This window comes from Levilactobacillus wangkuiensis (assembly GCF_016861605.1).
Lineage (GTDB): Bacteria > Bacillota > Bacilli > Lactobacillales > Lactobacillaceae > Levilactobacillus > Levilactobacillus wangkuiensis.
In genome coordinates, this window is record NZ_BOLM01000021.1 from 1 (window position 1) to 44,029 (window position 44,029).

Consider the following 44,029-nt stretch of genomic DNA (forward strand, 5'->3'; position numbering starts at 1 on the left):
CTCATCGATTGTTGTTACTTTATTTGTTATAAAAGCGAATTGACTTCGCAAATATTGTTTGGGTTTGATACCAAGTATCAAACCGCCCTACACATATTTGGTTTGTCGAAACAATGTTCAGTTTTCAAAGGTCTACCAGTTATCATCGAGAAGCAATCGCTCCGTGACAACTTTTAAAGTATATCATGTCGTCTAAATCGTGTCAACATCTTTTTTCAACTCTCTGAATATTTATTCAATACTCGAAAAATCAAATTCAATCTGATTAGCACGCCTTGACAACATTAACTATTTTATCAGTTACGATTTAACTCGTCAAGCACTAATTTCAAATCCTGATTAACTATTCAAGAATCTGTTATTTATGCATGAGCATTGCCAAATCAGCAACAGGTAATATCTTATCAATTATCTGCACTTCGGTCAAGGGAATTTATCAAGAAAAACAAAAAAGAACCCAGAAATTAATCTGAGTTCTCTAAAATTAGTCTGACGGTCGGTTCACCTACTCAGCAAACCGCTTAACCGATGTCCGCTGACGACGCGTTGCCATCTTAGCTAAAAACTGTTCCAAGATGTCGACCATCACGTTTTCATCGGTGGCATCCGTCAAAGCGACCTTGGTCCGTGCAGCGTGCGGAATGCCCTTTAGATAATAGGCCACTTGGTTACGAAAATCTCGTGGCCCCTCTTCTGGTCCCTTGGCCACACATAGCTTATGCAGGTGTTCTTCCGCCGTCGCAACTTTCTCTGCCGCCGTGGGCTCCGGTAAAAGTTCCCCCGTCGCTAAATAATGATTCACGCGGCGTAGCAACCACGGGTTACCTTCAACGGCCCGACCAATCATCACGGCATCCGCCCCAACTTCATCTAACATGCGTTTCGCATCCTGGGGTGTCCGCACATCCCCGTTTCCCATAAATGGAATCGACAGGTGCTGGGCAACCTGGGCCAAGATATCCCAATCCGCTTGGCCCTGATACATCTGCTTCCGGGTACGTCCATGCATAGCGACCGCTGATGCCCCGGCGCTCTCGGCAGCCAATGCATTTTCGACCGCTAAAATATGGTGATCATCCCAGCCCGTGCGCATTTTTACCGTGACGGGCTTTTTAACGGCCGCGACAACTGCAGCCACCATGTCGTGAACCTTCTGCGGGTCCAGTAACCATTTAGCCCCGGCATCCGTACTGACGACCTTATTGACCGGGCACCCCATATTAATGTCGATAATATCGGCTGGCGTCTCTTGATCGACGTACTGGGCAGCCTGCACCAGTGTCTCCTGCGTGCCCCCAAAGATTTGAATGCTCATTGGATGCTCTCTGGGATCGATCGCCATCATATGGAGGGTTCGCTGATTATGGTAATGGATGCCCTGACCCGAAATCATTTCGCATTCCACCAGGCCTGCACCGAACTCTTTACAAATTTGGCGAAAGGCGACATTGGTCACCCCTGCCATGGGCGCCACAACGACCCGATTAGGAATTTCTACATCACCGATTTTCCACGTCATGGCCCAGCCTACTTTGCTTGAGCTTGCGCGAGAATTGTCCGCAGATCATCCTCGGAGTATTCATACTTCGTCCCACAGAAATGACAAACGGCTTCGGCGCCGTGATCTTGATCGATCATTTCTTGGAGCGCATCGGGTTGGATGGATGCCAAAGACTTGGCAAAACGGTCCTTAGAGCAATCACACTTAAAGCTAACTGGCATCTTCTGCAAGATTTTGATTTTTTCATCCTTGAACAACAGTTGTAGAATCTCTTCGGGGGTTTGACCATCCAAGAGTAATTCAGAAACCATTGGCATTTCCTTTAGGCGTTGTTCCAACCGGGAGATGGCTTCATCGGAAGCACCTGGCATGGTTTGAATCATGAACCCACCGGCAACCTTAACCGTGTTGTTCGGTTGAACGAAAACTGAGACCCCAACGGCACTCGGAATCTGTTCCGATTTGGCCAAGTAATAGGTAAAGTCTTCACCCAACTCGCCAGAGATCAAAGGCACTTGACCGGTATAGGGTTGACCGAGTCCTTGGTCCTTAGTCACCGTCAGCATCCCATTGACCCCAACGGCCTTCTTTACATCAATTTTATGTTTTTCATTTAACGGTAAACTGATATGAGGGTACTGCAGGTAGCCCTTAACCGTTCCGTTAGCATTGCCATCAGCCACGATAGCCCCAACTGGGCCATGACCGTTGACCTTGACCGTTAAGCTTTCCTCACCCTTTAATAGAGAAGTTGAGAGTAACATGGTCCCAATCAGGGTCCGCCCTAAGGCTGCCGTTGCGGCGCTCCAGGTGTCATGTCGTTGCTGGGCTTCAGCGACCGTCTCCGTGGCATCCACCACGTAGGCCCGGAACATCCCATCATCAATTAAGCTTTTTACTAAATAATCTGCCATACGTTTAAAACGTCCTTTCGTTCAATTCATCATGCCCTACATTACCAGAAACCACATTTTTTGCAAATAGAAGCCTTTTCGGGGAGCAGTCTCTATTCCCTATCTCCTATCTTTGGAGACAGCAAAAGGAGCGAGATCCGTGATCTCGCTCCCCTAACGTGACTATTCGGAATCGTCGGTATCCTTTGGATCATCGGCTGCCGAACTAGCTGCTGAGTTAGCCTGTGAAGACTCACTACTTGCAGCGGACGAAGCTAACTTGGCTTCCGTAGAAGCTTGCCGTTCTGCTTCGCGCCGTTCTAATTCGCGCTTAGATTCTTCAAACGTTGCCGCCTTTTCGCTTGGAAATTCGTTATTGCCGTCCTTTTCAGGCATCTTCCCAGTGTTAAACAAGCTGAGGATTTGCTTTTCGTCCAGCGTTTCGTATTTCAGCAAGGCATCCGCAATAATCTTGTGTTCTGCTTTATGTTCTTCCAAAATCTTCCGAGCAGTCTCGTGGGCCTCTCCGATGATTCGGCGAACTTCAGTATCAATTAAACTAGCGGTGTGTTCAGAGTAACTTGGTTGGCCAGGGTAACCCGCACCAGCGAATGGTTGGCCGCCAGCACTTTCCAGTGCAACGGTCCCCAAGGCGTCACTCATCCCATACTGGGTAACCATGGAACGGGCAATTTGTGTTGCCTGTTCAAAGTCATTGGAGGCCCCAGATGATTCGGAGTGGAAGATTAACTCTTCAGCCGTCCGACCACCCATTAACCCGGCAATCTGTTCCATGGCATCCTTCTTGGACATCAGCATTTGATCTTCCCGTGGGAGCATAATTGCATACCCGCCGGCACGACCACGAGGGACAATCGTGACCTTGTGAACGACTCGCGCATCGTTTAACACTAACCCGACAATGGTATGTCCGGCTTCATGGTAAGCAACAGTCTTCCGTTCTTCAGGACTGATGACCCGGTCCTTCTTAGCTGGTCCAGCGATGACTCGGTCTTCGGCTTCATCTAAATCAGAAGCGTCAATCTGAGTCTTATTCCGCCGTGCGGCTAATAAGGCAGCTTCGTTCAAGAGGTTTTCCAAGTCGGCCCCGACAAAGCCAGGGGTTTGCTTAGAAATTTCTTTCAAATCAACGTCGTTAGCTAATGGCTTGTTCTTGGCGTGAACCTTCAGAATCGCTTCACGACCCTTAACGTCTGGCCGACCAACTAAGATCTTCCGGTCAAAACGACCTGGCCGCAGTAAAGCGGGATCCAAGACGTCAGAACGGTTGGTCGCAGCCATCACGATGACGCCTTCACTCCCAGTAAACCCGTCCATTTCAACCAGCAATTGGTTCAACGTTTGTTCACGTTCATCGTGGCCACCGCCCATGCCGGCACCCCGTTGACGACCAACCGCATCGATTTCATCAATGAAGATGATGGAAGGAGCAGCCTTCTTGGCCTGTTCAAAGAGATCCCGCACACGACTAGCCCCGACACCGACGAACATTTCCACGAAATCTGAACCAGAAATCGAGAAGAATGGTACCGCTGCTTCACCAGCAACGGCCTTCGCCAGCAACGTCTTACCAGTACCAGGAGGACCCTCCAGCAAGACACCAGATGGTATCCGGGCACCTAATGAAACAAACTTACGTGGATTCTTCAAGAACTCAACAACTTCGACAAGTTCTTGCTTTTCCTCCTCCTCACCAGCAACGTCAGCGAAGCGAACCTTGTTCTCTTTGCTATCGGCTGGTTTGGCCTTACTCTTACCAAAGTTCATGACTCGGCCATTGCCGCCGCCTTGGCCGGCTTGACCCATCATCATGTAGAAGAAGAAGATGAAGATAACCAGTGGTGCTGCATAGACTAACAAGTTAATCCAGAAACCACTCGACTCTTCTGCTTTGGTGTTGACCTTTACGTTGTGATTCTTGGCGGTCTTGTCAATCTCGGAAACCGTCGAGTTATTCGTTAAGACTTGCGTGGTGAAGCCCGTCACAGCGGTGCTTTGAGAACCGCCAAGACTGAAGCCGGTATTGGTTGAGCGCTTTTGCGCGTTCCGATACTCACCGGTAATCTTGTAAACTCCCCCGGAAGGTTGAATGGAGAAATTCTTGATCTTATTCGCATTTAAATCTTTAACGAACTGACTCGATTGGATTTCTTGGGATTGTGAGCTGTTGTTGTTACCGTTGAATAGGTAAACAACACCAATGACCAACAAGAAGATCACAATGTAAAATAGACTATTACGGAACAGCCCATTTCGTCGATTATTCATGTCGTGCCTCCTTACTCACAGTTCCCAGCATTAAGATAGGAACGAAATTTAGGGCTCATGCCCTTTTACTAAATAAGATGTTATCACAATTGACTATCATTGACTAATTATTTATCTGAATAAACTGAGGGCTTCAAAACACCCACGTACGGAAGGTTCCGGTACTTTTCTTCGTAGTCCAAACCATAGCCAACTACGAACTCACTGGGAACGTTAAATCCAACGTAATCTGCCTTCGCTTCAACCACGCGGCCACTAGGCTTATCCATCAGCGTGCAGACCTTGATGGACTTGGCATTCCGGTCCTTTAACAGGTCTTCCAAGTACTTCAGTGTCCGGCCAGTATCGATAATGTCTTCAACTAACAAAATATCACGACCTGAGACGTCGGTATCCAGGTCCTTGAGTAACTTGATGGTCCCAGAAGAGGCCGTGCCCCCGTTGTAACTAGAAACATCGATAAAATCAATGGTCGCGTAAATATCCATGTCGCGAATCACATCGGTCATGAACAAGATAGCCCCCTTTAACACACAGATAATTAAGGGCGTCTTGTCTTTGTAATCCTCGGAGAGTTGGGTGCCCAACCGTTTGCAGGCTGCGGCAATGTCTTCTTCACTATATAGGACCTTCAAAATATCGTTATTCATGCTGTTCCCCTTTCGCCTATTCATGCTTCCAAACAATATGATAGTTTTTTGTGTGCGGTCGTGGTGGCCAAACCGACCACTTCACGCCAAGCACCGCCAGGAGATCTCCCGTTGCCGTGACCAAGACCTGCTGGGCAGGTCGCTGGTCGCGGGGCACCTTTGCGTTGATTAAAACGCGCCGGACTGCTTGATGATGACCGGTTGCGAGTCGCACCTGATCATCGGCCTGCCACGGTCGAACCATTAACGGTAATTGATTCGCCGTCAACGCCACGGTCGTATGGGGAGTGTGTTCCTGAAGGCGGCTTGCCGTGAAGCAACCGAGTTGCCAGCCGTTACCAACTGGCCGCCATTGGTTTAAGTCTACCATAAATCTAAAATGTTCCACGGATTTTTGCTGTAAATTTTTTATTGGTAAAAATTGAAACCTTTCATAGTCTTTATAAAAGGCCCAACCACCCGCAAACGACACCGTTCCCGTCGGCCGTTGGGAGTTGGCTAACAGCTGTAAGCACTGGGTGATGCGCGACTCAATGGTCGATTCTGCCGGTGCAACTCGCTTAATAAATCGACTCAGTAACAGCCGCTGCTCCGCCACCGGCCGGGCTAACAATTTGGCGCCATCCCCGGTCAGGGGCGTTGCCGCCACCACGATATCCTGAAGTGTCGTCGCCAAGGCTCGTTCCGCCACCGCCAACGTCGCCTGCAACTGCTCAGCGTACGCTAGCAAGTGCGAAACGACCTGGGGATTCTCCCGCTTGAGTTGCGGCAGTATCTCGTGGCGCACCCGGTTACGACTAGCCACCAGTTCCTGGTTCGTCTGGTCCTCATACCAGGGGATCTGGCGTTGCCGCGCGTACGCCACCAGCTGCGCCTTGGTAAATGGCAGCAGCGGATGAATCACCTGTCCCGAAGCCAACGGGCGGCTGGACGCCATCCCCGTCAATTGGGTCAGATCACCGCCCCGGATGAGCTTCAATAGCAGGGTTTCCGCCTGCTCATCGGCTTGATGGGCCGTAGCAACCCAAGCAGCGCCCTGTTGGGTCATCTGTTCCGCAAAAAAATGGTAGCGAAACTGCCGAGCCGCCGCTTCAATCCCGTGTGCCGGATGCTGGTCAGCTGGCCAGTCAGTCTTGACCAGCGGCACGTGATGCGCCGCACACCAGCGTTCCAGGAAGACTGCCTCCGTTTGGCTTTGTTCGCGCAAGTGATGGTTGACGTGAACCACGGTCAGTGCGGGCTGCTGGTCCGCCGGCAAGCCTAACAGGAGGCTCAGCAGAACCATGGAATCGACACCAGTCGACACGGCCACTAGCCCCCGTTGCTGGGAATCAGCCCATCCCTGTGCTTGAAAATTCTGCTGAAAATCTGTTGCCAGTGTCACTGCCATGCCCCCGTTTCACGTTACCTTTGTTAAGAAAAAGGGCCGCACGAATGCGGTCCTGATTAAAGACATTTAGCTACGCCGGCCACCACGACCGCCCCGTTTGCCTTCAGTATTACGTTTAATCGTTGCCAAACGGTCCTCACTTTGCTTCAAGAACCCTGACATCAAGTCGTCGAAGCTTTCTTCATGTTTAGCCGAGTGATGACCCGAGAAGCGGCCATTAGCTGAACTGTGATGTGGCCGGGGACCGTTATTTTCAAACCGACGGCCATGGCCGTTGCTTTCCCCGCCATGATTACCACCGTTGCCGTGGAACTCATGGTTGCCGCCACGATTATTGTTATCGTGATGACTGTCATGATGGTCATTGTGGCTGTGATGTGGCCGCTCTGACTCTGGATGATCCGTGGCCTTACGAATCGACAAACCAATCTTGCCGTCATCGCCCACGGTCAATACCTTAACCGTTACTTCGTCACCAACGGATAAGACGTCATGGATGTCCTTAACGTACCCGTCAGAAATTTCACTAATGTGCACCAGCCCGGTCTTGTGGTCACCTAAATCAACAAATGCACCAAAGTTCGTAATTCCGGAGACCTTTCCGGTAACTTTAGCTCCAACCTCGATTGCCATAAACAAGAAGTTCCTCCTTAAAATAAGTGCTTTCAGTATAACACAATTCTTCCCAATCCCACACGTCGACATGAAAAAAATAAAGTCCTTTGACCAACTCGCCATCCCCAGCCAAAGCCTGTTAAATTAACTTTCAAGCTAATTAGTCACTGACGCGAATGATTTCCCTGACTAGCAAAAAATCCGACAGTTCTCATGAAAGCGAACCGCCGGATTTTAATTGATTATTTAGCTGTCACATCGCTAGCGTGATCGCCAGGCAAACTATAAATCGTTTCGCCCGACTTAGAATAGTAGTACTTAGACCGAATCAACTGGGCCAAATAGTCTTTATCGTTCAACTGTTTGATCTCTTGCTTGAGGTCTGCGTTCTTGGCCTTGGTCTTGGTCAAGGTCCGCTCACTCGTTGCTACCTGTTGATTGACCTGATGCAGACTCGCGTGGGTCCGAATCAATTGGACACCTAAAATAATCGCGAAGACTGCGAAGACCACTAGGATTCGAGCAGCCCGCCGCACGCGCCGATGACCCAGCCAACGGGTATGGTGCTGCACCGCCTGCTGATGCTGAATCTTTCGCGTATAGTCATTGTCTAGCCGTTTAATTTTTGCCGTCGGTTTCGCGTCAGCCATGCCACTCACTCCTCCATGTTCACCAGATGATTTAACTTGAGTATAGCAAGTTTCAATTTAGACGTCTAGCTAGTTAAGCATATTGTAAAACATTCGTCACATTAGTCGCTTAAATTCGCGGTGTTGACCCGAAGAAAGCGCCTAATAATCACATTCGCTATCTCCGACTTCCCAATGACGTCTGGTAGGTCAGCAACCTAACTTACCCCACCACAACGAATACCTTTTCGGTCGCTAATTATTCTTGCCGAAAATCTTGGGCGTACTCTTCCTTCACGATGGTGTACATCCGTTCGGCGTCGTCCTTCTTCGTAGTTTCCAAGAGTTCATCGACTTGAACCGTCAACGTCTTGTTCCCAAACTTAATGACCAATTCATCCTTAGGGGCCACTTCAGTCGAAGACTTGGCAACCTTCCCGTTGATTTCAATCCGGCCCTTGTCAGCAATTTCCTTAGCCACTGACCGCCGCTTGATGATTCGAGAAACTTTCAAATATTTATCTAATCGCATATTATTTTCCTCCGTGTTGGCTAAGTTTCTGCCATAATCGTAAAACTGTTTCTGCATGCGGAATCGCTAACCATTCCCGCACACTGAGTAACTGCCAACTGAGCGCCAGGCCCAAGAAGATGGCCACCCCAATGGGAATGGTGATCAAGAGACCCACGCCGGCTGCTAACCGCCCCGTCGCCAAGACTGGCCACCAATGCTCCAGGACCACCACGGCAACTTTTACCCCAGCTACCATCAAGATGGTACAGCCTAGCAAGGTGCGAATGTAGTTGCGCGTCCAGATACCGGTTCGCAGCGTGACGGCCGAGCCGTACCAGATCACCAGGAACGTCACGCCCAGGCTAATGACCGTCAGCCAACTGGCGCCACTCGCGCCGAAGTTGACCACGGCCCAGTGATTGGCGACTGCCTTCACCACAAGGCCGGCAACCAACGCCACGACCGTGAGCCGATAGCTATTCTGACTCTGTAGCACACTGTTGTAGGTCTGAATCAGCGTTGCCAGGATAATGCTCATCATGTAAACGCCCAGCATCCAGCTCCCCGTGATGTTGCCAAAGAGGAGCCGGTTGATCCACGGCATCAGACTGATCAGCCCCGCGGTCGCCGCCGTTGCAATCATTAAAGCGATGCGCATCATGGTCGTCGTCAGGCGTTTAAACGCCTTGGGCCGCTGCTGATGTTGCGCCTCGCTCAGCGCCGGTAACAGTGACGTGGCAAAGGCGACCGCCACCACCAGGCCCAATTGGACTAACGGTTGGGCCCGGTCGTAGACCCCTTTCAGACTTTTGGCGGCTGCATCGGCCATGCCACCGGCCACCAGGCCATTTTTAACCGTAAATGAATCGACCAGTTGTAGCAGGACCATCATGGCCGTGAGGAGACAGAGCGTCCCCCCCTCGATCAGTAGCCGTCGCCCCAAGTGTGGCAGACGCCAGCCAGTCCGAATCTCGGGTTGCCGCCACCGTGGTAGCACAACTAACGCTGCCACGGCCGCAATCGTGCCCCCACTCAGCGCCCACATGCCCATCCGGTAAACGGACCAGTCATGGGTCACTGCCCAGCCGGCGGCCACTAGAATCACAACGACTCGAACCAGTTGCTCGACCACCTGTGACCGCGCGGTGGGGAGCATTCGAAACTGGCCTTGGTGGTAGCCCCGGCCGACCGAAAGCTCTGGCATTAATAGGAACATCCACGCCACCATCCGAATCAGTGGCGCTAGTTGGGCATCCCCCATTGCTCGGGCAATACCAGGCGCGCCCACCATCAGGCCGCCGAAGAGCACCAGTGCCAGCGCCCACACCCAGCGATAGACTTGCCGGGCCACGGCCTGCTGACTGGGCAGGTCGGGTGCCTCCGCAATTAGTTTGGAAATAAAGACGGGCAATCCACTCAGGGCAAAGGTCATGCCAATGCCGTACAGGGGATAAACCTGTTGATACACGTAGAACCCGGTGTTGCCGACCATGTTTTGAAAGGGAACCCGGTAGACCGCACTCAGTAGCTTCGTAATGAACGCCGCTACCGAGAGAATCAGGGCACCCTGCAAGGTCGTATTTACGTTGCGTTTGCCCATGGTTCCTCCTCCTGCCCAAAGTCAGACGTCTTAAGCCTGTTCTTTGGGTTCTTTGTCGTCCGCCTTTGGTTTCGTGGTGACTTCCACAATGTCTCTGAGGGCCGCCATGAACTGTTGCACCTGCGGCAACCAGTCGTTGACCGTCATCTTCGGTTGGATGACTAACTTCACGTGGAGGCGGTCATCGGTAATGCCGACCGTCGCCTTCAGATCCGTAGCTGCTAAGGCCTTGAAGACATCCTCACCGCCCAGAATATTGGTCCCACGCTTAGAAATCGTGACAAAAACATCCCCGTTGACGCGGCGAATCTTATCGACTAAGGCTAAATCCGCCGCCAGTTTCAATTGACCAATCGTCAGCAGTTGACTGACGGCGTCCGGGTAGTCCCCGAACCGGTCGATGAGGTCCGCTTGAATCTCACTGACCTCATCGTCATTCTCCAATTGGCGAATGCGTTTGTACATTTCAATCTTCTGTTGTTCGTCTTCGATGTAGTCGCTGGGCAGGTAAGCCTCAACACCCAGTTCGACCGTGGTATCGGTCTTCGGCTGCGTTTGCTGCCCACGCTTCTTCGCAACGGCTTCACTTAACATTTGCGTGTATAAGTCATACCCGACGGAATTGATGAAGCCATGTTGTTGCTTACCAAGCAAATTACCGGCACCACGAATAGATAGGTCCCGCATCGCAATCTTGAAACCGGAACCCAATTCGGTGAAGTCCTTGATGGCCTCCAGCCGCTTTTCACTGACCTCGGTCAAGACCTTATTTGGCTTGTACGTGAAGTAGGCGTAAGCCACCCGGTTGCTCCGGCCAATTCGGCCCCGCAACTGGTACAGCTGTGACAGACCCATCCGGTCCGCATTTTCGACGAATAACGTGTTGGCGTTAGGAATATCAATCCCGGTTTCGATGATGGTCGTCGTGACCAGCACGTCGTACTCCCCTCGCAGAAAGTCAAAGAGGACCCCTTCAAGCTGGGCCTCCGTCATCTTCCCGTGAATGTAGCCAACCCGGGCTTCTGGGACCAGGGATTGCACCTGACCGACCGTCTTTTCAATGTCATCCACCCGGTTGTGCAGGTAGAAGACTTGGCCGCCCCGTTGCATTTCCCGGCGAATCCCGTCCTGAATCGCACCCGCGTTTTGTTCCATCACGTAGGTCTGAATCGGGAACCGGTTGGCCGGTGGCGTTTCGATCACTGATAGGTCCCGCACACCCAGCATGGACATGTGGAGCGTCCGGGGGATGGGGGTCGCCGTCAGCGTTAAGACGTCCACGTTGGCCTTTAATTCCTTCAATCGTTCCTTATGCTTAACCCCAAATCGCTGTTCCTCATCGACCAGGACCAGGCCTAGATTCTTAAACTTCACGTCCTGTGAGAGCAACCGGTGAGTGCCCACCACGATATCCAGCTGACCGCTCTCCAAATCCTTGATGGACTGGTGGATCTGCTTGGTCGTCCGGAACCGCGAAAACATTTCGACATTAATCGGATAACCCTCGAATCGACTGACCATGGTGTCGTAATGCTGTTGCGCCAAAATGGTTGTTGGGACCAGGAAGGCCACTTGTTTGCCCGCTTCGACCGCCTTAAAGGCCGCCCGCAAGGCGACTTCGGTCTTCCCGTAACCCACGTCACCGACTAGTAAGCGATCCATTGGCCGGGGTTTTTCCATGTCGTGCTTGACCTCTTCAATGGTCCGGAGTTGGTCAGGCGTTTCGGCATACGGAAAATCGTTTTCAAAGTCCGTCTGCAGACTGTCATCGACGGGGAAGGCAAAACCCTTTTCAGCCGCCCGCTTGGCATAGAGGTCGACCAGCTCGTCCGCAATATCCTCAATTTTAGCCGCGACTTTTCGCTTGGTCTTGGCCCACTCGGAGCCGCCCAGTTTGTTGATACGAGGCTTCTTGTCTTCTGAGGAAACGTACTTTTGAATCAGATTTAACTGGGTGACCGGAATAAACAACTGCGCGTTGTCCTGGTAATCGATGGTCATGTAGTCCTGATGGACCCCATCGACTGTCAGCGTCTGCATCCCGATGAACTTCCCAATCCCGTGGTTGACGTGCACGACGTAATCGCCGGGCTTCAAGTCGGTATAACTCTTCAGCCGTTCGGCGTTCGCCATAGTCTGCCGCCGGGCTCGTTTCTTCGTGATTTTCTGGAACATTTCGGCTTCCGTGATGATCACCAGGTTGGCCTCGGGCAGTTCAAACCCGGTGCGCAACCGCTCGGGCACCAGTTGGGTCAGATTAGGCTGGAGGTTGGCAGACTTAGTCAAGACGACCTTGATTTCAAAATCGTCCAACGTTTGTTCAATCTTTTCCAACCGTTCCTCGTCTTGAACCAGGAGCACGACCGTCTGGTTTTGCTTCTGCCAGCGGTCGATTTCCGTTTTCATCACGGGGAGTTGCCCAAAGAACTGTTGCATGGCGCGGGTCGTGATGTTGGTGATGGCTTGGAACCGCAAGCTCCCCATCCCCTTCTGGAACAGGGCCAGCATCAGCTGCGCGTGTTTATCTTCCTTCACAATGGGGCGCAGTTCGCCGCCAAAAATCTGTTGTGCAAAAATCTGGTGGTGGCTCAACTTATCGGTGGCCCAATTGGCTTCATCCTCTAATAATTGCCGTTCGGCGTCCTGTAAACGCGAATAGTCCCCGAACAACGCCAATCCATCAGCCGGTAAGTAGTCCAGCAATTGATTGTGTTCTGGGAATAAATAATCCGCAAACTCCATTAGCTGGGGATCGACGGACCCTTTTTTCAGGCCATCGATCAGCGGTTGGACCTGATTCGTCAGACTCGTGGCCGCATCCGCTGCCAATTTACCAGCCTGCTTGGTCAGTTCCGCCGTCAGGGCTGCCGCACCCGCCGTCCGTTCCGCCGCCGTTAAAATGAAATCGGTCGCGGGCAAGACTTCAACCGTCTCAGCATTTTCGATACTGCGTTGGGTCGCCGGGTCAAAGTAACGGAGCGAATCGACCTCGGTATCAAAGAAGTCCAGTCGAACCGGATAATCGGCCGCCAGCGGGTAAATGTCCACGATGGACCCCCGCACGGCGAAGTCCCCGGGGCCAGCCACCAATTTCTGGTGGGCATAACCCATAGCAAACAACCGTTGTTGCAGGTCTTCCAGGTCAAAGTCGTCGCCGACCTTAACGGTAAACCGAGCCGCCGCGAAGTTGGCTGGTGCCGGTAAGAACCGTCGAAGTCCGGACAGCGCCGTCACAATCACGACGGGATGGTCGCTCTGCAGGGCCCGTAAGGCATCGATCCGTGATGACCGGTACTCGGGCGAGCTGGTCGCCACTTCCGCCGCCAATAACTCTTCTACTGGAAATTCAAATAACTCGTCGTCCCTGAGCAGGTTCGCCAGGTCATCGACGAGTTGGCCCGCGTGATAGAGCGTATCCGTCACGTAGACGATTGATCGTTGTTGATCATGGAGCAGGCTGGCGATGAATAAAGTCTCGGCAGAACCGTTAAGTCCGGTCACCAGTTGGCGTTGACCGGGCGCTAACGTCCGCTTAATGTCTTTAAACTGCGTCGTCTGCGTCATAAATGCTTCTAAATTCACGCGATAACTTCCTATCCTAGTTGTACAGGTTCATCAACTGAGTAAATTCGGTTCCCTTTAACCAGTCGTCCAATGCTGCAACAGCCTTATCCGTTGCCTGGTTGAAGAGGGGTTGTTGGTCCTTGGTAAATTTACCCAAGACATAGTCAACCACGGTGTGTTGTTCGGGATGGGCGATACCGACCCGTAACCGGGCAAATTTTTCGGTCGAGACGTGGGCGATGATGCTCTTGATGCCGTTGTGACCCCCAGCAGAGCCGTGATCCCGTAAGCGAATTCGGCCCAATGGCAGATCCATGTCGTCGTGGACCACGATGATGTCTGCCACGTCGATCTTAAAGTAGTTCATGATGGGATGAACGGCCCGGCCAGATTCATTCATGAACGTCGTGGGCTTAACGACTAACACTTTTTCACCGTTAACCATACCGCTGCCGTACTTGGCGTCCATCTTCCGCGTCGTCAGGTCAATGCCGTGTTCCTTGGCAAAGGCGTCGACAACCATGAAACCGGTGTTGTGCCGCGTACCATCATACTGGGGACCAATGTTTCCTAAACCAACAATCATTTTCATTTTTAAAATTTTCTCCCTTAAAGCTGTGTATTCCGAGCTAGAGACAAAAGAGCTGGACGGGAGCCATTGCTCCCCGTTCAGCCGCTCAGGTTATCTTTTTGTGTCAAACTTACCATCTGTCAGTATAGCATAGTCCCCCCTGAACTTCACGCATCCAGCCCGGTTTCGCAACGGTTTACCACGCCACGCCTGACGAGACTGCCAGTGATCGATTATCTTGTTCACGATAGGTGACCACTCCCCCGTTAATCTCGCTTTCTCTAGTCTCTCAGTGACCGGCCCCGTTCACCCGAAAATGCCCCGGCACAATCACTGCCGCTAGGTCCGGTGAAACACTAACCGTCTCGCCCCCGTTTCGGTAAACTTTCACATTTATTTTCCTTCATTAAATCGCGCGAAATTCCAGTGTGACCGTTTTTACCCGTTTTCCATGTGAAAGTTTTCAGGCGCTTTCACGATTCACGACCACGCCAGTTTAACGAGCTTGTGAAAGTTTTTCGCTGTCACCGGCGGCAGACCGGCTATTCTTTAACGCATTGGTCGAGTGGCTGGTTGCGTTATTCACGTAAGGATTGCTCAGTCAAGCAATCAGCCAGCATCTTAAATACAAATATCGCTATACCGGGATTTACCAGTACTTTACACGGGTCATCTCCCCCACTCCTTTGCCCAAATTCACGAGTGCTTTTCCACAAATTGGTCAGTCACTGAAAAGATAAATGATATTTTTCACAAAATTTTGGCTCACGCAATGGCTTTCATCCTTTTAACATGGTATACTAACTCACGGGTATTATTGCGTACCTTGATGTCAAAATACTTATTTGGAGATGAAGAATTTGACTACTAAGACTCATCAAAAAGTTGTTTTAGTTGGGGACGGTGCTGTTGGTTCAGCATTCGCCTACTCAATGGTAAACCAAGGATTAGCAGAAGAATTAGCTATTGTGGACGTTGTTAAGGAACGGACTGAAGGAGACGCTCTTGACCTTGAAGATGCACAAGTCTTCACCGCACCTAAGAACGTATACTCTGGTGACTACTCCGACTGCAAAGATGCAGACGTTGTTGTTATCACTGCCGGTGCCGCACAAAAGCCAGGCGAAACTCGTTTGGACTTGGTTAACAAGAACCTTAAGATTATCAAGGCTGTTGTTAAGCCAGTTGTTGATTCCGGCTTCGACGGAATCTTCATTATCGCTGCTAACCCAGTTGACATTTTAACTTACGCTACTTGGAAGTTCTCTGGTTTCCCTAAGGAAAAGATCATCGGTTCCGGGACTTCATTGGACACTTCTCGTCTGCGCGTTGCTCTGGCTAACAAGCTGGATGTTGACCCACGGAACGTTGAAGCTTACATCATGGGTGAACATGGTGACTCCGAATTCGCCGCTTACGACGAAGCTACTATCGGTTCAAAGCCATTGAAGACCATTGCTAAGGAACACGGCATCTCAGATGACGACTTAGCTAAGATCGAAGACGACACTCGTAACAAAGCTTACGAAATCATCAACCGTAAGGGCGCAACCTTCTATGGTGTTGCTACCTGCTTGATGCGGATCACTAAGGCTGTTCTGCGTGACGAAAACGCCGTATTGCCTGTTGGTGCCCCATTGAACGGTGAATATGGTTTGGACGATATCTTCATCGGTACTCCTGCAATCATCAACGCTAAGGGTATTGAAAAGGTTATCGAAGTCCCACTTTCAGACAAAGAAAAAGACTTGATGGCTAAGTCAGCTGCTACCTTGAAGAAGGTTACTGCTGATGGTTTAGCTGCTCTTGAAGGCTAAGCTTTAGCTTAAATTTTCGAATCGTCGTTCCCTTGCGGAGCGGCGATTTTTTTGTACCCATTTTTTTGACGCCACCCATGCTGGCAAAAGCTGAGATTGGCTTAACGCGGTCTGCCGTGGCTTTTGCATAAGCGCATGCGTGTACAATGATTAGGTCAAAATAATGCCTCAATTGTTCCTTGACGATTTACTCACTGACTATTTTAATTCATTACGAAGAAGAATCCCGTTAAATCGGCGTTTATCTAGTGTTCAAGACTAGATGTACACAATTAAGTTAGTTGCAATGGACTCACCCAATTTTATTTAGGGCACCCTTACCTTTAAAAATCGTCAATCTGTGACTGTGGTCTATTAATCAATTAATGGTCAACCGCCCGGAATAACCACGCCTGAAATTTTTTTAATTCTTTTAGATGCTGATATGAAAGTAATGTAACCGTTAACATTAATGCTTCTACGTTGCGATTTAAGGTAGTTTGAAGTAAGCTTGGGGTATGCTATTGGTGATAGTTAAGCATGACGACTTTTCCTCCACTGGCTATTTTAGGAGGTCACACCTATGAAAAAGAAAAACGCCTTCGTGATTGGCATCGTTACCGCTGCTGTAGCGGTCGGTGCCATTTACGTGGGACAAGCCTTACACTATTCTTCAGCTCAGGTCTTCTTCAAGGACACTGAGATTGCCGGCGTCAACGTCGGTGGGAGCACGGCGAGCCAAGCGGCCACCAAGTTAAAAGCGGCTCTGAAGGATCAGCAGTACACGTTAAAAGACGGCAGCAAGACCGTCACCACGATCAAAACGAACCAGGTCGACTTGAAGGTCACGTCACAGTCGGCCCTCAAGCAGCTCATCAGTAAACAAAACGTTTGGAGCTGGCCCGTTCACGTGACGACCGCCACGGCAGATAGCATTGCGCTCAACGCCAGTGACGAGAATCAAGAAAGTGTCCAAACTTTGGCCACTAAGATTGCGACCAAAGCGAACAAGACGCGGACGGCTGCTAAGGACGCCACGTTCAGTTACCAAGATGGTTCTTGGGCTGTGACCAAGGAACAAAAGGGTAATCAACTGGACACTGACAAGTTAGCCAAGTCCATCACGACGGCCATTGAACAGGGATCGACGACAATCAACGTTGCCGGCGATTACATTCAGCCTAAGGTCACGACCACTTCTGCATCATTTAAGGCGGCTAAGACCAAGGCCACGGCCATCACCCAACAAACTTACGTCTACAAGCTCAGTGGTCACAAGATCACGGTCCCTAGCGAAACGTTAGCTAGCTGGGTCACCTTTAAGGGCGGTCAGTTGGCAACGGATGACGCTGCCATCAAGACTTACCTGACTAAGTTAAGTACAAAATATGGTACCATTCATAAGACACGGACATTTAAGTCCACTAAGCGCGGAACGGTTAAAGTTCCTGCCGGTCTGTATGGCTGGAGCATCAAGGTGAAAACCGAGACGCCAGCGCTTAGCAAACTGGTTCTGGCCGGTAAAGGCATGGATCGCACCCCTGCTATTCAAGGGAGCGGCTACCACAATAACGGCACAGACATTGGCAAGTCTTACGTTGAAGTTGATAAAGTCAATCAGCACATGTGGGTTTATAAAAATGGAAAAGTCGTCGTTTCTACTGACGTTGTAACCGGATTACCAACCACGGCGCACCATACGCCTGATGGAGCTTGGGTCATCTGGAGTAAGCAACGGAACACCACATTACGAGGTCAAAACGATAACGGTTCCAGTTACGCATCCAAGGTTAAGTACTGGATGCCAATCGATGATACCGGTGTCGGGATTCATGATTCGCCATGGCAACCACAGTACGGTGGGACCTGGTACAAGGCACACGGCTCACACGGCTGTGTGAACACGCCACCTTCCAAGATTGCGTCCGTCTTTGCGAACGTGAAGGTCGGGACCCCCGTTCTGGTCTTCTAATGGAAATCTAAAAAAGTTGCGTTCACCCTTAACGGTGACGCAACTTTTTATTTGGTCGTTTAGAAAATCATGCCGATAGCCAACAAGACCAAGATCGCCACGAAGGCCGCTAGGGTCCAGTAAAGCCACTTCTTCGTGATAATTGGCTTGTTATCGGGATCATCTGTATTCTTCACGAGTCCACCCTCCTTAACCACGCTTTCTTTTATTTTACCACGAAATTCCCCGAAAATTGCTACCCGTTGGCGGGTGAAATATGGTATTATTAGAAGAGATTATTAGAAGTTTCTAATTTTAGGAGGTCATCTGCTATGCTGCTTAAATCCCTAGTGAAACCGAAAGAACGCTTAGTTACGGTTCGCGAGGACGTCACCTTGGAACAAGCCTTAAAGGTCTTGGAAGACTCGGGCTATCGATGTGTGCCGATTCTAGATGAAACGGGGCAAATTTTCCGGGGGAACATCTACAAAATGCATATCTATCGCCACAAGTCTCGCGGCGGCGACATGCAGCTCCCAGTGACATCACTGCTGAAAAATGCCACGAAGTTTATTTCCGTTAACGCGGCCTTCTTCAACGTGTTCTTCTCCATCAAGGACCTGCCTTACATCGCGGTGTTAGACGACAAGAATGCCTTCTATGGTATCTTGACGCATACCCGGTTGATGGACATGCTGTCACAATCCTGGAACGTGAACATTGGTAGTTACGTGATCACCGTCGTTTCAGCCGGTGAACGTGGTGACTTGGCTGGGATGGCCAAAATCATCACCAAGTACACGTCAATTGCCAGTGTCATCAGCCTGGACGCCCAGGAAGGCGAACTGGTTCACCGGACCATGTTCACTCTTCCCGCTGAAGTTGACGAAGAAAAGCTTGATCGGATTGTCAAAGCACTGGAACGCAAAGAATTCCACGTTCCTGAAATTGAAGATCTGCGTCACGAAAACTAGCTCTTTTAGACCCGCGGCATTTGCCGGTGGGTCTATTTTTTACACGAAAAAACGGTCACCCACAAACCAACTGTGCGTGACCGTTTTTTGACGTGCATGACTGCTATGTACTAAATCTACTTCGCTTTTTTCTTACGCGCCTTGTCCACCAAGCCGATACTCGTTGCAAGGGCAGCATCTACTGCCGCCATGGTCTTGACATCCAAATGGGTCACCTGGTCTTTCAACCGTTGTTTATCAATTGTCCGAATTTGCTCAAGCAAAATGACGGAATCCCGCTCAATTCCGGTTCGTTCAGCCGAGATGCCCACGTGTGTTGGCATCTTTGGTTTCTCGATCCGAGCGGTGATTGCCGCCACGATTACGGTCGGACTATAGTGGTTCCCCACGTTGTTTTGGATGATTAACACGGGGCGCATGCCACCTTGCTCCGAACCAACGACTGGTGATAGGTCGGCGAAGAAAACGTCACCGCGTTTGACTTCAACACGGGCCATGGGCCGCCATCCCCTATCTGATTAGATTTTAGTTCTTAATTCTTGATCTCGGTTCTACGAAACTGGGTTAACCGCCGTTCGGCTTCCTCTTCACAGGGTGTAAAGGCCCGGGCTAAATCCCGGTTGATCAGAGCCATCGCTTGGTATCCAACAATCAAAGCTAACTTGCGTGCTGCCGCCGAATGCAGTGGAATCAGTGCTTCATGCCGCGCATTGCGGGTAATGTGGAGTCGTAATTGTGGTTGATTTAATTGTTGTGACTGAGCCATGAATTGCCCCTCCTCAAGTTAATCACTTCGTCTCATCTAGTTTACCACGAATCGGCAATTCAGGACACAATAACACCGTAAATTAATGACGGTAACACCGCGGCAACCGACTCGTGAAACCGCAAGCAATTTCGTAATGAATCGTCCCACAATAGTCCGCCACGTCCTGAAGACTAATGGTCTCGTCACCATCACGACCGACTAGCGTGACTTGGGTTCCGCGTTGATATTCAGCGGGTAAACGCACCATTAGTTGGTCCATGCAGACCCGACCAATAATTTCACAAGGCTGGCCGTCAATTAGCACGTGAAAGCCTTGTAACCGGCGTTCGTAGCCATCGGCATACCCAATCGGCACCGTGCCGACCCATTCGGCTTGGCTGGCCGTATAGGTCGCGCCATAGCCCACAGACTCACCGGCCGCAACCTTTTTTACGTGGACCAGTTCACTGGTTAAACTCATCGCTGGGTGTAAGGTATACGGCAGTTCAACAGCCGTTCCCGAAGGATTCAGGCCGTAACCAGCCACCCCAAACCGAACCATGTTGGCATTGCATTCCGCATGCCAGAGACTGGTTGCCGAATTTGACACATGAACGTAGCGCGGCATGTGGTCCAAGGCGCCCGTCAGTGTTTTCCAGGTTGTGACTTGTTGCTTAAAGTAACGGTCATCTGCACTGTCAGCCGTCGAGAAGTGCGTGAATATTCCTTCAAAATCAAGGGTATCGTTGTCATTTAGATAAGCCACCGCTGATTGCAATGAGGTTGGGGTCTTGAAACCGATCCGCCCCATCCCGGTATCCAAGCCTAAGTGAACTCGCAATGGTTGGGCCGGGTGGGCCAACGTCAGGTACTCGTTAGCTTCGACCAGCCAATCCTGTGCGGCAACGGTCGCCGAGATTCGTTGCGTCGCCATCAATGGCGCATCAGCGGGATCACTGACCCCTAACACCAGAATTGGCTCGTTGAACCCGGCGGCCCGTAACTCTAACGCTTCATCTAAAATGGCCACACAAAAGCCCGTGGCCCCCGCATCCTTAGCCGCTTGCGCCACCTGAACTGCTCCGTGACCGTAGCCATTTGCCTTAACGACCATGAACAGGACACAGCCGTCCGCTAACCGTGAAACCGCCGCGTGAATATTTTCTCTTAAAGCCTGCCGATCAATCACTAACTGCGTCGGCCGATGAACCCCAACTACCATGACTAGTTCCCTCTTTCTAAGATGACCTGAGTCATCACCAGCGTGGCCGTATGTGAAATGGACACGTGAGCGACTCCCCCGAATGGATGACGAACCACGATTGGTTGCCCAGCAGCGTTGTCCAGAATCTCAACGTCTTGGAACCCCACAGCGGCCCCGATTCCGGTCCCCATGGCTTTACTGTAAGACTCCTTAGCTGACCACCGACCGGCAATGTATTCTACCGCTCGTTGACCACTCAACCGTTGATACGCCTGCAACTCGGCAGCCGTTAAGACTTTGTTCAGAAACAACGGCTGTCGCGCGACCACGTCTTTGACCCGGGCTAAGTCCGTAATATCAATGCCGGTTCCGTAAATCATGGCGTCACCTCTCCTATAATGTCTACGTTATATTTTAGCACAGCACCCCCTCATTGACCCCCACAACTTAACCGGTTAAGCCGAATCTTAACTTAATTGCAGAAACATTTCGACCTTTAAGTATGTAAAAAAGGAAAGCGTCTCTCTGTCCGCTCTCCTTGATGAACTATGTTATGTCGTATTTTAGTGTAACACCGCCGCACGTAACCGCAGTTGCGCAGCTACGGGGCTCCGGGTCGGCATGGCATCTGCCGGAAGAACCTCTACTTGGCCGCCTAAACGGCTAACCAAGAGGGCTAAATCGTTGTACAAGTTATTTTGCCGGCTCAGGGCGGTCGTGGTTAAGACCTCACCCTTTTCCGTCAGGTGCCCAGGTTGACTGGCATCCTCACGCAGCCATAGTCGGAGCACTTGCCCCTGAACCGTGGCGGTCGCGAGGGCCCCCAAGTCTGACACGACCTGTTCACCCTGCCGCGCTTGTTGATACGCGTCGTGGCGAATCTGGGTGGCCTGCACGTGCCGTTGCTCAGTCACGCTGAGTGTCAATGCCGCTAAGGTCTGGTTCGCCGCCGCTAAGTTGGGATTTTGCACCAATCGGACCGCGGGATCCAGATACGCATTTTGCGAAATTTTCCGGAAGTTCCCCTGATCACTGGCACTCGCCACTAAGATCAACGGCACCTGATCCAGATTGGAATAGTGTTGGCTCACGTAGCTGTCAACCATCATGTAGTAATTCCGCAAGTCGGCGGCCTTGGCCGTATCGAGGGAGCCCGTCCCACTGTAATGGGTGTGCTCGCCCGCTGACCGTTGCCAACGGCCCCGTTCGCGTTGCTCAGTCCCTAGTGCGTGATTCATGGTTGCTGGGGCATCAACGGGCAGATTGACCAGTTCCGGTCGCCCACTCCGCACCTGCGCTAACTCAAAGGACTTCTGTCCCAGGAGAAGCAGGTCGTAGTCACTGGTCTTGTCCCGGGCCTGTAAAATGGGCAGAACGTTGGGCTGGTAAGTCACCGTGACCGTTGCCGACACTGGTGAGTGGAGCCAGTAATGATAACTATCCGTGGCCCCCGCCATGATCAGCAGACCACTCGCACTCCCGTTAGTCAACGGACCGTGGTCAAAGGGATCAAATGCATCCGCGTAAGCCGACCACGTTCTGTCAGGTGCAACGGCAAGCAACCGTTCCTTCCCTTGTTTAAGCAAACTCTTGAATTGGGTGCGGTCAGTGGCCGGAACACCCGTAACCGGTAGAGTCATGGTAACGAATGGCCCGGGCTGAGTGGCGAGCGTCAGTGCAGCGTGTAAGTCAAAGTGATTTGCCATGTAATTAACCTCCGTGGTTATTGTCATAAGTTTTGTCGTATCAATTCGATAAGGAAACTATATCATGTTCGATTTTAAATTGCAACTAATGTTTTTGATTAAAATACATTTATAGTGTGAATTTATTGCACGAACGTTGATTTATCGGCTTTTATTTTAGGTGAATTTTTTTGAAATTTTTTTCAGATTTAGTCTGATCTAAGTAATTTTCTAGCGGCTGTCTGACCAAAATCGGGGAATTCTTCAGATTGGTGAACGAACTTTCCTATTGCTGCTGCCCCTTCAGTTTAAAATTCAGGCAACTAGTTCCCTGCTTACTTAACTTATCTCAGATTTTACATTCTCCTCCAATCTTATATCCCAGTCCTGGCAGCTTCTGAAACGCGTTACGTAGGGCAACTGGTTCCGCTTAACACCGAAAAGCAAAAGTCCCAGGATCAGGGACTTTCACTTTTCGCCGTTAATGCTCGCCAGTTAACCGCCCTGCTCCACGCTCTCTATACAAAAAATCCCCACCAGTATGCGACTGGTGAGGACCCCTCTAATCAATTTAAATGAAACTAGTCTTTCTTACGAATGGTGAAGCCGCGGCTGCCACCTTCGTTACGCCGACCACTGTTGCCACCGTTGCTACGGTGACTCCGGTTGTCACCATGGCTCCGTGAATCATGGGAGTCGTGGTTGCGAGAATCATGGCCGCGTGAACCGCCACGACTGCCGCCACGTGAATCGTTGTTCCGATGGCCACGGTAGCCACCGCCGCCGTTACCGCCACGACGATGATTGCCACCACCGTGATGGTAACCGCCACCGCCATGACCCTTGCCACCGCGCTTAGGCAATGGACGTTCTGGCGTGATCTTAACAGGAACCTGACTGCTGTCCTTGGTTAAGTCGTTTAAGAGCGCGGCAACCAAGTCTTCAGCATCGTATTGGCTTAAGAGGCTTTCAGCCGTCTTAGCGTACTTTTCAGTATCCGTCTTGCTAACTAAAGCGTCAACTTCTTCTTTAGCAGCGCCCAGTTGGCTAACCAGGGCTTCTTCATCCGAAGGTGGCTTCAAAGGCAGCATACGCACCTTCGTCAGCTTTTCAATTTCACGCAAGTAATCCATTTCGTTAGGCGTTACGAAAGTCATGGAAACCCCATGCTTCCCGGCACGACCGGTACGGCCGACACGGTGAACGTAACTATCAGGATCTTGTGGAATATCGTAGTTATAAACGTGGGTCACGTCATTGATATCGATACCACGGGCAGCCACATCGGTTGCGACTAAGATATCTAACTTACCATGACGGAATTCGTTCATGATTTGGGTCCGACGCTTTTGCGTCAAATCACCATGAATCCCAGCAGCGTTATAACCACGAGCTTGCAAACCGCTTGAGATTTCATCAACCCGGCGCTTAGTCCGCGTGAAGACAATCGTCAAGTCTGGTGATTGCACGTCGAAGAACCGTGTCATAACATCAAACTTTTCGAAGTCACGTGAACGGACGTAGAATTGATCGATCAAGTCGGTCGTTAATTCCTTGGCCTTAATTTTCACGTGCTTAGGGTCTTGCATGAATTGGACACCAACCCGTTTGATTTCGGGAGGCATAGTTGCGGAGAAGAGCATCGTTTGACGCTTTTCTGGCAATTGCTTGATGATGTCTTCAATGTCATCCAAGAAACCCATGTTTAACATTTCATCGGCTTCATCCAAGACCAGCATTTGCACGTGGTCCAGCTTCAGCGTATGACGACGAATGTGGTCTAATAAACGACCCGGGGTCCCAACAACCACTTGCGGGTGGTTCTTTAAGGATTTGATTTGGCGACGAATGTCAGCCCCACCGTAAACGACTTGGACGTTAGCCCGTTCGTTACGGCCTAATTTATAAATTTCTTCTTGGGTTTGGATAGCAAGTTCACGTGTTGGAGAAACAACCAACGCTTGAACGTTTTCGTTGCTCTTATCAATCTTTTCCAAGATTGGTAAAGCGAAGGCCGCAGTCTTCCCTGTCCCGGTTTGGGCTTGTCCAATCACATCTTGACCAGCCAAAACCATGGGGATTGTCTCGGCTTGAATTGGGGTCGCTTCCTCGTAACCTGCTGTCGTAACTGCTTTCAGTAGGTCTTCGGAAAGACCCAGTTCTTTAAACTTCAAAAATAATTTCCTCCTAAATGGGTACGTCGCCATAGTGCCTCAGGGTTCTTGGAAAAAATCCGTTTTCCGTGGTGCGGACTGTGATTGGCTATGACGGGATAAGTTCGTTTCATAAATACAACTAAGCCATCATACAACGCTGAAACAAAATAAGCAACTCCCACGACTTGTGGAAGTTGCTTATTTTTCAGTTTAATTTTCAGTAGAATCCTGTAATGCCGCCAACACTTGCTCCAAATGAATGCCGTGAGATCCCTTTAATAAAATCTGATCATCGGCAGTTAATTGCGCCTGCAAATCGGCTGAAAGCGTTGCCAGGTCGGCACTTTCGTAATGTGACACTGGCAATGTTGGCGCCTGCTTAGCGAGTGCATTTTGCAGTGCGGCCATGTGTGGCCCAACCAGGTACACATGACTGATGGCCGCTGGATCAATGGCACTTGCCAGACCGGCATGCATGGCATCCGCCTGGTCGCCCAGTTCCAACATGTCACCCAACACCACGTACCGCTTACCCGTGACCGGGGTCTTCGAGAAGGCCGCTAAGACTTCCTTGACGGCCGTAGGATTTGAGTTGTAAACGTCACTCAGAATAGCGGCACCGCTAGTGCTCTGCACCCATTCAGCCCGGTTCTCGGTCAGACTAACCGTCTTCAACGCCCGTTGCATGTTCTCGGGCCGAATCCGGTAGATATTCCCCACCGTTAACGCAGCCAAGGCATTATTAACGTTATAGGTCCCAATCATGGGAATCGTGAACGTCAGGTCTGGCCATTGGTTCGTGGTAAATTGGGTTTCCGTGGACGTCCCATCAACACTCGTGGCGTTGATGGTGTCCGTCGCGGTTTGACCAAAGGTGAATTGCCGTTGACTCAATTCGGCCGCCCGTTCCTGCAGTAAGGGTTCGTCGCCATTGTAGACGAAGATGCCGTCGTCACTTAAACCATGGGTAATCTCTAGCTTGGCGTCCGCAATCTTGTCGCGGGTCCCGAAGAACTCAATGTGGGCTTCACCAATCATGGTGATGACCGCTAGATCAGGTGAAACTAGTTTACTCAAGAAGTCGAGCTGTCCTGGCCGGTCCATCCCCATTTCAACGACCAGCATTTCTGTATTGGGTTCCATGGAAAGCACGGTCATGGGCACACCAATTTCGTTGTTAAAGTTGGCGTGGGTCTTAGTCACGTTGAACTGTGTACTCAGGACAGAGGCAATCATATCCTTCGTCGTCGTTTTCCCGTTACTCCCGGTAATGGCAACGACCCGGGGATTAATTTTAGATAGGTAATATTGCGCGAGCGCTTGCAGCGCCTTTAATGAATCAGCGACTTGAATCACTGGAAAATCGGCTGGCGCAGTTGCGAGGTCGCGGGCCCAAAGAGTTGCCACGGCACCGTGGTCGATGGCCGACTGAATAAATTGATGACCGTCTTGTTCACCGGTCAATGGAATAAAGAGGCCGCCCGGTTGCAGGTGACGACTATCAAAAGCCACGCTCGTTACACTAACACTACGCCATTGTTCGAAATCATTGATTGCTCCAACCGCATGAGCAATTTCAGCAAGCTGCATCTTCATGTTTTCTACTCCTAATTAACGAAGCGATCCCCTCGACCGCCCCGGTTTCAAATTACTAGCCAGACAGCAGCGTGGCCGTCCGGTTTGTTCCGCATTAGATTCTGAGTCACATTATACCATGGATTGCCATCGGCTAACTTAAAAGTCCTGCAAAAACTTCCCGGTTGCGGACGCAAAAAAGGAGCCAGACACCGGTCCAGCTCCCCTTAACACGTCTTAAATTAAATCGCCAACGTCACTAAAAACTTGGTTATCGTGAATGCTTAACGCCCATTCACGCGTGGCTAGATCGTAACGCAGACTCGCCACTTCTCGGGAATCCGCATAAACTTCTTCCTGTGAGTACCAGGTATTTTGCCGTTCTGGATGGGTAATGGCCCGTACCGGAATCACGTAGATGCGGTGGCGCTCAACCAGCTGGTCAAAGGCCACGATCATGCCGTCGAGTAAGCCCTGAATCAACTGCAGTAAAATTTCGTGCGGCACATCTGAAATTGCTAATGGCCGGGCAAAGACCCACCGGTTGTTGTGCATCGACCGCAAGTGGCGTTTGATGCTAACCTCCAACACGTGGTCAAAGTCTGACAGGTGCCGATAGTAGGTCTTGTAAAAACCGTCCCGCAACGTCAGATACGCATACTCATTTTGAAGCTTGGCGTAAAACGGCGTTCGCAGGTGCGTCTCCATGTGTGCTAGGTAAAGGAGCTCAGCAATTTCGCTGGGCAATAGAAAGTCCAAATCATCGCCGTGCGCGTAGTCCAACCACTTCACAGGGTGCTCGTGTTTGGCTAACAAATAGCGCCGAATCTGCGCTTGTCCCGTCACGGTCTGCAACCGGGTGTGCGGATTAATTTCCACATCGTTACCCGATTCTTCGTTCAGCAAGAGCAGTTGGTTGGGGATGGCTGGCACCCCATTCAAAAAATCAGCTGGTGAAATGCCCAACGAATAGATCATATTCGTAACGGGTTCTAGACTCAAATAAATAAAATTTCCGCGCATGGTCGCACACTCTTTCCCCTAGTTTCAATCACACTTAATTGTACTACGAAACCGGCCACAACCGCTCACTATTTTTACATTTTTTCTAACCGGGCAATCCGGTCAGCCATTGGTGGGTGGGTCGCGAACAGATCCGCAAACTTTTGCTTGTGTTTGAAGGGGTCACTGATGTAAAGGGCGGCACTGTTCGGGTCGGCCTCTTTCATCGGTGCGCTATCGTCAATTTTCTCTAAAGCACTGATTAGGCCTTGTGGGTTCCGCGTCAGTTCAACGCTAGAGGCATCAGCCAGATACTCCCGGTTACGGGACAACGCCATCTGGGCAATGCTAGCCGCAAGTGGGGCCAGGATAATGAGGAAGACTGAGATCACCAGTCCAATCACATTACCGCCTGAATCGCGGTCATCACGTCGCCGACTCCCGCCCCACCAGAACCAGTTGCTGGCAAAGTTGACCAGCAAGCTGATTGCGGCGGACAGCGCCAGAGCAATAGTTTGCAGGCGAATATCATAGTTCCGGACGTGAGACATCTCGTGGCCAATGACGCCTTCCATTTCCTCACGATTGAGACGTGAGAGAATGCCGCTGGTCACCGCGACTGCCGCGTGTTCCGGGTCGTTACCGGTAGCAAAGGCATTGGGACTGGCATCGTCAATAATGAAGACCCGGGGCATGGGAACCTGAGCTACCATCGCCATGTCCTCAATCATGTGCCACAGCTGCGGTGCCTGACTGACATCCGTAATTTCACGCGCATGGTTCATACTCATGACCACATTAGTCGACTGACTAATCATAATCAGCATGTACACAACCGCGACGACTGCTGCAATCACGGTGCCAGAAATCCAGCTATTCCAGAAAAGGTAGCCTAAGGCCGCGCCAATCGCTAGGGTCAGCACCCCAAAGCCAAACATGACGTAACCCGTTCGCCGTTTATTCATGGCAATTTGGTCATACAACATGTTATCGCCTACTTATCTTGGCCAAAGTCATCGAAGTTAACCTTCGGCGCCGTTTTTTCTTCTTCAGGAACTTGCAGGTAGTCGCTCTCTTGGAAATGGTGAACCTTAGCGACAATGTTACTTGGGAAGGATTGAATCTTCACCGTTAAACTGGCCACGGAACTGTTATACAGTTGCCGAGAGTAGGAAATCTTGTTCTCGGTGTTGGTTAATTCTTCCATTAATTGGGTAAACTGCGTATTAGCTTTCAGGTCTGGGTAATTTTCAGACAAAGCAAATAATGACCGCAGCGTCGTCGAAAGTTGATTAGAAACTTCCATTGTTTGTTGGTGATCACCAGCTGGCACTTCAGTCAGTTGGTTCCGCAATGCAACCACCTTTTTTAACGTTGACTGTTCGTAGTTAGCGTACCCCTTGGTCGTTGAAACCAAGTTGGGAATCAAATCATTCCGCCGCTTTAACTGAACATCAATCTGACTCCATGATTCTTGAACGTGCGTCCGGGTCCGAATCAAGCCGTTATAAGAACTAATGTACCAAACGACCAATAAGACCAGCACGATGACTAAAATAATTGCTACCATATGTGCACGCCTCCTATTTTTTCTGGTACACTCATCATAACAAACGGTCAAGGCGGACTCCAGCAACTACGCCCGTCTTTACCATTAATTAGGAGGTTACCCCATGCAACACGTTCTGTTTGTTTGCCTTGGCAACATTTGCCGTTCCCCGATGGCCGAAGCTATCTTTAATCAGCTGTTGGTTGACCGTCAGCTCACTGATAAGTTTGCGGCTAAGTCGGTAGCTACCAGCCCGGAAGAGGAGGGAAATCATCCCCATCCGGGTGCCTTAAAAACCATGCGTGCACACGGTCTAGATGCCAGTCAACACCGGTCACGGCCCATCACGGACGCCGACTTTGCGTGGGCGGACACCATTATTACCATGGATCACAGTAACCTATATAACCTACAACGGTTAGCCCCTTCTGTGGAAGATCAGGCCAAAATCAAGTTGTGCTTGGATATCCTACCCGGTCGTGAGGGTGAGGCCATTGACGACCCTTGGTACACCCATAAATTTGAACTGACCTATCAGGAACTGGCAGAAGCCTTGCCTGCCTGGTTAGATGCGTTGACTAAATAAGCTACTAAAACCTTAGCCCGGCTTGAATCGTGACTTGATTCAGGTTGGGCTATTTGTGTGTATTAGAGTGCATTCTTTAATTCCCACGTGATTTGGCCTGAGTATTGGCCCGGGATAGCACTTGAATTCAAGTGTAGTAAGAGTCCACGGGGGCCTTTACAATCACCTGCGATGAGGGTTTCATTTGGAGTTTTGGTTTCGGGCTTTGTCTCCTGACTAGTGGCAATGACAATAGACTGTCTAGACAGGTCTTTCCATTGCTCAAGGCCAGGCACCACCACCCCCTGTTGTGTGGCTGGTGCAACATAGGTGAGCTTCCCGTCTAATGCCCGCTCCTCATTTTCAGTCATCAGTGTATCTGAATTCAGCGATGCAGTTAATTGCCATCCTGGTCTTGATTTCCCGGTATCAATAACACTAACGTTAAAAGTTTCTTTGGGGTAAATTTTCTCCGACCGACCAGTCAGAACACACTGACCAAACGTTAAGTCAGGATCAGCAGACAATTCCAACAACCTTTGCGTAATCGTATATTCCAAGACATTGGTACTATTAATGCCATTAGCATCAGATGCGCTAACCTTCAACTGAGTCGTCTTCGCCTGCAGCTGATCACTTGGTATCTTAAGCGTAAAGTTTCCTTTCTCATCCATCTGTATCTTCGCATCTAAATTAACGTGTAACTTAATTCCGTCCAGTCCAGATAACCGAGAAACTTTTCCAGTTAGCGTAACATCTTTACCGTCACTCACCACCATGTTCCCGGTAACGCTGTCGCCTGTCCAGTGCAAACTGATTGGATCATCGACCGATTTCACCTTGAAGCCATTTAAAGTTGCCGTTGTCACCGCATTTTCACCAATAAATTTACTGGTAGTTGCCGGCACGGAAGCCACCTCTCGCGTAGAACCAGTTTGAGGTGCTTTTTCTGGTAGTACGGCCTGCCCATTCAGTGACAAAGTCGCATGCTGATTATCCTTGGGTGTTTTGCCATTTTCATTGATTGATTTATATAAGTCATGAGCCAGTTTAGTCTTAATATCCTGTCCCTTGAGATCGCTCAAACTAAGATTTTCCGTTTGACCGTTGGCATACGTAATGACCCCATTCGTAAAGCTCAGATTTTTAGGTAAGTCGATGTTAGCTTCCACGTTTCGCCACGGTTCCCAACCACTAGCATAGCTCAGATCATAATCGAGCTTGACCTGATGCCCTGCTTTTATACTATCATCTGGCTTCACCACACGATTATTATCAGTGGTATCTGTCAGAACCGCCTTAGCATCCACATCTACTAAACCGGGGACCTTTTCAAAGACAACTAAATTGCTTTCAGAGACATCCCCAGTTGACCCCGTAAATCCCCAACGAATTAACCCACTATTATGCGGATCGATTTCATTTAAGTCCACGTTCTCCTTCGTGTAGGTCCTCCGATTTTCTGGTGTATCTTCACCAGTCTCCGCATCTTTATCATCAAATGTATAACTCATGCTCTTCTCCACATGATTCCAAGATAATATTACGTGATGCCAACGACCATTAGATAAAAAGTTTGGACCATTAAAAAGAACACCTTCGTGTCTCATGGTTGCATAGGGGATTTCGCTAAAATTTGGATGATGCTTAATCTGATAAGTTTTTTCTTTACCTGGGTAACCTGAAGCAATGTGTTGACTTCCGTGAGCAATCGCAACACCAGATTTAACAAGATTTCCATCAACCATTGAGACACCATCCAAACTGCCTTCGTCAAAAAAAGACTGCTGTCCTTTTTTCAGCTTTTCTTTTAACTCACTTTCCCAAACCTTATTTGAATACGTATCAAATTCCAATGCCCAACTATTCTGAATAGCCCTTCCTGCAATCGTTTTGGCATCAGGCAGTCCCTTCCCGGTAGCGTCTCCCCAAACGCCTAATGTCTCACCGACAGCAGGGTTGTGATTTTCATCCAATGCACTAGCACTTCCACCACGTGGATCATTTTGCATCACAAAAGCCATACCATCGCCCGAAGAGAAAGTACGACCGTCATCAAAAAACATCCACATAGATGCCGTCTGATCCTCGTTCAACCGCATGGCGGCCTCATCCTTCGTCCAAATCGTCCCTAATTGTTCTGGTCCATTAGTCAAATAGACCGCCTGATCACTCCCATATCTGGTGTCGATTAAATGTGCGGAATTGTTTGCAACACCACCAACCTTAAAATAACTGTTGATGTTAATTCCCTGTGGTGCACTATTTTGAATCTCTTTCTGGGTCCAATGATCTTGTGCTCTAGCCTTAATCTCCCAGCCAAAACTAATCCCCATCAGCCCCAAAATAACCCCTAACAAGACGTGTTTCAAAAACATGTCAATCCCCCCAATTTAAATCAATCTGCCAAGCAACATAACCGGTCAAGACTACCTCACCCTATCACGCTGGTTAACACCAGACGTCAATCTCAATTTCAATCGTTACGGTAGTTCCCCGGTCGCAGCCATTAACGTTGCCCACTGATTTTCACTATCAGTGACTTATAACATTTATTATATTATCACCCGTGTAATAATAACCTCATGTACCATCTGAAATTAGTATAGCACATTCACCACCAAAGTTAAGCAAAAATGTTGATATAACAATATTTATAAGAGGTTAAGGTACAATTCAAGATACTCACTTTTAGCTGGATAAGAGTTTTTAACCCAAGAAAAAAGAGCCCAGTCACCCAGGCTCTCACAACGTTCTTCTATTTAACAGCGTCCACAAAGCTCCAGGTCACCGTACCCTGATAACGGCCTTCAGCGGCACCACTGCCAATATCTAGCAACAAGCCCCGACCACTATCCCAATCGCCCGACACGTTGGTCAGGTCGTTGGCGCTGGTCGTCGTGCGATCCATCAGAACCTGGTTTCCCGCGCTTAGGTTAGCGGCAGTTGTCCCATCCTGATACATCAGGCTTGCCGGCAACACCGTACCAGCACCATCCGAACCAGTCGTAAACGCCGAAGCCGCCGCCTGTAAGGTCCAATGGCTACCGGTTCCCCGGGTGTCACGCACATCGACATCCCAATCATCATTAGCCGCCAATTGTTGGTGCTGCCCGGTCAGCGTTCCACTAAACGCAATCGTGGGGGCCACGGCCAATTTCAACGACCCCTGCGTGATGGTATAGCTCACGTCGTTACTGTTATTGCCCTTACTATCGGACGCGTACAGAATCAGCTGGTTACTCTCGGCTGTCAGTGCTGAACTGGGCACCGTGTAGCTAAAGGTTCCGCTAGCATCCGTGTTCTTCAGCGTGGTCACCGGTAGCTCTTCGCCGTTCAGTTCTCCGTGCAATTTGATATTGCTGTTGGTATCCGCACTCCCGGTAACGTACGAGGCCTTGCCAGTCAACGTAACCGACTTGCCAGCGGTCGCCGACGTTGTGCCAATCGTGTTGCTAGACCCATTGGCACTGTCGCCGGTCCACGCCAGGGTCATGGCACTATTGACGGCCTTCACGTTAAAACTATCTAATGTCGCCGAAGTCATTGCATTATCCCCGACAAAATTACTGGTCGTAACTGCCGTGCTCGTGGTCGTTCCCGCAACCACTGGCTTACCTGAGCTATCAACCGGCGCCGCCTTGCCATTCAAGGACAGGGTTGCCGTCGCGTTGGTCTTGGACAAGTTCTGGCTTAAAACTGTCTTCAGACTTTGACCACTGAGACCACTCAAGTCGATGGTATCCTTTTGCCCGTTGGCGTAAGTAACCACGCCCGACGTAAAACTCACATCCTGAGGTAACTTCAAATTGGCAACCACGTTTTTCCAGTCTTCCCGACCACTCGCATAGGTTAGGTTGTAATCGAGTCGTACGCGGTCACCAGAATTAATCGTCGTTCCACTAGTCACAGCGTTACCACTAGTCGTATCCGTCAATTTAGCTGTCGAGTTGGCATCAACCAGGCCAGGGACCTTTTCGAAAATGACCAGGTTATTCTCCCAGCTTCCTCCAGTCGATCCAGTAAAGCCCCAGCGGATTTTTCCAGTCCCATCCGGATCGATTTCTTTCATATCGAATTTATCGGTCGTGTAGCTCTTGGCGTCACTCGGCGTCGGATTACCAGTAGAGGCATCCTTATCATTAAAAGTGTAGGTCATCTTCTGAGCCGTGTGGTCCCAGAACAAGCTCACGTGATGCCATTCGCCATTTGCCAAAAAGCTGTTTCGATCATTTAGGACCCCCGTATGATTCATAGTAGCGTAATGCAATCCGGTTGTTCCTAAATTATTAATTTTATAGGTTGACGCTTTCCCAGGATAACCTGAGGCAATGTGCGGATAAGCACTAGGAATATCTTCATCAAAAAATGAAGAGACCCCTTTCTGCAACAAACCTTCCTTCTGACTATCTGCGGCATGGTTATTAAACGTATCAAATTCCAGTGCCCAACTGTGCTGAATCGCACTAGCAGCTAGTTTACTCGTGTCGGTAAAGGAACTGTTCGCATCATCCCCCCAGACACCAAGCGTTTCACCCGTTGCGGGTATCCCAGCTGGATCCGTCGCACTGGCTTTAATGCCACGCTCATCATTTTGCATCACAAAAGCCATCCCATCACCGGAATAAGACGTATTCCCGTTATCAAAGAACATCCACATCGACGCCGACTCGTCTTCATTTAAATTCATTTCAGCCGCGTCACTGGTCCAGATAGTCCCCAATTGACTAGTACCACTAGTTAGATAGACTGCCTGGTCTTTCCCGTGTGGTGTTTCTGCCAAGGTCGCCGCGTTATTGGCAATATCCCCTTTGTCAAAGTAACTGCCAATCTTGATGCCTTGTGGCGCTTTATTCGTAATGTCTTTTAATGACATTTGGGCTTGTGCCGAGGTCTCCCACCCCAGGGTCGCCCCCGCCAAACCAATCACTATCCCCGTTACCAACCGCTTCAACTTCATTTAAGTCACTCCTTAAGCGGAAACTTCCGCCGTGCTCCGATATTTTGTCGCCCTAGTCATTAATCGCACAAATAGTTTTGACTGGTGAAAAGATATTAACTTTTCTATCTAAGAAATACTGATTTAGCAACCTTTTAAAACTAATCAAGGTTCAAAACACTAGTCAATATTTTAAAGACTCCCCTAGAACAGTCTAGCTATTAACTAATATGATTATATTCGGTTTACGAGAGAAACACAACCGGAAAGCAATAAATGTTTCCACCTGTCTAATCAAGCAGACAACCATTCGCGGTTTAATAGTATTCCACCACCAACACATTAAAAAGGACCTCAGTTTCCACAACTAAGGTCCTCTAAATGACAACTAATTAAATTTTTAACGAGCCGGCAACCCACGAGATAATCAGCCTATGTCGGGGTATCACCCAGCGTCCAGGTGATCGTGCTGAAGTACGTGCCCTCGAGCGCATCGGAATGGATATTCAGGAATAACCCTTGCGAATCGTTCCACTCATTCGTGATATTGACCACATCGTCATCCGAAGTCGTCGTGTGACTCAGCACGTCAACCGCCCCACTCATCAGGCTACTACTGGTACCATCGCTGGTCACGTAAGTCATGTCCGCAGAAAGGTTCCCCCGTAGCTTAGAAATGAAGGGGGTCGCACTCGCCGTCAAGGTCCATTGGTCACCAGTACCCTCGGTATCATCAACGGTCACATCCCAATTACTATCAGGCGTCAAGGTCATTTCAGACCCGGACATGCTCTGCGGATCATCGCTATTAAATGAGGACTTCGGCGAGGCTACCAAGCTCCGAGACCCCGCCGACAGATTTACCGTCTCACTCACGTCATTGGTCGCATGCCCCTTACTATCCGTCGCGTACAATGTCAGCACGTTGTCTTGACCCGCAACCAGTGCGCTAGCTGGAATGGTGTAAGTAAAGGTCCCGGCCGCATCACTGTTACTCAGCGTCTGCGTCTGAAGTTCCTTACCGTTTAAGACCGGATGGAGCGTCAGACTGCTGTTCGGGTCGGCGGTTCCCGTAACGTAGGAGATTTTCCCCGTCACCGCAACATCTGCCGCCTTGGTCAGTCGTTTGCTGGCCGTCGTGTTATCTGAATCAACGCCATCCCCCGTCAGCGTCATGCTAACAGTGGCGTCATCGTTCTTCTCAACCTTAAAGCCCGTGAGACTCGCCTGCGTAATCGCATTCGAACCATTAAAGTTGTTGTTCGTCGCGGCCACGGTGGTTTCGCTACTATTGCCGGCCACGGCCTTCCCACTCAGTGAAATGGTGGCGCCGTCGTTATCACTGGACAGTTCCTTGCTCAAGGTCTCACTGAGGGCCTGTCCGGCACTACTCTGCGTATCCAGGTCCGTCACCGTTTGCGTGTCTCCGTTAGCATAAGTAATCGTCGCGTTGTTAAAAACAATATTGCTGGGCAACTTCAGTTTTGCCTGAATGTCCTGCCAGGAATCTCGGCCCCCATTGTAATTCAAATTGTACTTGAGGTTCATCCGGTCACCGGCATTCACCGTATCACTGGCTGACGTGATTTCCTTGTCGCTCTGCGTACTGTCCGTTAACTTGGCCGTCGCACTCGCGCTGACCAACCCAGGCACCTGTTCAAAAACGACCAGGTTATTTTCAAAGTTGGACCCGGTTGACCCCGTAAATCCCCAACGGATCTTATTGTCGCTACCTAGATTGAGCTTATTCTTATCCACTGTGACCGTTTGCGACAGTCCCGTCTTGGCGGCCCCAGTATCGGGATTCTTGTCGTCAAACGTGTAGGTCATTTGACTACTCGACGCATCCCATTTCAAAGTTAAATGCTTCCAGGTCCCAGTCCCCAGGAGGTTGAAGCCATTGGTGATCACACCCAGGTGGTTCAGCACCGCATAAGGATAATTGTACGTCGTGTTCGTTGGTGTCAGATTCAAAAAGCCCCCGTACGTGGTCACGGTAATGTTCTTTCCCGACAGATCATAAGAAGACTTATCTCCCGGGTAAGCCGAAGCAATATGCATACTATTTTCATTCAAATCAAATTGGTTCGCCGAATTAGCCGAATTGGTGAAATAACTATCCCAGGTTTTCTTCTGGTCCGCTGCACTGTCATCCGAGTCCGTGCTTGGCAGACTTTTGTTGGCATAGGTGTCAAATTCCAACGCCCAGCTGTTCTGAATCCCGGTTGCGGCTAAGTCCTCAGCACTCTTGTACTTTTCATTGACGTCATCGCCCCAGACACCCAACGTTTCACCAGTTGCGGGCGTGGGATTTGATTCATCACTAGTATTGAGGGCACTTGCGCCGATTCCCCGTTCATCATTTTGCATGACAAAGGCCATCCCATCACCGCTCGAGGTAAATGAATTCCCCGTGTACAGCCACATCGACGCCGTTTGGTTCTCGCTTAAATCCATTGCCGCGGCATCACTGGTCCAAATCGTTCCCAGCTCATCCCCGCCGTTCGTCGCATCCGTCAGCTGAACGGCCTGATTTTTTCCGTGATCCGTATCTGAAATTTTAGCTGAATTATTGGCGATTGACCCCTTTTCAAAATAACTATCGATGGCAATCCCCTGCGGCGCCGTATTCAGTGCGGCAGTCACATTTTCCTTGGTTGAAGCGAGCCCAGTCATTGTCTGCGCGCCGAGTATCGTCCCAAACGCCAATACCCCTAATGCGATTGCTTTTAACTTCATGTTCGATCCTCTCCTACTGCTGAAAAAGCCCGCTGGTACTAGTCATCCCGGCCAGCTTCTCCAACCTAAGCGTCACGCTGCGAACGTTGTATAGTTCAATAACTTTTCTAAAGGCTGTTCTTAGCGACAACCGGTTGCAATTGCGATTAAATGAGAACCCGCCGCAACCATTTCGCATTTGAATAAAAAATATTATAGTCGTTTCCCGTCATTAAAGGCAACCCGAACCATAAAGCTAGCTTAAAGTCTGTTTAGGTTGCCCAGTGGTTGGGCGACGCTTCCCGTCAATCAACCTAAAAAAGGACGACCCTAACCTTCACCCAGTAGGGCCGTCCAGATTTGAAAACACAATTTTGTTACAAATCATCTTAATTTCGCCGAACAAAAAAGGTGCCAACGCCCGACCCCCATCCCTGAAGGTCAGCCATCGACACCTGTCCGTCATTCATTTATTTGGGACCCGAAGACAATACCCAATTAATTGTGCCACTGTAGTCCCCAACAGCGGCACTACTATTCAAGTCCAGCAGGATTCCGGTATTGGCCGACCAATCCGCAGCGATATTGGTCGTCTGTGCTTGACCATTAGCCGTGCCACTGGCAATCAGAGCAGCATTGCCACTCGTCAGCTGAGTTATCCCGCCGTCCTGATCCTTATAGATGAGGTGACCATCCAACTGCTTGCCTGGCACATTGCCACTAGTCAATCCGTCTGTCGTTGCCGTTAGCTGCCAACTGGTACCGGCAACCAGGGAACTGTCCACGTTCAGTTGCCATGGACCACCTGTCTCATCACGAGCAACGTCCGTAATGGCCCGTCCAGTCAGCTGGGTCGTGTCAAACGTCAGGTCGCCACTGGTGGTCCCAAAGTCCATGGTCCCGCCGGTAATTTTACCCGTTCCACTCCCCTGATAGCTATTGCCAGCGGTTTGTGCGGTCGCACTGACCTGCAAGGTCGAGGTTCCCACCGGTACTTTCGGAATCGTTACCTTAAAGTCGTAGCCACTGTGCGTATTAGCCGTCGTGTCTAATTTCACGTTATCGCTGGCGATGTCAGTGGTCGTGCCATCCGGTGCGGTCAGAACCGCCTTAAGCGTGGTATCTTGCCCGTTGACCAGCTTATCAGTCGAGGAGATACTGCCGGTCACGGTTCCCGTCGTATTGGCATTCGCTGCCGTAGTCGGCGTCACCGCGACTGTAAATGGGGAAGCCTTGATATCAAATTCCGGTGTCACCGTCTTGGCAATCGCATTATCCCCGACGAAGCTCGACACCGCCCCGGGTGACTTGACATCCTGATTGGCGGCCGTCCCCTCCAGCGTGATAACCGCCTGCTTGGGAAGAGCATCTTTGTTTCCGAGGTCGTGAACGTCTACTGCCAGTTGATTATCGCTCTGGGTCGTCAGTGCGAGTGGCGTAATCGAACCGTCTGGATAACTAATTCTTCCACTCGTCCAATTAACGTTGGTTGGCAAGCCTAGCTTTCCCTTGATACCGGTCCAATTGGCGCCACCACCCAGATAATTAAGCGTATATGTGGCCTTAATTTTATCATTGCCATTCACACTCGTCGTCGGATTCGTAGTGGTAATTGCCGAGTTGGTCGTTTCATCTGTTAAAGCAGACGAAGCACTCGCATCCACCTGTCCAGGGACCTGTTCGAAAGCGACCATACTGGTTTCCGTGTCCGTTGCCCCAGTCGTTCCGGTAAGCCCCCAATAGAGTTTCGAATCGCCCCTAGAGACACCTAAACTGCTAAGATTGATTTTCTCTTTCGCAAACGTACCGCTATCCATTTTCTGAGGTGCCCCGGTCGTCAAGTTACGATCGTTAAAAGAATACGTGAGCGTTCCCGTATTCGAGTCATCCGTCGGCGCCTGATAATTCAAGGTTAGGTGATGCCACTTGGCATCTGACATGAACCGATCGCCAAATTGATCACGCACCAGGCCGTGGTGAACCAACCCATAATAGTTATAGGTGCCGTAATTATACTTCGTTTGAAAAATTCCAGTCGCGCCCGTATAGTACCTTCCCGTTTGTTGATAGGCGAGATAGGAACTAGGTTGTCCTGGGTAGCCCGAAGCAATATGTTCACCTTTGATAGTCTCATCGACATTATCGTTATCACTATCGGGACTATATCCTGATCCCAAAAACTGCTTTGTTGGCGGATCACCTGCCTCTGTCATTCTTCCCACATCAAATGAGTCCGGCGTGGTCTGGTTCACAATCCAGTTGTTAGCCGGTACTACCTGATCCACACCTGTATCGAATTCCAATGCCCAGCTATTAGGAATCGCCGTATCTGCCAAGTCTTGCACGGTCCCATTGGCCGTTCTAGGGTCAACACCCCAGACACCCAGAGATTCACCCAACCCAGAAAAAGCCGTATTACTATTCTTATTCAACACAAAGGCCATCCCATCACCGGGGGTAGTGCCACTAGTCCCAATATAAAACCACATTGAAGCTTGCTGGTTCTGATACGCGTCAAAAACGGGTTTACTGGTCCAAATCGCCCCACCCTGATTGGCACTACCATCCTGCGTCAGCGCCACGGCATCCCCCGTCGCACTGGTTTCGAACACCGCAGAATTGCTAATGGAACTCTGGGGACCAATTTTTTTTGGCAAATTGAAATAGGTGTCGGCCTTAACTTTTAAGCCTTGGGGTGCCGATTTAATCACATCGCCTGGCGTCGCATCCAGCGCCTCGCCGACAATCGTTCCGTGCCAGAGTTCCCAACCTAAACTAGCCATAATCACCCCAAAAACCACTAGCCATTTTGCTCGTAAGCGCATGCAAAATCCTCCCTCACAATTACGGTGCCTGTGACAATAACCAACAAGCCCCGACGCAAATCCAATTTAAATTCGTCTAGATAAGCAATTTATCCCCCAATATACCTATAGTCAGCTTTAGTAATGGAGGAAAACTTACTTTACAGTTAAAATAGCATTGTGTAATATTTAACCACCCTAATAAATACAGTATAACATCATCTTTTGCCGAAATTAAGTCATTCATGGCGCCAGTTGCGGGCCAAATAAAAACCACCACTGGTTAGGTTGCTCCCCCTAAGGAGGCCTACAGTGGTGGTCTTAATCTTGTATTTGTCTTAGTGAACCGCGTTTGACAGCGTCCAGGTCACGGTGCCCGAATAATCGTCCTGCAAGGCATCGCTATGCGTTTTTAACAACAGGCCCGTGTCACTCGACCAACTATCGACCACGTTCGTCGTTGCGCTCCCATCGTCCGCATGCGTCAAAACGGTGGTCGCCGTTGAATTGAGCGTCGTCGCGTTATGGTCAGCATCCACGTACACCAGATTGCCTTTCAATTGGTTACCTGGCACATTAGTCCCTGTAAATGGCGTGGCACTGGCTTGCAACGTCCAACCGCTGCCACTGCCCCGGGTATCGTCAATGATCAGCGACCAGTCGTTGCTGCGTTGAATCGTCTGCGCCTGACCCGTCAAGACCGTCTCCTTAAACGAACTCTTGGGTGACACCTGGCCGAAACCAAAGATGCCCACGTTGATGGTGACCGTCACAGTTGGAGAGGAATCCCCGTAGGCGTCCACGACATACAGGTCCACCGTGTTGGCCCCATTCTTCAAATCGCTCCCCTTGACCGGCAAGCTGAACGTTCCGCTATTACCGCTGGTCGTAAATTTACTGGTCGTCTCCGCACCGCCATTGATAGCACTGTGCAGGGTAAACAGCCGATCACTCGGCATCGTCCCGGTCAACGTCGCCTTCCCGGTAATGGTCGTCGAATCGCTTGGTGCCATGCTGACGGCCGCATTCGAGGTCAAGTCAAGCGCCATGATTCCGGTCGTTTGAACGATGCTAAAGCTAGGCAAGTCGGCCGTGGCAATCGCGTTACTCCCCCGGAAGGTACTGGAGCTAGCGTCGACTGACGCATTCACGTTGTCGGCCTGACCGCTCAACGTGATGGTCGCGGTTCGTCCGCCACTGCCATCGCTGGTATCCTGATTCAACGTTTTAGCCAACGTATAATCCAACTCCCGACCATTTAAGCCGTCAATCGGAATCGTGGCCGAAGTTCCATCCGCGTAGGCAATATTGGCCGTGCGTAATGTCACGTTAGCGGGAATGTTCATCGCGGCCTGAATGTTCTTCCAGGCGGCTCGCCCCTCATTATAAGTCAGTTTGTATGTCATCTTCAGGCGGTCGCCACCCGTAATCGCTGTGCCGGTCGCCAGCTGTTGACCGGCCGTCACGTCAGTAATCGACGCCGAAGCGGTCGCATCGACCAGCCCAGGAATTTGCTCAAAGACGACCAGGTTATTTTCATATTTATCACCAGTGGACCCGGTAAAGCCCCACATCGCTGAGGTGGCCGTGGGCTTTCCCTCGGGCGTTAATTTAGCCGGATCAACCTCATACGAGTTGCTTTGCCCCGTCTGGTTGGCGCCGGTCAACGGGTTCTTGTCATTAATCGTATAGGTCATGAGGCCCTGGGTAGCGCTGCCAGTTGGGGCCGTATAGGCCAAGGTCACGTGATGCCACGAGCCATTGGTCAACGTGGGGAGATTAGGGACCAGGCCCTGGTGCTTGAGGACGGTAACGTAGGCATCCGTGGTCCCGTTATTCATTGAGGCATACCGCTTGGCATAAGTCCCACTGACGGCTGGATACCCCGCAGCGATATGCTGTTTGGTCGTGCCGGCATCTAGCCCGGCATTGGCGGTGTAATAATCAAAGTCGGTCGCGTTGGCTTGGTTCGCATTGATGCCTTGATTATTGATAAACGTATCAAATTCGAGCGCCCAGCTGTCCTGAATGGCCAGCGCGGAAATCTTACTCGTGTCGCCCGATGTCAGATAGTTGTAAGGATAGCCCCAGGTCCCGAGTGTTTCGCCTCGGGCCGTCGCACCGGTATCGGTGGTCGCCGTGGCTTTGGTCCCCCGGGGATCATTTTGCATGACAAAGGCCATCCCATCACCCATTTGATTATTCGCCGTGTTATTTCCAAAATACATCCACATCGAAGCCTTTTGGTTCTTGGTCAAGTCGATGTCATAATCATCCTTTGCCCAAATCGTCCCCAATTGGTTGTGGTCATAGGTCAGTCGCACCGCCTGAGTTGGGTCGGTCGGACTCTTGGGCGCCGTCACTGAGGCCGAGTTAGCGCCGGTAAAATTCCCCGGCGTGAAATACTGGTCGATGTTCAAGCCCTCTGGCATCGTGGACAACGCACTGTCGTAGTCCGCATCCGTGGTATCTGCTCGTACCGTGCTCGTTTGCCAGGCGACTAACCCCCAAGTCAGCAGCAAGGTCAGCACACTGGCAATTTTAACTTTTAGTCGCATAAGCTTACTCCTTCCCCAACTTTATCCCCAAGTTACGAGGCCTGTTTTCACATCGTAACAAATTGTGACGTTTCTGAATTTTCGTGGTAATCAATGCCTTTAAAAAGGGCTAGTCAAATTGATTATCAACTTCAATATCTAATCCCATTATACGATGTTCTGCCCACACATTGCGGGTTCCACCCGTTTTAGGGGCAGCTTGTCCCCACTAATTTAGACTTATTCAGTTAAGTAAACTTACCTACATTTTTGTGCGTGGATCAAGCAACATCCTGTTTACCTTTAGACGCAAAAACGCCGTCAATCCAACAGCACAGGCTGTCAGGTCGACGACGTTTGCAATTTTTATTTATTTGGTAGTATCCGTCTTGTCAGTGGCAGCATCGTCGTCATCATGACGGCGGTTCTTCATTAACAAGTAGATGATGATCAGCAGCAGCAACAGGATTAAAATCCCACCGGCCACGAACCACCAGAGGTAGCTCTTTTGTTGTGGCGTGTTGATCTTATTCTTTAATTGGTTGATTTGGGCCTGGGTGACGTTAAAGTTCTTGACGAAGTGCCAGTGGTAACCACCCTTAGCATAAGCATCGAGGGTCAACGTGTATTCGCCGGCCTTTAACTGCGTGCTGCCCCAAGGAATGGAGTAGTTGAAGTTAGAGTTAGGCGCCATGGACATGTTGCTCTTCTCGTTGCTCAACACCGTCTTGGTTTCATTGGCCTTGGTGACCTTGGACTTCACCTTTAACTCGCTCATCAGACCCGGACGTGGGTTTTGTAAGTTTGCTTGGATTTGGTTGTAGGAGTTGATCTGACCAGCCTTGACCGCGTTAAGCTTCATGTCGGGGGCAACGTCAACGCTGCTTTCCCGTAACCGAACCCCAATGACGTAGGCGAAGGCGTTCTTGATGGTGACACCCTTCTTTGCACTGGAACTGTCATCATTGGTCAGTTGCTTAACGTAAACGCCCCCTAAGATCATCCCGTCAATCGTCTTGGCAGGCATGGTGTAGGACACAGAGACCTTCTTGGTACTCTTAGCAGGGACGTTGACCTTTTGGGTGCTGTCCTTGCTGAAGACGTCCTTGATGCCGACCTTCAGTGAGCTATCCAGGGTTGGATTGGCCTTACTGTAGTCGATGACCCCATTATCGTTGGTAATCGCTTGATTGACCCCAACTTGGAATCGTTTCATGGACTTACTCGTGTTGCGGATCACAATCGTCAATTTCTGCTGTTGCTTAGGCTTGACCCGCAAGGCGAAGTACGTGACCTTCTTGTCGTCCTGGTTCTTTGGCAAAATGGCGCTTACCGAATAGCCCACGCTTTCGGCCTGAGCAGTCTGTTGATACCAGCCAAACGCCATCAGTAACGTCCCTAATGTTACTAAAATCTTTAGCCAACGTTTCATGTTTCTCCCAACCTCCATAAAAACTCAACTTTATGTTCATTGTAACAAAGAATGCGGTAGCTGTCGCCACCGCATTCACTATCTTTAACATTTTTAATGTAGCCCGATTTAAAATTGAAGTGCAACACCCCTTAAGACATTAAGGGTAAACAAATAGGCCATGGAGACCTATACTTTT

31 protein-coding genes are annotated in these 44,029 nt (G+C 50.2%); 4 read left to right on the forward strand and 27 right to left on the reverse strand.

The window, feature by feature from the left end:
* Positions 1 to 505: 505 nt before the first annotated feature.
* The 11 genes from dusB to pth all read right to left on the reverse strand — a co-directional run bounded on the left by dusB (position 506) and on the right by pth (position 14,237).
* Positions 506 to 1,519: a tRNA dihydrouridine synthase DusB gene (gene dusB, locus JUF13_RS11950; protein ID WP_203639858.1), complete on the reverse strand. Its 1,014-nt coding sequence runs from the start codon at positions 1,517 to 1,519 to the stop codon at positions 506 to 508.
* A gap of 8 nt (positions 1,520 to 1,527) precedes the next feature.
* Positions 1,528 to 2,415 (reverse strand): Hsp33 family molecular chaperone HslO, encoded by an 888-nt coding sequence (gene hslO, locus JUF13_RS11955; RefSeq protein WP_203639859.1) that lies wholly within the window; start codon positions 2,413 to 2,415, stop codon positions 1,528 to 1,530.
* Positions 2,416 to 2,577: 162 nt separating this feature from the next.
* Complete coding sequence (ftsH, locus tag JUF13_RS11960) at positions 2,578 to 4,683, reverse strand: ATP-dependent zinc metalloprotease FtsH (RefSeq protein ID WP_203639860.1); 2,106 nt, start codon at positions 4,681 to 4,683, stop codon at positions 2,578 to 2,580.
* Positions 4,684 to 4,790: 107 nt separating this feature from the next.
* Positions 4,791 to 5,333: a hypoxanthine phosphoribosyltransferase gene (gene hpt / locus JUF13_RS11965; protein ID WP_125765517.1), complete on the reverse strand. Its 543-nt coding sequence runs from the start codon at positions 5,331 to 5,333 to the stop codon at positions 4,791 to 4,793.
* Positions 5,334 to 5,349: 16 nt separating this feature from the next.
* Positions 5,350 to 6,717, reverse strand: a complete 1,368-nt coding sequence (gene tilS / locus JUF13_RS11970) for a tRNA lysidine(34) synthetase TilS (RefSeq protein ID WP_203639861.1) — start codon at positions 6,715 to 6,717, stop codon at positions 5,350 to 5,352.
* 72 nt (positions 6,718 to 6,789) lie between these two features.
* Complete coding sequence (locus tag JUF13_RS11975) at positions 6,790 to 7,356, reverse strand: S1 domain-containing RNA-binding protein (protein ID WP_203639862.1); 567 nt, start codon at positions 7,354 to 7,356, stop codon at positions 6,790 to 6,792.
* A gap of 224 nt (positions 7,357 to 7,580) precedes the next feature.
* Positions 7,581 to 7,988 (reverse strand): FtsB family cell division protein, encoded by a 408-nt coding sequence (locus JUF13_RS11980; RefSeq protein ID WP_125765514.1) that lies wholly within the window; start codon positions 7,986 to 7,988, stop codon positions 7,581 to 7,583.
* Positions 7,989 to 8,226: 238 nt separating this feature from the next.
* A complete protein-coding gene (locus tag JUF13_RS11985; protein WP_125584007.1) occupies positions 8,227 to 8,499 on the reverse strand; it encodes an RNA-binding S4 domain-containing protein in 273 nt (90 codons plus the stop codon).
* A gap of 1 nt (position 8,500) precedes the next feature.
* On the reverse strand, positions 8,501 to 10,081 hold the full coding sequence (locus JUF13_RS11990) for a polysaccharide biosynthesis protein (RefSeq protein WP_203639863.1): 1,581 nt from the start codon (positions 10,079 to 10,081) through the stop codon (positions 8,501 to 8,503).
* Positions 10,082 to 10,111: 30 nt separating this feature from the next.
* On the reverse strand, positions 10,112 to 13,663 hold the full coding sequence (gene mfd, locus JUF13_RS11995) for a transcription-repair coupling factor (RefSeq protein WP_203639864.1): 3,552 nt from the start codon (positions 13,661 to 13,663) through the stop codon (positions 10,112 to 10,114).
* A 16-nt stretch (positions 13,664 to 13,679) separates the two neighbouring features.
* A complete protein-coding gene (gene pth / locus JUF13_RS12000; protein WP_125765511.1) occupies positions 13,680 to 14,237 on the reverse strand; it encodes an aminoacyl-tRNA hydrolase in 558 nt (185 codons plus the stop codon).
* Between the two features lie 830 nt (positions 14,238 to 15,067).
* Between pth and JUF13_RS12005 the strand changes: the two genes are divergently transcribed.
* From JUF13_RS12005 to cbpA, 3 genes are all read left to right on the forward strand, one after another.
* Positions 15,068 to 16,033: an L-lactate dehydrogenase gene (locus JUF13_RS12005; protein ID WP_203639865.1), complete on the forward strand. Its 966-nt coding sequence runs from the start codon at positions 15,068 to 15,070 to the stop codon at positions 16,031 to 16,033.
* A 562-nt stretch (positions 16,034 to 16,595) separates the two neighbouring features.
* Entirely contained in the window at positions 16,596 to 17,984 is a 1,389-nt protein-coding gene (locus JUF13_RS12010) for a L,D-transpeptidase family protein (RefSeq protein WP_203639866.1), read from the forward strand.
* Positions 17,985 to 18,295: 311 nt separating this feature from the next.
* Positions 18,296 to 18,937, forward strand: a complete 642-nt coding sequence (gene cbpA / locus JUF13_RS12015; RefSeq protein WP_048732552.1) for a cyclic di-AMP binding protein CbpA — start codon at positions 18,296 to 18,298, stop codon at positions 18,935 to 18,937.
* A 116-nt stretch (positions 18,938 to 19,053) separates the two neighbouring features.
* Here the strand turns inward: cbpA and JUF13_RS12020 are convergent, their stop codons facing one another.
* The 10 genes from JUF13_RS12020 to JUF13_RS12065 all read right to left on the reverse strand — a co-directional run bounded on the left by JUF13_RS12020 (position 19,054) and on the right by JUF13_RS12065 (position 28,877).
* On the reverse strand, positions 19,054 to 19,434 hold the full coding sequence (locus tag JUF13_RS12020; protein ID WP_125765508.1) for a type II toxin-antitoxin system PemK/MazF family toxin: 381 nt from the start codon (positions 19,432 to 19,434) through the stop codon (positions 19,054 to 19,056).
* A gap of 35 nt (positions 19,435 to 19,469) precedes the next feature.
* A complete protein-coding gene (locus JUF13_RS12025; protein ID WP_125765507.1) occupies positions 19,470 to 19,703 on the reverse strand; it encodes a hypothetical protein in 234 nt (77 codons plus the stop codon).
* An 82-nt stretch (positions 19,704 to 19,785) separates the two neighbouring features.
* Positions 19,786 to 20,907 carry an alanine racemase gene (gene alr / locus JUF13_RS12030; protein ID WP_203639867.1) on the reverse strand — a complete coding sequence of 374 codons (1,122 nt, stop codon included), beginning with the start codon at positions 20,905 to 20,907 and terminating at the stop codon, positions 19,786 to 19,788.
* Positions 20,908 to 20,909: 2 nt separating this feature from the next.
* The gene (acpS, locus tag JUF13_RS12035; RefSeq protein ID WP_203639868.1) at positions 20,910 to 21,269 is read right to left on the reverse strand and encodes a holo-ACP synthase; all 360 of its coding nucleotides are present in this window, start codon (positions 21,267 to 21,269) and stop codon (positions 20,910 to 20,912) included.
* 183 nt (positions 21,270 to 21,452) lie between these two features.
* Positions 21,453 to 22,595 carry a baeRF6 domain-containing protein gene (locus tag JUF13_RS12040; RefSeq protein ID WP_203639869.1) on the reverse strand — a complete coding sequence of 381 codons (1,143 nt, stop codon included), beginning with the start codon at positions 22,593 to 22,595 and terminating at the stop codon, positions 21,453 to 21,455.
* Between the two features lie 560 nt (positions 22,596 to 23,155).
* Positions 23,156 to 24,748: a degradosome RNA helicase CshA gene (cshA, locus tag JUF13_RS12045; protein WP_203639870.1), complete on the reverse strand. Its 1,593-nt coding sequence runs from the start codon at positions 24,746 to 24,748 to the stop codon at positions 23,156 to 23,158.
* A gap of 192 nt (positions 24,749 to 24,940) precedes the next feature.
* Entirely contained in the window at positions 24,941 to 26,326 is a 1,386-nt protein-coding gene (locus tag JUF13_RS12050) for a UDP-N-acetylmuramoyl-tripeptide--D-alanyl-D-alanine ligase (RefSeq protein ID WP_203639871.1), read from the reverse strand.
* Positions 26,327 to 26,542: 216 nt separating this feature from the next.
* Positions 26,543 to 27,328: a hypothetical protein gene (locus tag JUF13_RS12055; protein WP_203639872.1), complete on the reverse strand. Its 786-nt coding sequence runs from the start codon at positions 27,326 to 27,328 to the stop codon at positions 26,543 to 26,545.
* A gap of 74 nt (positions 27,329 to 27,402) precedes the next feature.
* Positions 27,403 to 28,293 carry a zinc metalloprotease HtpX gene (gene htpX / locus JUF13_RS12060; RefSeq protein WP_203639873.1) on the reverse strand — a complete coding sequence of 297 codons (891 nt, stop codon included), beginning with the start codon at positions 28,291 to 28,293 and terminating at the stop codon, positions 27,403 to 27,405.
* 8 nt (positions 28,294 to 28,301) lie between these two features.
* Positions 28,302 to 28,877 (reverse strand): LemA family protein, encoded by a 576-nt coding sequence (locus JUF13_RS12065; protein WP_203639874.1) that lies wholly within the window; start codon positions 28,875 to 28,877, stop codon positions 28,302 to 28,304.
* Between the two features lie 103 nt (positions 28,878 to 28,980).
* On the opposite strand from JUF13_RS12065, the gene JUF13_RS12070 reads away from it, so the two are divergent.
* Positions 28,981 to 29,442 carry a low molecular weight protein-tyrosine-phosphatase gene (locus tag JUF13_RS12070; protein WP_203639875.1) on the forward strand — a complete coding sequence of 154 codons (462 nt, stop codon included), beginning with the start codon at positions 28,981 to 28,983 and terminating at the stop codon, positions 29,440 to 29,442.
* A gap of 62 nt (positions 29,443 to 29,504) precedes the next feature.
* On the opposite strand, the gene JUF13_RS12075 is transcribed toward JUF13_RS12070, so the two are convergent.
* The 6 genes from JUF13_RS12075 to JUF13_RS12100 form a co-directional block, all read right to left on the reverse strand.
* On the reverse strand, positions 29,505 to 31,799 hold the full coding sequence (locus tag JUF13_RS12075) for an L-type lectin family protein (RefSeq protein ID WP_203639876.1): 2,295 nt from the start codon (positions 31,797 to 31,799) through the stop codon (positions 29,505 to 29,507).
* A gap of 380 nt (positions 31,800 to 32,179) precedes the next feature.
* Positions 32,180 to 34,381, reverse strand: coding sequence for an L-type lectin family protein (locus JUF13_RS12080; RefSeq protein WP_203639877.1), 2,202 nt, complete (start codon positions 34,379 to 34,381; stop codon positions 32,180 to 32,182).
* Positions 34,382 to 34,792: 411 nt separating this feature from the next.
* Complete coding sequence (locus tag JUF13_RS12085; protein ID WP_203639878.1) at positions 34,793 to 37,099, reverse strand: L-type lectin family protein; 2,307 nt, start codon at positions 37,097 to 37,099, stop codon at positions 34,793 to 34,795.
* Between the two features lie 449 nt (positions 37,100 to 37,548).
* Positions 37,549 to 39,903 (reverse strand): hypothetical protein, encoded by a 2,355-nt coding sequence (locus JUF13_RS12090; protein WP_203639879.1) that lies wholly within the window; start codon positions 39,901 to 39,903, stop codon positions 37,549 to 37,551.
* 317 nt (positions 39,904 to 40,220) lie between these two features.
* Positions 40,221 to 42,440: a WxL domain-containing protein gene (locus JUF13_RS12095; RefSeq protein WP_203639880.1), complete on the reverse strand. Its 2,220-nt coding sequence runs from the start codon at positions 42,438 to 42,440 to the stop codon at positions 40,221 to 40,223.
* A 349-nt stretch (positions 42,441 to 42,789) separates the two neighbouring features.
* Positions 42,790 to 43,851 carry a WxLIP family cell surface protein gene (locus JUF13_RS12100; RefSeq protein WP_225893692.1) on the reverse strand — a complete coding sequence of 354 codons (1,062 nt, stop codon included), beginning with the start codon at positions 43,849 to 43,851 and terminating at the stop codon, positions 42,790 to 42,792.
* Between the last annotated feature and the right edge of the window lie 178 nt (positions 43,852 to 44,029).

Excerpts from the sequence above, each read along its gene's own strand:
- dusB (WP_203639858.1), bottom strand. The coding sequence starts at position 1,519 with ATGACGTGGAAAATCGGTGATGTAGAAATTCCTAATCGGGTCGTTGTG.
- hslO (WP_203639859.1), bottom strand. The coding sequence starts at position 2,415 with ATGGCAGATTATTTAGTAAAAAGCTTAATTGATGATGGGATGTTCCGG.
- ftsH (WP_203639860.1), bottom strand. The coding sequence starts at position 4,683 with ATGAATAATCGACGAAATGGGCTGTTCCGTAATAGTCTATTTTACATT.
- hpt (WP_125765517.1), bottom strand. The coding sequence starts at position 5,333 with ATGAATAACGATATTTTGAAGGTCCTATATAGTGAAGAAGACATTGCC.
- JUF13_RS11975 (WP_203639862.1), bottom strand. The coding sequence starts at position 7,356 with ATGGCAATCGAGGTTGGAGCTAAAGTTACCGGAAAGGTCTCCGGAATT.
- JUF13_RS11980 (WP_125765514.1), bottom strand. The coding sequence starts at position 7,988 with ATGGCTGACGCGAAACCGACGGCAAAAATTAAACGGCTAGACAATGAC.
- JUF13_RS11985 (WP_125584007.1), bottom strand. The coding sequence starts at position 8,499 with ATGCGATTAGATAAATATTTGAAAGTTTCTCGAATCATCAAGCGGCGG.
- JUF13_RS11990 (WP_203639863.1), bottom strand. The coding sequence starts at position 10,081 with ATGGGCAAACGCAACGTAAATACGACCTTGCAGGGTGCCCTGATTCTC.
- pth (WP_125765511.1), bottom strand. The coding sequence starts at position 14,237 with ATGAAAATGATTGTTGGTTTAGGAAACATTGGTCCCCAGTATGATGGT.
- JUF13_RS12005 (WP_203639865.1), top strand. The coding sequence starts at position 15,068 with ATGAAGAATTTGACTACTAAGACTCATCAAAAAGTTGTTTTAGTTGGG.
- JUF13_RS12010 (WP_203639866.1), top strand. The coding sequence starts at position 16,596 with ATGAAAAAGAAAAACGCCTTCGTGATTGGCATCGTTACCGCTGCTGTA.
- cbpA (WP_048732552.1), top strand. The coding sequence starts at position 18,296 with ATGCTGCTTAAATCCCTAGTGAAACCGAAAGAACGCTTAGTTACGGTT.
- JUF13_RS12020 (WP_125765508.1), bottom strand. The coding sequence starts at position 19,434 with ATGGCCCGTGTTGAAGTCAAACGCGGTGACGTTTTCTTCGCCGACCTA.
- JUF13_RS12025 (WP_125765507.1), bottom strand. The coding sequence starts at position 19,703 with ATGGCTCAGTCACAACAATTAAATCAACCACAATTACGACTCCACATT.
- alr (WP_203639867.1), bottom strand. The coding sequence starts at position 20,907 with ATGGTAGTTGGGGTTCATCGGCCGACGCAGTTAGTGATTGATCGGCAG.
- acpS (WP_203639868.1), bottom strand. The coding sequence starts at position 21,269 with ATGATTTACGGAACCGGCATTGATATTACGGACTTAGCCCGGGTCAAA.
- JUF13_RS12040 (WP_203639869.1), bottom strand. The coding sequence starts at position 22,595 with ATGGCAAATCACTTTGACTTACACGCTGCACTGACGCTCGCCACTCAG.
- JUF13_RS12050 (WP_203639871.1), bottom strand. The coding sequence starts at position 26,326 with ATGAAGATGCAGCTTGCTGAAATTGCTCATGCGGTTGGAGCAATCAAT.
- JUF13_RS12055 (WP_203639872.1), bottom strand. The coding sequence starts at position 27,328 with ATGCGCGGAAATTTTATTTATTTGAGTCTAGAACCCGTTACGAATATG.
- htpX (WP_203639873.1), bottom strand. The coding sequence starts at position 28,293 with ATGTTGTATGACCAAATTGCCATGAATAAACGGCGAACGGGTTACGTC.
- JUF13_RS12065 (WP_203639874.1), bottom strand. The coding sequence starts at position 28,877 with ATGGTAGCAATTATTTTAGTCATCGTGCTGGTCTTATTGGTCGTTTGG.
- JUF13_RS12070 (WP_203639875.1), top strand. The coding sequence starts at position 28,981 with ATGCAACACGTTCTGTTTGTTTGCCTTGGCAACATTTGCCGTTCCCCG.
- JUF13_RS12075 (WP_203639876.1), bottom strand. The coding sequence starts at position 31,799 with ATGTTTTTGAAACACGTCTTGTTAGGGGTTATTTTGGGGCTGATGGGG.
- JUF13_RS12080 (WP_203639877.1), bottom strand. The coding sequence starts at position 34,381 with ATGAAGTTGAAGCGGTTGGTAACGGGGATAGTGATTGGTTTGGCGGGG.
- JUF13_RS12085 (WP_203639878.1), bottom strand. The coding sequence starts at position 37,099 with ATGAAGTTAAAAGCAATCGCATTAGGGGTATTGGCGTTTGGGACGATA.
- JUF13_RS12090 (WP_203639879.1), bottom strand. The coding sequence starts at position 39,903 with ATGCGCTTACGAGCAAAATGGCTAGTGGTTTTTGGGGTGATTATGGCT.
- JUF13_RS12095 (WP_203639880.1), bottom strand. The coding sequence starts at position 42,440 with ATGCGACTAAAAGTTAAAATTGCCAGTGTGCTGACCTTGCTGCTGACT.
- JUF13_RS12100 (WP_225893692.1), bottom strand. The coding sequence starts at position 43,851 with ATGAAACGTTGGCTAAAGATTTTAGTAACATTAGGGACGTTACTGATG.